This window comes from Pseudomonas sp. Z8(2022) (assembly GCF_025837155.1).
Taxonomy (GTDB): Bacteria; Pseudomonadota; Gammaproteobacteria; order Pseudomonadales; family Pseudomonadaceae; genus Aquipseudomonas.
In genome coordinates, this window is sequence record NZ_CP107549.1 from 840,516 (window position 1) to 894,999 (window position 54,484).

At 62.5% G+C, this 54,484-nt stretch carries 54 protein-coding genes, 2 pseudogenes and 1 riboswitch (2 of these 57 only partly in view); of the genes and pseudogenes, 26 read left to right on the plus strand and 30 right to left on the minus strand.

The genetic code is table 11. From position 1 onward, the window contains the following. From OEG79_RS04005 to OEG79_RS04030, 7 genes and pseudogenes are all read right to left on the minus strand, one after another. Positions 1-158 carry the 5' portion of an SDR family oxidoreductase gene (locus OEG79_RS04005; protein WP_264147542.1) on the minus strand. The gene continues 529 nt to the left of window position 1, outside the view, so 158 of the gene's 687 nt are visible here — the first part of the coding sequence; the start codon lies at positions 156-158; its stop codon lies off the left edge, out of view. 46 nt (positions 159-204) lie between these two features. Next, the gene (locus tag OEG79_RS04010; protein ID WP_264147543.1) at positions 205-768 is read right to left on the minus strand and encodes a DUF922 domain-containing Zn-dependent protease; all 564 of its coding nucleotides are present in this window, start codon (positions 766-768) and stop codon (positions 205-207) included. Further along, positions 765-1,349: an IMPACT family protein gene (locus tag OEG79_RS04015; protein WP_264147544.1), complete on the minus strand. Its 585-nt coding sequence runs from the start codon at positions 1,347-1,349 to the stop codon at positions 765-767. Before OEG79_RS04015 ends, OEG79_RS04010 begins: the two co-directional genes overlap by 4 nt. Continuing rightward, positions 1,349-2,011 (minus strand): TetR/AcrR family transcriptional regulator, encoded by a 663-nt coding sequence (locus OEG79_RS04020; RefSeq protein WP_264147545.1) that lies wholly within the window; start codon positions 2,009-2,011, stop codon positions 1,349-1,351. The genes OEG79_RS04015 and OEG79_RS04020 overlap by 1 nt, the downstream gene beginning before the upstream one ends. A 146-nt stretch (positions 2,012-2,157) precedes the next feature. Continuing rightward, positions 2,158-3,021 carry a methyl-accepting chemotaxis protein gene (locus OEG79_RS21220; RefSeq protein ID WP_413247534.1) on the minus strand — a complete coding sequence of 288 codons (864 nt, stop codon included), beginning with the start codon at positions 3,019-3,021 and terminating at the stop codon, positions 2,158-2,160. Between the two features lie 42 nt (positions 3,022-3,063). Continuing rightward, positions 3,064-4,155: pseudogene (locus OEG79_RS21225) on the minus strand (methyl-accepting chemotaxis protein); the annotation flags it as partial. 259 nt (positions 4,156-4,414) lie between these two features. Then, a complete protein-coding gene (locus OEG79_RS04030) occupies positions 4,415-5,332 on the minus strand; it encodes a LysR family transcriptional regulator (protein WP_264147547.1) in 918 nt (305 codons plus the stop codon). Positions 5,333-5,467: 135 nt separating this feature from the next. On the opposite strand from OEG79_RS04030, the gene OEG79_RS04035 reads away from it, so the two are divergent. From OEG79_RS04035 to OEG79_RS04050, 4 genes are all read left to right on the plus strand, one after another. Next, complete coding sequence (locus tag OEG79_RS04035; RefSeq protein ID WP_264147548.1) at positions 5,468-6,814, plus strand: aspartate aminotransferase family protein; 1,347 nt, start codon at positions 5,468-5,470, stop codon at positions 6,812-6,814. After that, positions 6,814-7,104 (plus strand): cupin domain-containing protein, encoded by a 291-nt coding sequence (locus tag OEG79_RS04040; protein WP_264147549.1) that lies wholly within the window; start codon positions 6,814-6,816, stop codon positions 7,102-7,104. Before OEG79_RS04035 ends, OEG79_RS04040 begins: the two co-directional genes overlap by 1 nt. Positions 7,105-7,216: 112 nt before the next feature. Beyond that, a complete protein-coding gene (locus OEG79_RS04045; protein ID WP_264147550.1) occupies positions 7,217-8,713 on the plus strand; it encodes a CoA-acylating methylmalonate-semialdehyde dehydrogenase in 1,497 nt (498 codons plus the stop codon). A 123-nt stretch (positions 8,714-8,836) separates the two neighbouring features. Next, on the plus strand, positions 8,837-9,664 hold the full coding sequence (locus OEG79_RS04050) for an arylamine N-acetyltransferase family protein (RefSeq protein WP_264147551.1): 828 nt from the start codon (positions 8,837-8,839) through the stop codon (positions 9,662-9,664). 66 nt (positions 9,665-9,730) lie between these two features. Here the strand turns inward: OEG79_RS04050 and OEG79_RS04055 are convergent, their stop codons facing one another. From OEG79_RS04055 to OEG79_RS04080, 6 genes are all read right to left on the minus strand, one after another. After that, complete coding sequence (locus OEG79_RS04055) at positions 9,731-9,967, minus strand: hypothetical protein (protein WP_264147552.1); 237 nt, start codon at positions 9,965-9,967, stop codon at positions 9,731-9,733. A 326-nt stretch (positions 9,968-10,293) separates the two neighbouring features. Continuing rightward, positions 10,294-10,998, minus strand: coding sequence for a lipopolysaccharide kinase InaA family protein (locus tag OEG79_RS04060; protein WP_264147553.1), 705 nt, complete (start codon positions 10,996-10,998; stop codon positions 10,294-10,296). A gap of 207 nt (positions 10,999-11,205) precedes the next feature. Next, entirely contained in the window at positions 11,206-12,852 is a 1,647-nt protein-coding gene (gene groL, locus OEG79_RS04065) for a chaperonin GroEL (RefSeq protein ID WP_264147554.1), read from the minus strand. A 48-nt stretch (positions 12,853-12,900) separates the two neighbouring features. Next, entirely contained in the window at positions 12,901-13,194 is a 294-nt protein-coding gene (locus OEG79_RS04070; RefSeq protein WP_013717065.1) for a co-chaperone GroES, read from the minus strand. Positions 13,195-13,448: 254 nt separating this feature from the next. After that, on the minus strand, positions 13,449-13,898 hold the full coding sequence (locus OEG79_RS04075) for an FxsA family protein (RefSeq protein ID WP_115298346.1): 450 nt from the start codon (positions 13,896-13,898) through the stop codon (positions 13,449-13,451). Between the two features lie 64 nt (positions 13,899-13,962). Then, on the minus strand, positions 13,963-14,697 hold the full coding sequence (locus tag OEG79_RS04080; protein WP_013717063.1) for a HugZ family protein: 735 nt from the start codon (positions 14,695-14,697) through the stop codon (positions 13,963-13,965). Positions 14,698-14,806: 109 nt separating this feature from the next. On the opposite strand from OEG79_RS04080, the gene OEG79_RS04085 reads away from it, so the two are divergent. Beyond that, complete coding sequence (locus OEG79_RS04085) at positions 14,807-15,565, plus strand: SDR family oxidoreductase (protein ID WP_024309479.1); 759 nt, start codon at positions 14,807-14,809, stop codon at positions 15,563-15,565. A gap of 143 nt (positions 15,566-15,708) precedes the next feature. Here OEG79_RS04085 and OEG79_RS04090 read toward each other — a convergent pair whose 3' ends face one another. Beyond that, the gene (locus OEG79_RS04090) at positions 15,709-16,677 is read right to left on the minus strand and encodes a polyprenyl synthetase family protein (RefSeq protein ID WP_264147555.1); all 969 of its coding nucleotides are present in this window, start codon (positions 16,675-16,677) and stop codon (positions 15,709-15,711) included. Positions 16,678-16,923: 246 nt separating this feature from the next. Between OEG79_RS04090 and rplU the strand changes: the two genes are divergently transcribed. From rplU to OEG79_RS04115, 5 genes are all read left to right on the plus strand, one after another. Further along, positions 16,924-17,235, plus strand: a complete 312-nt coding sequence (gene rplU, locus OEG79_RS04095; RefSeq protein ID WP_021445340.1) for a 50S ribosomal protein L21 — start codon at positions 16,924-16,926, stop codon at positions 17,233-17,235. 37 nt (positions 17,236-17,272) lie between these two features. Then, positions 17,273-17,530, plus strand: a complete 258-nt coding sequence (gene rpmA / locus OEG79_RS04100; RefSeq protein WP_003240427.1) for a 50S ribosomal protein L27 — start codon at positions 17,273-17,275, stop codon at positions 17,528-17,530. 140 nt (positions 17,531-17,670) lie between these two features. Further along, positions 17,671-18,891: an Obg family GTPase CgtA gene (gene cgtA / locus OEG79_RS04105; protein WP_264147556.1), complete on the plus strand. Its 1,221-nt coding sequence runs from the start codon at positions 17,671-17,673 to the stop codon at positions 18,889-18,891. 81 nt (positions 18,892-18,972) lie between these two features. Continuing rightward, positions 18,973-20,091 (plus strand): glutamate 5-kinase, encoded by a 1,119-nt coding sequence (gene proB / locus OEG79_RS04110; protein WP_264147557.1) that lies wholly within the window; start codon positions 18,973-18,975, stop codon positions 20,089-20,091. Positions 20,092-20,116: 25 nt separating this feature from the next. Then, entirely contained in the window at positions 20,117-20,578 is a 462-nt protein-coding gene (locus tag OEG79_RS04115; RefSeq protein WP_264147558.1) for a CreA family protein, read from the plus strand. A gap of 56 nt (positions 20,579-20,634) precedes the next feature. On the opposite strand, the gene mqo is transcribed toward OEG79_RS04115, so the two are convergent. Together mqo and OEG79_RS04125 are read right to left on the minus strand one after the other, a co-directional pair. After that, entirely contained in the window at positions 20,635-22,131 is a 1,497-nt protein-coding gene (gene mqo / locus OEG79_RS04120; RefSeq protein ID WP_264147559.1) for a malate dehydrogenase (quinone), read from the minus strand. Between the two features lie 465 nt (positions 22,132-22,596). After that, entirely contained in the window at positions 22,597-22,824 is a 228-nt protein-coding gene (locus OEG79_RS04125) for a hypothetical protein (RefSeq protein WP_264147560.1), read from the minus strand. A 167-nt stretch (positions 22,825-22,991) separates the two neighbouring features. On the opposite strand from OEG79_RS04125, the gene OEG79_RS04130 reads away from it, so the two are divergent. After that, positions 22,992-23,576 (plus strand): YajG family lipoprotein, encoded by a 585-nt coding sequence (locus tag OEG79_RS04130; RefSeq protein ID WP_264147561.1) that lies wholly within the window; start codon positions 22,992-22,994, stop codon positions 23,574-23,576. 62 nt (positions 23,577-23,638) lie between these two features. Here OEG79_RS04130 and OEG79_RS04135 read toward each other — a convergent pair whose 3' ends face one another. Next, positions 23,639-23,845: a hypothetical protein gene (locus tag OEG79_RS04135; protein ID WP_004424534.1), complete on the minus strand. Its 207-nt coding sequence runs from the start codon at positions 23,843-23,845 to the stop codon at positions 23,639-23,641. Positions 23,846-24,120: 275 nt separating this feature from the next. Between OEG79_RS04135 and OEG79_RS04140 the strand changes: the two genes are divergently transcribed. Continuing rightward, a complete protein-coding gene (locus OEG79_RS04140; RefSeq protein WP_264147562.1) occupies positions 24,121-24,396 on the plus strand; it encodes a hypothetical protein in 276 nt (91 codons plus the stop codon). A 61-nt stretch (positions 24,397-24,457) separates the two neighbouring features. On the opposite strand, the gene OEG79_RS04145 is transcribed toward OEG79_RS04140, so the two are convergent. Together OEG79_RS04145 and OEG79_RS04150 are read right to left on the minus strand one after the other, a co-directional pair. Further along, positions 24,458-25,621 carry a 1-acyl-sn-glycerol-3-phosphate acyltransferase gene (locus OEG79_RS04145; protein ID WP_264147563.1) on the minus strand — a complete coding sequence of 388 codons (1,164 nt, stop codon included), beginning with the start codon at positions 25,619-25,621 and terminating at the stop codon, positions 24,458-24,460. A gap of 283 nt (positions 25,622-25,904) precedes the next feature. Beyond that, entirely contained in the window at positions 25,905-26,222 is a 318-nt protein-coding gene (locus OEG79_RS04150; RefSeq protein ID WP_264147564.1) for a hypothetical protein, read from the minus strand. Positions 26,223-26,512: 290 nt separating this feature from the next. Here OEG79_RS04150 and OEG79_RS04155 point away from each other — a divergent pair, with 290 nt between their 5' ends. Genes OEG79_RS04155 through OEG79_RS04165 form a run of 3 tightly spaced genes read left to right on the plus strand, consistent with a single transcriptional unit; the run spans position 26,513 to position 27,601 of the window. Beyond that, positions 26,513-26,695 (plus strand): CPXCG motif-containing cysteine-rich protein, encoded by a 183-nt coding sequence (locus OEG79_RS04155; RefSeq protein ID WP_264147565.1) that lies wholly within the window; start codon positions 26,513-26,515, stop codon positions 26,693-26,695. Beyond that, positions 26,695-26,955: a DUF2007 domain-containing protein gene (locus tag OEG79_RS04160; protein WP_264147566.1), complete on the plus strand. Its 261-nt coding sequence runs from the start codon at positions 26,695-26,697 to the stop codon at positions 26,953-26,955. The genes OEG79_RS04155 and OEG79_RS04160 overlap by 1 nt, the downstream gene beginning before the upstream one ends. 28 nt (positions 26,956-26,983) lie before the next feature. Then, on the plus strand, positions 26,984-27,601 hold the full coding sequence (locus tag OEG79_RS04165; protein ID WP_264147567.1) for an SOS response-associated peptidase: 618 nt from the start codon (positions 26,984-26,986) through the stop codon (positions 27,599-27,601). Positions 27,602-27,622: 21 nt separating this feature from the next. Here the strand turns inward: OEG79_RS04165 and OEG79_RS21230 are convergent, their stop codons facing one another. Continuing rightward, positions 27,623-28,465 carry a methyl-accepting chemotaxis protein gene (locus OEG79_RS21230; protein WP_413247535.1) on the minus strand — a complete coding sequence of 281 codons (843 nt, stop codon included), beginning with the start codon at positions 28,463-28,465 and terminating at the stop codon, positions 27,623-27,625. A gap of 63 nt (positions 28,466-28,528) precedes the next feature. Beyond that, positions 28,529-29,749 (minus strand): annotated as a pseudogene (locus tag OEG79_RS21235) (methyl-accepting chemotaxis protein); the annotation flags it as partial. A gap of 193 nt (positions 29,750-29,942) precedes the next feature. Between OEG79_RS21235 and OEG79_RS04175 the strand changes: the two are divergent. Continuing rightward, positions 29,943-30,764, plus strand: coding sequence for a M48 family metallopeptidase (locus OEG79_RS04175; protein ID WP_264147569.1), 822 nt, complete (start codon positions 29,943-29,945; stop codon positions 30,762-30,764). 48 nt (positions 30,765-30,812) lie between these two features. On the opposite strand, the gene OEG79_RS04180 is transcribed toward OEG79_RS04175, so the two are convergent. The 4 genes from OEG79_RS04180 to OEG79_RS04195 all read right to left on the minus strand — a co-directional run bounded on the left by OEG79_RS04180 (position 30,813) and on the right by OEG79_RS04195 (position 34,274). Continuing rightward, positions 30,813-31,256, minus strand: coding sequence for a ketosteroid isomerase-related protein (locus OEG79_RS04180; protein ID WP_264147570.1), 444 nt, complete (start codon positions 31,254-31,256; stop codon positions 30,813-30,815). Between the two features lie 111 nt (positions 31,257-31,367). Next, complete coding sequence (locus OEG79_RS04185) at positions 31,368-31,949, minus strand: TMEM165/GDT1 family protein (RefSeq protein ID WP_264148669.1); 582 nt, start codon at positions 31,947-31,949, stop codon at positions 31,368-31,370. Positions 31,950-32,043: 94 nt separating this feature from the next. Continuing rightward, positions 32,044-32,163, minus strand: a riboswitch (yybP-ykoY riboswitch). Positions 32,164-32,199: 36 nt separating this feature from the next. Next, entirely contained in the window at positions 32,200-33,195 is a 996-nt protein-coding gene (locus OEG79_RS04190) for a class I SAM-dependent methyltransferase (protein ID WP_264147571.1), read from the minus strand. Positions 33,196-33,308: 113 nt separating this feature from the next. After that, complete coding sequence (locus tag OEG79_RS04195; RefSeq protein WP_264147572.1) at positions 33,309-34,274, minus strand: 2-hydroxyacid dehydrogenase; 966 nt, start codon at positions 34,272-34,274, stop codon at positions 33,309-33,311. Positions 34,275-34,353: 79 nt separating this feature from the next. Between OEG79_RS04195 and OEG79_RS04200 the strand changes: the two genes are divergently transcribed. After that, positions 34,354-34,983 (plus strand): LysE family translocator, encoded by a 630-nt coding sequence (locus tag OEG79_RS04200; RefSeq protein WP_264147573.1) that lies wholly within the window; start codon positions 34,354-34,356, stop codon positions 34,981-34,983. Between the two features lie 44 nt (positions 34,984-35,027). Here the strand turns inward: OEG79_RS04200 and OEG79_RS04205 are convergent, their stop codons facing one another. After that, on the minus strand, positions 35,028-36,203 hold the full coding sequence (locus tag OEG79_RS04205) for a thiolase family protein (protein ID WP_264147574.1): 1,176 nt from the start codon (positions 36,201-36,203) through the stop codon (positions 35,028-35,030). 189 nt (positions 36,204-36,392) lie between these two features. On the opposite strand from OEG79_RS04205, the gene OEG79_RS04210 reads away from it, so the two are divergent. The 5 genes from OEG79_RS04210 to OEG79_RS04230 all read left to right on the plus strand — a co-directional run bounded on the left by OEG79_RS04210 (position 36,393) and on the right by OEG79_RS04230 (position 45,758). Beyond that, entirely contained in the window at positions 36,393-38,075 is a 1,683-nt protein-coding gene (locus OEG79_RS04210; protein ID WP_264147575.1) for a fatty acid--CoA ligase, read from the plus strand. Positions 38,076-38,292: 217 nt separating this feature from the next. Next, positions 38,293-40,230: a DUF1302 domain-containing protein gene (locus OEG79_RS04215; RefSeq protein ID WP_264147576.1), complete on the plus strand. Its 1,938-nt coding sequence runs from the start codon at positions 38,293-38,295 to the stop codon at positions 40,228-40,230. Positions 40,231-40,262: 32 nt separating this feature from the next. Beyond that, the gene (locus tag OEG79_RS04220) at positions 40,263-41,630 is read left to right on the plus strand and encodes a DUF1329 domain-containing protein (protein ID WP_264147577.1); all 1,368 of its coding nucleotides are present in this window, start codon (positions 40,263-40,265) and stop codon (positions 41,628-41,630) included. Between the two features lie 148 nt (positions 41,631-41,778). Then, positions 41,779-44,520 carry a LuxR C-terminal-related transcriptional regulator gene (locus OEG79_RS04225; RefSeq protein ID WP_264147578.1) on the plus strand — a complete coding sequence of 914 codons (2,742 nt, stop codon included), beginning with the start codon at positions 41,779-41,781 and terminating at the stop codon, positions 44,518-44,520. A gap of 296 nt (positions 44,521-44,816) precedes the next feature. Then, positions 44,817-45,758 carry an alpha/beta fold hydrolase gene (locus tag OEG79_RS04230; protein WP_264147579.1) on the plus strand — a complete coding sequence of 314 codons (942 nt, stop codon included), beginning with the start codon at positions 44,817-44,819 and terminating at the stop codon, positions 45,756-45,758. A gap of 75 nt (positions 45,759-45,833) precedes the next feature. On the opposite strand, the gene OEG79_RS04235 is transcribed toward OEG79_RS04230, so the two are convergent. Further along, positions 45,834-46,667 carry a metal-dependent hydrolase gene (locus OEG79_RS04235; RefSeq protein ID WP_264147580.1) on the minus strand — a complete coding sequence of 278 codons (834 nt, stop codon included), beginning with the start codon at positions 46,665-46,667 and terminating at the stop codon, positions 45,834-45,836. A gap of 213 nt (positions 46,668-46,880) precedes the next feature. Between OEG79_RS04235 and OEG79_RS04240 the strand changes: the two genes are divergently transcribed. From OEG79_RS04240 to OEG79_RS04255, 4 genes are all read left to right on the plus strand, one after another. After that, complete coding sequence (locus OEG79_RS04240) at positions 46,881-47,906, plus strand: AraC family transcriptional regulator (protein WP_264147581.1); 1,026 nt, start codon at positions 46,881-46,883, stop codon at positions 47,904-47,906. Next, positions 47,903-48,550: an MBL fold metallo-hydrolase gene (locus OEG79_RS04245; RefSeq protein WP_264147582.1), complete on the plus strand. Its 648-nt coding sequence runs from the start codon at positions 47,903-47,905 to the stop codon at positions 48,548-48,550. The genes OEG79_RS04240 and OEG79_RS04245 overlap by 4 nt, the downstream gene beginning before the upstream one ends. Positions 48,551-48,614: 64 nt before the next feature. Continuing rightward, entirely contained in the window at positions 48,615-49,283 is a 669-nt protein-coding gene (locus OEG79_RS04250) for an OmpA family protein (protein ID WP_264147583.1), read from the plus strand. Between the two features lie 144 nt (positions 49,284-49,427). Next, positions 49,428-50,084 (plus strand): OmpA family protein, encoded by a 657-nt coding sequence (locus OEG79_RS04255; RefSeq protein WP_264147584.1) that lies wholly within the window; start codon positions 49,428-49,430, stop codon positions 50,082-50,084. A 112-nt stretch (positions 50,085-50,196) separates the two neighbouring features. Here the strand turns inward: OEG79_RS04255 and OEG79_RS04260 are convergent, their stop codons facing one another. From OEG79_RS04260 to OEG79_RS04270, 3 genes are all read right to left on the minus strand, one after another. Beyond that, positions 50,197-51,093: an acyltransferase gene (locus tag OEG79_RS04260; protein WP_264147585.1), complete on the minus strand. Its 897-nt coding sequence runs from the start codon at positions 51,091-51,093 to the stop codon at positions 50,197-50,199. Between the two features lie 250 nt (positions 51,094-51,343). Continuing rightward, positions 51,344-53,437: a phosphate acetyltransferase gene (gene pta, locus OEG79_RS04265; RefSeq protein WP_264147586.1), complete on the minus strand. Its 2,094-nt coding sequence runs from the start codon at positions 53,435-53,437 to the stop codon at positions 51,344-51,346. 3 nt (positions 53,438-53,440) lie between these two features. Further along, a protein-coding gene (locus OEG79_RS04270) for an acetate kinase (protein WP_264147587.1) crosses the window boundary here: on the minus strand, positions 53,441-54,484 show its 3' portion. It continues 147 nt past the right edge of the window; the window shows 1,044 of its 1,191 coding nt (coding positions 148-1,191); its start codon lies beyond the right edge, outside the window — the gene reads right to left on this strand; its stop codon occupies positions 53,441-53,443.

The following is a 54,484-nucleotide window of genomic DNA, read 5'->3' on the forward strand; positions in this document are numbered from 1 at the left end:
TCTGCACATACCCCGGGCAGCGCCTGCAGCGGCGCTTGTTGTGCGGTGCTGCGCACGGTGGCGGTAACGGCCCAGCCCCGGGCGGCGAATTCGCTGGCCAGACCCAGGCCGAGGCCGCGTGAGGCACCGATGATCAGGATGGATCGGGGCGCAGTCATATCGGGCTCCATGACGGATGAGGGAGGCGCATCAGCATAGCGCAACTTATTCCCTCAGCCAGGCGCCCTGAGTACGACCGTGTCCGGTTTGCCGGTCGTACTGCCGTTCCTGTTCGGCATGCCGCTGCAGAATGGCATTGGCACGCTGGTTGGCCTGCTGCTGCAGCTCGGTGCAACTGGGGTATTCCGGTGTCGCCAGCAGGGCTGCGTCGATCTCGGCGGCAGCGGCCTGGCCGATGCGATGATGGCCCTGCTCATGTTCGCGCAGTGCGTCCAGATACCGTTCGAAGCGCTGGCGCTGCTGCGCGTCGCCGCCACCGAGGCGGGGCAGGGTGATGATGGTGTGCAAGCGGGTGCGTGTGCGTTCGATCCGGCAGCGACCGTCGCGTTGTTCGCGCCACCAGAAATTCCACTGCACCTTCCAGCCGGTGTAGGCGTGATAGATCTGGCCGTTCTGGCGGATCGGCGAAGCCTGGCTGAGGGCTCGGCTGAGGGATTCGCCGGAAGCCACCTGCAGGTCGTAGCGCTGCTCCTGCAGGTGCTCCTGAACTTCGGCCTGAGCCGGCTGGGCCAGCCAAAACAACAGCAGCGCTGCGTACGTCCGTGTCATGGCGCTTGCAGGCTCTCGCGGCCACGGCTGATATCGCCCAGCAGCCGTTCCAGGGTCTCTCGCTCGGCCGGCGCCACGGCCAGGTGCAGGCGCGCGCCGCTGGCGTCGTACTCTTCATTTTCGATCAGACTGTCGAAGCCGTTCAGGCGCGCCTTGAACAAAGGCAGTTCGGCGAACTGCAGATGACAGGTGAAGGATTGGCGCACCACCAGTTCACGGCGTTCGCCGGCCTGCAGGCATTTCGCTGCGCTGCCGCCATAGGCTCGCGCCAGGCCTCCGGTGCCGAGCTGGATGCCGCCGTACCAGCGGATCACCAGCACCGCCACCTGGTCGCAGTCCTGCCCTTCGATGGCGGCGAGGATCGGCCGTCCGGCGGTGCCGCCCGGTTCGCCGTCATCGTTGAAGCGGTACTGGTTGCCGACCTTCCATGCCCAGCAGTTGTGCGAGGCGGCCAGGTCGCTGTGACTGTCGATGAAGGCCTGCGCTTCGGCGGCGCTGGCCACCGGAGCGGCGAGGGCGATGAAGCGGCTCTTGCGAATCTCCTCGCGGTATTCGCAAGGGCCGAGCAGGGTGAACGCCATCAGGCTTTGGCAGCGGGTGTCAGGCCGCAGCCCTTGAGGATGATCCGGACCAGCTGGTCGGCGGCCTCTTCGAAGTCCCGCTTGGTCAGGCGCGAGCACTGCTTCACGCGGCAGATCTGCGAGGCGAAGTCGGCGTAGTGCTGGGTACTGCTCCACAGCAGGAAGATCAGGTGAGTCGGATCGACCGGATCCAGCTTGCCTGCGGCGATCCAGGCTTCGAACACGGCGGCGCGGCCACGGAACCAGTCCAGGTAGTTCTGGTTGAAATACTGCGACAGGCATTCGCCGCCGCTGATCACTTCCATGGCGAAGATGCGCGAGGCTTTCGGCTGGCGCCGGGAGAATTCCATCTTGGCGCGGATGTAGCGTTCCATCGCTTCGGCGGGATCATCGTCGACGCTGAGGTTGTTGAAGGTGCTGTCCCACAGTTCGAGGATGTTGCTCAGTACCGCCAGGTACAGCCCCAGCTTGTTGTTGAAGTAGTAGTGCAGGTTGGCCTTGGGCAGGCCGACGTTCTGCGCGATGGTGTTCATGCTGGTGCCCTTGAAGCCGTGCCGTGCGAACTCTTCTTCGGCAGCCTTGATGATGGCTTCTTCGTTCTTCTGGCGAATGCGCCCGGCGGGCTTGCCGGTGGCACTGTGGGCGGGGACTTCGAAGGTCATGGGGTGATTCCGAACTGATCAGGGAGCCGAGCGTTTGCACAGATACCCCAGCCTTGGCTGGGTGACAAGCATCAGTGCGTGAAAAAGCCTGTTGGCGTCGGGCGTATCAAGCAGACCGTGGGTACTGTTGCCCACGGCAGTGATGTTCATACCTTGAAGTTGGCGATCAGGCCATGCAGGTCGCGGGTCATGCCGGTCAGCTCGTCGCTGACGCTTACCGTGCTCTGCGCCTCGTGGGCATTGCTGTCGCTGAGACTCTTGATCTCCAGGGTATTCTGCTCGACGCCCTGAACCACCGCCGCCTGCTGCTCGGCGGCCGAGGCGATCTGGATGTTGTGATCGATGATCTGATCCATGCTGCCGGTGATCTGCTCGAAGATGTTTGCCGTCAGGGTGATCTGCTCGACGCTCCGCGCCGCGCTCTGGTGGCTGCCGCGAATGGTTTCCACCGCGCTGCCGACCTGTTGACGCAGGCGGGCGATGGTCCGGTCGATCTCGCCGGTGAGCTGGTGGGAGCGAATCGCCAGGTTGCGCACTTCGTCGGCCACCACGGCAAACCCGCGACCCTGCTCGCCGGCACGCGCGGCTTCGATGGCGGCGTTGAGCGCAAGCAGGTTGGTCTGTTCGGCGACGCTCTTGATCAGGTCGACGGCCTTGGCGATCTCCTGGCTTTCCTTCTCCACCGAGGTGATGGCCGCGATGGAGTCGTCCATCTCGCTGAACAACTGGTTGATGCGCTCCACGGCGTGATCCACCTGTACGCGGCCTTCGCGGCATTTCTCGCCGGCGCTGTTGGCCTTGTCGGCGGTGACATGGGAGTTCTGGCTGACCTCCTGGACGTTGCTGACCAGCTGGCTCATCGAGGTGGCGATCAGCTCCAGCTCACTGGCCTGGCGTTCGACGCTGCGCTGGCTGGTGGAGGCGCTGTCGCTCACGCTCTGTGCCTTGTCCAGAGTCGTCTCTGAGAAGCGCGCGACCTGGGCGATCAGCTCGCTCATGCGCGCCTGCATATCGTTGAAATCCTCGGCCAGGTCGCCCAGTTCGTCGCGGGCCGCGGTCTGCACGCGCAGGCGCAGGTCGCCTTCGGCCATGCGCCGGGTGGCGCTGGTGAGATCGCGAATGGCGCCACGTACCGAGAGATAGAAACCGATGAACAGGTACACCAGCAGAGCGATCACCAGCAGCAGGGCGCAGGCCCAGAGCATCAGCTCGCGCTGGTTGGCATCGGTGCGCGCCTGCAACAGACCGGCGGTTTCCTCCAGCAGCAGATTCGTGGCGTGGTCCAGTTGCGCTGCCTGTGGCGCGTAGGAGTCGTAGCGCTGCAGCCATTGCTCGACCGCGTTCTGGTTGAAGTAGCCGCTCCGGGTATAGGTGTCGACGATCTCGCGCTTGTACTGCTCGGCTGCGACGCGGGCGGCAGCAGTCATCAACTGCTGGGCCTCGGCGTTGCCCTTGGCCTCGATGCCGCCGGCATAGCGCTGCAGGTTGCTGAGCTGGTTGGTGATGGCCGAGCGTGACGAGGACTCGAGGAAACCGTAGGCGGTCATGTAGCCGGCGTAGGTGCGCGTCTGGTTCAGCACTTCGTACAGCGGCAACAGCTGATTGAGCAGCAGGTCGACGTTGCGGTAGATGCGCGGATTGTTGTCCTGACTCAATTTCGACAGGGCGGCAATTTCGCGCATGTTGGCGCTCAGGTCGTTCACCGAACTTGCGTGCTCGATCATCTGCGAGCTGAGGCCCTGCAGCGACAGCTTCTTGTCCATGTTGAGGCCGGGATCGCTTTCCTCGAGCTTCATGTCGGCGAACGGGCCTGCATCAAGGCTGGTGTTGAGCGCGGCGATGGCGCTGACCAAGGCCTGGCTGCGGCCTGTGATCTCCTGTTTGGCGTCATCCTTGTTACGCGCATAGCCGATCACGTGCATGCCGGCCTGTTCCAGTGCCAGACGATACACCGGCAGGTACTGCTCCAGGGTTCGCAGCCCCTGCAACTCGTGCTGCGACTGCTTCAGCGTGGCGTTGACGTCGAGCAGCCTGCTTGCCGACAGCCAGCAGTAGGGCAGCATGAACACGGCGAAGATCAGCAGGAACTTGTGGGCGTAGCGCGCGCGGTTCATCAACGTCAGAACCGGTTTGAAGAAGAACATCTTGAGCCTCTAGATGCGGGGAGCGACAGCCAGGCAGACGGCCAGGGCAGCATGGTTTGGCGAGTTGCAAGCCATTCTGGCTTTTTGCCAGCAAGAAACCTGCCGCCATTTATATGGCGGCGTGAGGTCGGCGGCAAGGCGAGTCGTGACGGGCGGGGCAGACAGGATGTCGCACCGCTGCCTCGCGCCTGAGTGGCTGGCTAGGGTCATTGCTCGATCGGCACCGAGATGGTGCGTCGGCGCCGAAATGATGCGTTGATCAGGCGTCGGCCAGGGCTTCGAGAAAGCTTTCCAGCACCAGATGCGCGCGACGGCCCTTGCGCGTGACCGCCGCCAGGTTGATGTCGTAGAAGCGGCTGCGGGCCTTGAGTGCCCGCAGGCGACCCTGCTGCACCCAGGCCTGGGCGTAATGGTCGGGCAGGTAGCCGATGTAACGCCCGGTGAGAATCAGAAAGGCCATGCCTTCGCGGTCCGACGCGCTGGCCGTGCAGTTCAGTGCCTGGTAATGGCTCTGCACATCCGGCGGCAGACGGAAGGTCGGAGCGATGGCTTCCTGCTCGTTGAGCCGCTGGTCTTCGAGCTGCTGGTCATCGACATAGAACAGTGGATGGCCGACCGCGCAGTAGAGCAGCGAGCGTTCGTCGTACAGAGGTTGATATTCCAGCCCGGAGAGGGCGCCGACCTGTGGTACCACGCCGATATGCAGGCGTCCGTCGAGTACGCCCTGTTCCACCTCGGAAGGCGGCGTCATGCGGATGTTGATGCGCACATCCGGGCCCTGCACCTTGAGGCGCGCCAGGGCATTGGTGATGCGCATGTGCGGGATGGTCACCAGGTTGTCGGTCAGACCGATGTTCAGCTCCCCGCGCAGGTGCTGATGCAGGCCGTTGACCTCGGTGCGAAAACTCTCCAGCGCCGCCAGCAGTTGCAGCGTGCTCTGGTACACCTCGCGACCTTCCTCGGTGAGGGCGAAGCCGGCGCGGCCGCGCTGACAAAGACGCAGGCCCAGGCGCTGCTCCAGATCGCTCATCTGCTGGCTGATGGCCGAACGACCGATGCCCAGTGCACTTTCCGCCGCGGAAAATCCGCCGCATTCGACCACGCTGCGAAACAGCTTCAGCAGGCGGATTTCAAAGTCGCTGACCTGGGCCAGCGGATCGGGACGGCGGCTGCTCATTTGTTTAGTAGACCTTGAACTGAAGATAAGAAGAGTATTGTTTTACTGACTCTATGCCCATGGCACCTTTGCTTGCAACCACCCTGCAGGACAGCGCTCCTGCAATTCATTGCCTGCCCGAGTGAGGCTACTCCGATGAACATGCCGCAGATCGAAACCCCGTCCATGGCCAGTCAGCTCAAGCTGGACGCGCACTGGATGCCGTTCTCCGCCAACCGCAACTTCCAGCGTGATCCGCGTCTGATCGTCGGTGCCGAAGGCAGCTGGCTGATCGACGACCAGGGCCGCAAGGTCTATGACAGCCTGTCCGGCCTGTGGACCTGCGGTGCCGGCCATTCGCGCAAGGAAATCCAGGAAGCCGTGGCCAGGCAGCTAGGCACGCTCGATTATTCGCCGGGCTTCCAGTACGGCCATCCGCTGTCGTTCAAGCTGGCCGAACAGGTCGCCGACCTGATGCCGGGCGAGCTCAACCACGTGTTCTTCACCGGCTCCGGCTCCGAATGCGCCGACACTGCGGTGAAGATGGCCAAGGCCTACTGGCGCCTGAAAGGTCAGTCTTCCAAGACCCGCTTCATCGGTCGTGCCCGTGGCTACCATGGCGTCAACATCGCCGGTACCGCGCTGGGCGGCATCGGCGGCAACCGCAAGATGTACGGCCAACTGATGGACGCCGACCACCTGCCGCACACCCTGCAACCGGGCATGGCCTTCACCAAGGGCATGGCTGAAACCGGCGGTGTCGAGCTGGCCAACGAGCTGCTCAAGCTGATCGAACTGCACGACGCTTCCAACATTGCCGCTGTCATCGTCGAACCGATGTCCGGTTCGGCCGGTGCCATCGTGCCGCCGGTGGGCTACCTGCAGCGCCTGCGCGAGATCTGCACGCAGCACAACATCCTGCTGATCTTCGACGAAGTGATCACCGGTTTCGGCCGCATGGGCAAGTGGAGCGGCGCGGAGTTCTTCGGCGTCACCCCGGACTTGATGAACGTCGCCAAGCAGATCACCAACGGTGCCATCCCGCTGGGCGCAGTGATTGCCAGCAGCGAGATCTACAACACCTTCATGCAGCAGCCGTCACCGGAGCACATGATCGAGTTCACCCACGGCTACACCTACTCGGCGCACCCGGTGGCCTGTGCCGCCGGTCTGGCGACGCTGGAGCTGCTCAAGCGCGAGAACCTGATCCAGCAGGCCGCCGAACTGGCGCCGAAATTCGAGGCTGCGCTGCATGGCCTGAAAGGCACCAAACACATCGTCGATATCCGCAACTGCGGCCTGGCCGGGGCCCTGCAGATCGCGCCGCGTGATGGCGATGCGGTGATCCGTCCGTTCGAGGCCGGCATGGCCCTGTGGAAGGCCGGCTTCTATGTACGCTTCGGTGGCGATACCCTGCAGTTCGGTCCAACCTTCAACGCCAGGATCGAAGACCTCGACCGCGTATTCAACGCCGTCGGCGACGCCCTCAACGGTATCGCCTGATGAGCGGGCGCGCCAAGGCTGTCGCCACGGTTCAGCTCGACACCGACAAGGTCGTCGTCACCGAGTGGCGCTTCGCCCCCGGTGCCGAGACCGGCTGGCACCGTCACGGCATGGAATATGTCGTGGTGCCGGTCACCGACGGCGAGCTGCTGCTGGAGACGCCCGAGGGCGAACGCCGGGCACCACTGGTGCTCGGCCAGAGTTACACCCGGCAGATCGGCACGGAGCACAACGTGATCAATCCGTGCGAGCACGAAGTTGCCTTCATCGAGATCGAGTTGAAAGGATGATGACCGCGCAGGCATATGGCGTTACCGACGTTACAGTCGGTGCAGCCGTGGCCCCGGCAAGACTGCGGGATCTCCCGCCAACCCATTTCCGTTCTAGTGAGCAGAGCACCCCATGAGCACAATAAAGCACCTGATCAACGGCGAACTGGTTGCCGGCAGTGGTCGCACCGCCCCTGTGTACAACCCGTCCACCGGCGACTCCACCACCGCTGTCGGCCTGGCTGATCGCGCCACCATGCAGTTGGCCATCGATGCCGCCAAGGCGGCTTTCCCGGCCTGGCGCAACACCCCGCCGGCCAAGCGCGCGCAGATCATGTTCCGCTTCAAGCAGCTGCTGGAGCAGAACGAGCAGAAGATCGCCGAGCTGATCAGCGCCGAGCACGGCAAGACCATCGAGGACGCCGTCGGTGAACTCAAGCGCGGTATCGAGAACGTCGAATTCGCCTGCGCCGCCCCGGAAATTCTCAAGGGTGAATACAGCCGCAATGTCGGCCCGAACATCGATGCCTGGACCGACCTGCAGCCCATCGGCGTGGTAGCCGGCATCACCCCGTTCAACTTCCCCGCCATGGTGCCGCTGTGGATGTATCCGCTGGCCATCGTCTGCGGTAACTGCTTCATCCTCAAGCCGTCCGAGCGCGACCCCAGCTCCACCCTGTTCATCGCCGAACTGCTGCAACAGGCCGGCCTGCCCAAGGGCGTGCTGAACGTGGTCAACGGTGACAAGGACGCGGTCGATGCGCTGATCGAAGCGCCCGAGGTCAAGGCCCTGAGCTTCGTCGGCTCGACCCCGATCGCCGAGTACATCTACAGCGAAGGCACCAAGCGCGGCAAGCGCGTGCAGGCACTGGGCGGCGCCAAGAACCACGCCGTGCTGATGCCCGATGCCGACCTGGACAACGCCGTCAGCGCGCTGATGGGCGCGGCATACGGTTCCTGCGGCGAGCGCTGCATGGCCATCTCCGTGGCCGTGTGCGTGGGCGATCAGATCGCCGATGCGCTGGTGGAGAAGATCGTTCCGCAGATCCAGGCGCTGAAGATCGGTGCCGGCACTTCCTGCGGCCTGGACATGGGCCCGCTGGTTACTGCGCAGGCGCGTGACAAGGTCAAGGGCTACATCGACGCCGGCGTCGAGCAGGGCGCCAAGCTGGTAGTCGACGGTCGCGGCCTGGTGGTCCCGGGCAACGAGAACGGTTTCTTCGTCGGCGGCACGCTGTTCGACAACGTGACCCCGGAGATGACCATCTACACCGACGAAATCTTCGGCCCGGTGCTGTGCATCGTCCGTGTCGGCAGCCTGGAAGAAGCCATGCAGCTGATCAACGACCACGAGTACGGCAACGGCACCTGCATCTTCACCCGCGACGGTGAAGCGGCGCGCCTGTTCTGCGACGAGATCGAAGTGGGCATGGTCGGTGTCAACGTGCCGCTGCCGGTGCCGGTGAGCTACCACAGCTTCGGTGGCTGGAAGCGTTCGCTGTTTGGTGATCTGCACGCCTACGGCCCCGATGGTGTGCGTTTCTACACCCGCAAGAAGGCCATCACCCAGCGCTGGCCGGCGCGCAAGAGCCACGAAGCGGCGCAGTTCGCCTTCCCCAGCAATGGCTGAGTGAGCTGACGCTTTGAATGAAAAGGCCGATCGCGAGATCGGCCTTTTTACTATCGCCCCTATGCATATCTCCCATCCGTGGTGTCTGGTAAAACGGCCGACACGTAGAAAGGGAGAATCACGATGAGCGAAGCATTCACGCTGGACCTGCACACCTACCTCGGGCGCCTGGGCTATTCCTCAGCGCCGCCACCGACCCTCGATACCCTGCGCGACTTGCAGGCGCGGCACACCGCCGAATTTCCTTTCGAAACCCTGGCCAACATGCTGAACATGCCTGTGGAGGTCGACCCCGCCGCGATTCAGGACAAGCTGCTGCGCCAGGGGCGGGGTGGTTACTGCTTCGAACTCAACCGCCTGTACCTGCTGCTGTTGCAGGCGCTGGGCTTCGAGGCGCGCGGCCTGACCGGCCGCGTGGTCATGGGCGGACCGGAGGATGTCCTGCCGGCGCGCACCCATATGCTGGTGTTGGTGATCATCGATGGCGTGCGCTATATCAGCGACGTCGGTTTCGGCGGCATGGTGCCGACCGGTCCGCTGCTGCTCGACAGCGAGGCTGAGCAGGCCACACCGCATGAACCCTATCGCCTGGCGCTGGTGGACGGCACCTACACCCTGCGTGCGCTGGTGGCGGGCAGCTGGCGGGCGATGTACCTGTTCGATCTGCAGAAGGTGGCGGATATCGATTACGTGGTGGGCAACTGGTACGTGTGCACCCACCCGGATTCGCCTTTCCGCGGCCAGATGATCGCCGCCCGCACCGGCCCTGGCCTGCGCAAGACACTGAACAATGGCAGCTTCGCCATCCATCGCCTGGGGCAGGCGAGTGAGCGGGTGCAGTTGCAGAGTGTCGATGAGGTGCTGAGGGTGTTGCGCGAGGAGTTTGGAATTCGGGTGCCGGAGCATCCCGGACTGCGAGCCATCATCCGTCGCCTGATTGCAGGTGCGTGAAGGGGAGGCGGCTGGTATTGCCATCTAGTGGGAGAGGTAACCGCGTCACGAATGTGGTGTGGGCGATCAGTGTTCGCCCTTCATGGCACCGCTGAGCCCGAATATCAGCACCAGCAGGTTGGCGTCCGGCTTCACGGCAGGTTGCACCTGCTTGCGCATGGGGGCGCTGGGGCAGGGCTCTGCAGCTTCGCAGTCATGCGCCTCCAGTACTCGCGGTCCGGGTTCCTGCCAGGCGGCAGCGGCGATTGCCGTTACGCTGAGGGCGAGGCCGAGGAACAAACCTCGTGCTGTTTCTAGCTTCATTTTGCTAACCCCTTGAAAGCGCTGCCATAGGCTGTTCGCTAAACCTAGATCACCAATCGCCCTGTCGTTGCCTTGTGCGACGAATGGTCATCGATCATGGCTGGCTCCAGCTGGGGCTGTGTTGAGACAAAGGCCATGTCGGTTGGTTCAGCCTGAATATGAATAATGCCTTAACTAAATTTATGGGGCTGTCGCCGAGCCCGGTTACAGCCGATCCTGGCAATTGCAGTCGCCCGGGTTACCGTTGCTCAACGGCGCCAGATAGGCCACTTCCTGGTGGGGGATGTGAAATGAGATGCCGGCACTGGGTGCCGGCAACTGGTCTTTCAGGCAGGCGCTTTTCCGAGGCCTTTGGCGCCATCGGCGAAGATCTGCCGATAGCCTTGCAGCAGCAGTTGCCAGTCTGCGTCCGACCAGGGGCTGTGGCGGCGTAGCTGAGGCAGATCGTGCTGGGCGGCCTGGACGCGGGTCAGGCGGCGGCGGCTTTTTTCCAGGTCCAGCAGCGCGACCTGCGGCGTCTCGCCGTCGATGCGCACGAAGATGTGCTTGGCGTACAGGCAGCCGTGCTGCCAGCGGCCAAGGTGCATGCGCGCCAGGGTCGCGCCTATATGCTGCAGCAGCTGGGTATGCACCGTTTCGCCGCAGGCTTCGCGACCACCCTGGGCGTACCAGTTTTCGATATCCACGAAGCCTTCCAGCTCGGCGGTTACCAGCAGCCCGCGCCAGCCTTGTTGCTGGTGATAGTCGACACCACAATAGATCAGCCGCGGCACCTGAACCCCGAGAGATGACAGGGCCTGCAGTGCCTGGCGCTCGCGCAATACCGTCGGGCGCCCCTGAGGATGGCGCAGGCTGCGATAGGTATGGCCAATCTGCTTCTTGGCGTAGAGCACACCGGTTTCATCCTGCAGGCGCTGCACGCCGCTTTCTCCACCGCGACGGGCATTGGGCTCTTCGACCCAGTCGCCCTGTCGTTGCCACCAGTGCAGGAATGCTTGCTGAGGGACTTCGCTCGTGGTGCCAAGGACCATGTTGTTTTTCTTCTCTTGGGTTTGCGCAGCTTCTGTCTCGTGAAGAGCAGCTGCTTTGTTCAGGGTTGTAACGAAACATAAGCAAACAGTGTTCCCGAGTCCACAGAAAGTACGCGGGGATAGCTGGCCGCGCTATCGGTTTTCTCGCAGGCATAAAAAACCCCGCGACTGGCGCGGGGTTTTTGTACGGCGTGGGAGCCGGTCGGCTTACATCATGCCGCCCATGCCACCCATACCGCCCATGCCACCCATGTCAGGCATGGCCGGAGCCTTGTCGTCCGGAGCGTCGGCAACCATGGCTTCGGTGGTGATCATCAGACCGCCAATCGAAGCTGCAGCTTGCAGAGCCGAACGGGTGACCTTGGCCGGGTCGAGAATACCCATCTCGATCATGTCGCCGTAGGTGTCGGTAGCGGCGTTGAAGCCGAAGTTGCCCGAACCCTGCTTGACCTTGTCAACCACTACGCTCGGCTCGCCGCCGGCGTTGGAAACGATCTGACGCAGCGGAGCCTCGACAGCGCGGCGCAGCAGAGCGATACCGACGTTCTGGTCTTCGTTGTCGCCTTTCAGACCTTCGATGGCCTGAAGGGCACGCACCAGGGCTACGCCACCGCCAGGTACCACGCCTTCTTCCACGGCAGCGCGGGTAGCGTGCAGGGCATCTTCAACACGGGCTTTCTTCTCTTTCATCTCGACTTCGGTGGCGGCGCCAACCTTGATCACGGCAACACCGCCAGCCAGTTTGGCCAGGCGCTCTTGCAGCTTCTCTTTGTCGTAGTCGGAAGAGGTTTCTTCGACCTGCTTGCGGATCTGCGCAACGCGGGCTTCGATGTCGACCTGAGCACCAGCGCCATCGATGATGGTGGTGTTGTCCTTGTTCAGGACGACGCGCTTGGCATTACCCAGGTGCTCCAGAGTGGCGCTTTCCAGGGACAGGCCGACTTCCTCGGAGATCACGGTACCGCCGGTCAGGATGGCGATGTCCTGCAGCATGGCCTTGCGGCGGTCGCCGAAGCCCGGTGCCTTGACGGCAGCGACCTTGACGATGCCACGCATGTTGTTGACCACCAGGGTAGCCAGGGCTTCGCCTTCGACGTCCTCAGCCACGATCAGCAGTGGACGGCCAGCCTTGGCAACGGCTTCCAGAACCGGCAGCAGTTCGCGGATGTTGCTGATCTTCTTGTCGACCAGCAGCAGCAGCGGGCTTTCCAGCTCGGCGACCATGGTGTCCGGCTTGTTGATGAAGTACGGCGACAGGTAGCCGCGATCGAACTGCATGCCTTCTACGACGGACAGCTCGTTTTCCAGGCCCGAGCCTTCTTCAACGGTGATCACGCCTTCTTTACCGACCTTGTCCATGGCTTCGGCGATGATGTCACCGATGGAGTTGTCGGAGTTGGCGGAGATGGTGCCGACCTGAGCGATGGCCTTGGAGTCGGCGCACGGCTTGGCCAGGTCCTTGAGCTGAGCAACGATGGCCGCGGTGGCCTTGTCGATGCCGCGCTTCAGGTCCATCGGGTTCATGCCGGCAGCGACGGACTTCAGGCCTTCGTTGACGATGGCTTGAGCCAGAACGGTAGCGGTGGTGGTGCCGTCACCGGCAGCGTCGTTGGCCTTGGAGGCAACGTCTTTCACCAGTTGGGCGCCCATGTTTTCGAAGGCGTCTTTCAGTTCGATTTCCTTGGCAACCGAAACACCGTCTTTGGTGATGGTCGGAGCGCCGAAGGATTTGGCCAGAACCACGTTACGACCTTTCGGGCCGAGGGTGGCTTTGACGGCGTCCGCCAGTACGTTGACGCCAACGAGCATTTTCTTGCGGGCGGAATCGCCAAACTTGACTTCTTTAGCAGCCATTTTGATCAGTCCTCAAATTCTTGAAGGTTAAACGGAGATTCGTGGGAATCAGGCTTCGATGACAGCGAGGATTTCGTTCTCGCCCATTACCAGCAGGTCTTCGCCGTCGACTTTGACGGTGTTGCTGCCGGAGTAAGGGCCGAATACCACTTTGTCACCGACCTTGACGGCCAGCGGACGGACTTCGCCGTTATCCAGAACCTTACCGGTACCGACGGCAACGACTTCACCCTGGTTCGGCTTCTCGGCGGCCGAACCCGGCAGCACGATGCCGCCTGCGGTTTTGGTCTCTTCTTCGCTGCGACGGATCACGACGCGGTCATGCAGAGGACGAAGCTTCATTGTCGATCTCTCCTAACAATTGATGGCCAACTTGCCGACTCTTGAGTGGTCGGCGGGTTTGTAAAATCCGGCGAGGCCGGGTGCGGCACGCTGGGCGCACCGCGAAAGTCGGACTGCCTCAGAGGGCAGGCACCTTGCGGTGACTGCTACATGTGGGCGGGCAAGGGCATTTCAAGGGGGCTGACGTAAATTTTTTACAGGCGCCCGGCAGGGCGAGGGAGCGGGCGCCTCAAATGGCGCCCGCACTGAGGCAGTTAGTCGCGACGCTCGTACTCGCCTTCGAGGACGTTCGGGTTGGTCTTGCCGGTGCGGGCAGCCTGGTCGTCGAAGAAGGCCCGTTGACGCAGGGCCTGTTCCTCGGCACTACGACGAATCTTGCCGACCAGCAGGCGACGGGTGAAGGGAATCAGGCAGAGCACGCCGAAGATGTCGCTGATGAAGCCCGGCAGCAGCAGCAGGCCACCACCAACGGCGATCAACAGGCCTTCGAGCATTTCCTGCTCGGGCAGTTCGCCGCGCGCGAGTTTTTCACGAGCGCGCCAGGCGGTTGCGACCCCGGCAACGCGCAGCAGGATGCTACCAAGCACTGCGGTACCAATGATCAAGAGCAGGGTAGGCAATACGCCAATAGCGCTGCCGACCTTGATCAACAGCGCCAGCTCGATGATCGGGAACAGCAGGAAGAGAAACAGAAACGCGCGCATTTTCAGGTGTCCTTGGCGGAAGCGAGCTTCCAGTAGGAGTTAAGTATGGGGTGATGGCCTGAATTCAAGCTGAAGACGCACCGCTGGTCGGCCAACTTTCAGCGCGAGCCAGCATCACCAGGGCTTCACGCACTTCTTTCGGGTTGTTGCAGGATGTTGGAAAGGCCAGCCAGTACAGGCTCTGGCCAATGCGCAGGTGGAAGCCTTCGGTGTCGACACCGACCATTTGCGCCGGTTCATGCTGGGGCAGGCCGGTCAGTTCGACGTAATGAGCAATGGCCTTGGCGTGGTCTTCATTCATGTGCTCGACCATGCTCGCTTCGCTGCCGTTTGTCGCAAAGGGGTTGGCCAGAACGACCTGATCGAGCCAGTGAATGGCCCCGAAACCGCCAATGAAGCGCCAGCGCACCGGCTGCAGTCGCCAGAAATCGAAATCATGCGCCCGATGGTAGTCGCGCGATTGCGGGAAAAAGCGGTAATAACGCTGTGCGGCCGCTTCGATTTCGCTTTCGTCATGCAACTGACGTGCTTCGGCGAGCAAAGTGAGGCGGCCGACCGCCTGCACATCTTCTGCGCCACGTTCTCCGACCAGCAGTGAGCATTTGGCGTCCTGCCCGAGATTATGGGTGTGCTGGGCGATGCGGCTGATCAGGATCAGAGGCCGGCCCTCGGCGTCCAGGCAGTAGGGCACCACCGATCCGAAAGGGAAACCCGGCATAGCCTTGGAGTGGGTGCTGAGCACGCCACGGTATTCCTTGAGCAGCAATTCTCGTGCATGCTTGCCGGCTTTCACGCTCACCTATATGACTCCTCGCAAAGAATCCGTCAGAAACGGACAGACGCCCTAGCATAGCGGTTAGCGGGCATCAGCGGGGTCGCTAAATGCTGCACCTTGAGGGGATAAAGCGATGCAACTGAAAGACAAAGTCATCATCATCACTGGCGGCTGCCAGGGACTGGGCCGCGCCATGGGTGAGTACCTGGCGGCCAAGGGCGCCAGGCTGGCGCTGGTCGATCTGAACCAGGAAAAGCTCGATGAAGCCGTGGCAGCCTGCAAGGCCGCCGGTGGCGACGCCCGTGCCTACCTGTGCAACGTGGCCAATGAAGAGCAGGTCACGCACATGGTCGCCCAGGTGGCCGAGGATTTCGGCGCCATCAACGGCCTGGTCAACAATGCCGGCATCCTGCGCGATGGTCTGACCATCCGCGTCAAGGACGGTGAGATGACCAAGATGAGCCTGGCGCAGTGGCAGTCGGTGATCGACGTCAACCTGACCGGCGTGTTCCTCTGTACCCGTGAAGTGGCGGCGAAGATGATCGAGCTGGGCAACCAGGGCGCTATCGTCAACATTTCCTCGATCTCCCGTGCCGGCAACATGGGCCAGGCTAACTACTCAGCAGCCAAGGCCGGTGTCGCTGCCGATACCGTGGTCTGGGCCAAGGAACTGGCGCGCTACGGCATCCGCGTGGCGGGCGTGGCGCCGGGCTTCATCGAAACCGAGATGACCGCCAGCATGAAGCCGGAAGCCCTGGAGAAGATGACCTCCGGTATCCCGCTCAAGCGCATGGGCAAACCGGCCGAGATCGCTCACTCGGTGGCCTACATCCTGGAGAACGACTATTACACCGGTCGCATCCTCGAGCTGGACGGCGGTCTGCGACTGTAAACCGCGCCGGAATGAAAACGCCCCGACTGGTTCGGGGCGTTTTCGTTTAAGCCGGTGCTGGGTATCGCAAATTCGTAGCCCGGATGCAATCCGGGAAAGGCCATATTCCGTTAACCCGCCCCGGATTGCATCCGGGGTACTTCTTAGTGTGTGCGGGCGACGGCGAAGCGGCTCAGCTCGATCAGCGCGTCGCGGTATTCACCGGCTGGCAGCGCGTCCAGGCAGGCGATGGCGCGTTCGGCGTAGTCGCGGGCGAGTCGTGCGGTGTAATCCAGGGCGCCGGCAGCGTCGACCGCAGCCCGGATGCTTTCCAGGTCTTCGATACCGCCTTTCTGGATGGCGTGGCGCACCAGGGCGGCCTGTTCCTCGGTGCCTTCACGCATGGTGTAGATCAGCGGCAGGGTCGGCTTGCCTTCGGCAAGGTCGTCGCCGACGTTCTTGCCCAGGCTGGCGGCGTCGCCCTTGTAGTCGAGCAGGTCGTCGACGAGCTGGAAGGCGATGCCCAGGTGGTCGCCAAAGGTACGCAGGGCTTCGCGCTGCGCCTCGTTGGCGCCGGCCAGGGCGGCTGCGGCGTGGGTGGAAGCCTCGAACAGCATTGCGGTCTTGCCGCGGATGACCTCCATGTAGGTCTCTTCGCTGGTGCTGGCGTCGCGTACCTTGGACAGCTGCAGCACTTCGCCTTCGGCGATCACGCGGGTGGCGTGGGAGAGAATCTTCATCACCGGCATGGAGCCGAGCTCGACCATCATTTCGAACGAGCGCGAATAAAGGAAGTCGCCCACCAGCACGCTGGGTGCGTTGCCCCACTGGGCGTTGGCGGTACTGCGGCCACGGCGCATGTCGGACATGTCGACCACGTCGTCATGCAGCAGAGTGGCGGTGTGCAGGAATTCGATGGTGGCAGCCAGCAGGCGGAGGTCGTCGGCCTGATAACCCAGCGCGCGGCCACTGAGCAGTACCAGCAGCGGGCGCAGGCGTTTTCCGCCAGCGGAGATGATATAGTCGCCGATCTTTTCCACCAGCGGCACGCGGGAAACCACCTGTTGGCGAATGATGCCATCGACGGCGGTGAAATCGTCCGCTACCACGCGGTAGAAAGCCTGGGGTTGCATCGGCGACTGGTGCTCCTTTGAGGTTGCGCGGCATGCTAGGTGGCGGGGTGGGGGCTGTCAAGGCAAGCACTGGCGCCCCTTGCGTAGCGTTCTGCGCTTGCGTACAATCGCGCACCCTGAACTTCCCCCTGGGCATTTCCCTGCCTTACGCAATTGCAAGGGTGTCACTTCCGGCCCCGAGCAGCCATGCCAGCTAATAACGACTTTTCTAAAGCGCTGGGTGAGCAGGATTAACGGAGATTTACCATGTACGCAGTAATTGTTACTGGTGGCAAGCAATACAAAGTCACCGAAGGCGAATTCCTCAAGATCGAGAAGCTCGAAGTCGCTACCGGCGAAGCCGTGACTTTCGATCGCGTTCTGCTGATCGGCAACGGCGACGACGTCAAGATCGGCGCTCCGGTCGTAGACGGCGCCAAAGTGGTTGCCGAAGTCGTTTCGCAAGGCCGTCACGACAAAGTGCGCATCATCAAGTTCCGCCGTCGTAAGCACCATATGAAGCGTCAGGGCCACCGTCAGTGGTTCACTGAGATCAAAATCACCGGTATCCAGGCCTGATTCGTCGGCCCCGATCCCTTTATAGGAGTATTGACTCATGGCACACAAAAAAGCTGGCGGTTCTACCCGTAACGGCCGCGATTCCGAAAGTAAACGCCTTGGCGTGAAAATGTACGGTGGTCAGGTCATCAAGGCCGGCAACATCATCGTTCGTCAGCGCGGCACCGAGTTCCACCCGGGTTTCGGCGTGGGCATGGGCAAGGACCACACCCTCTTCGCCAAGATCGAAGGCGTGGTCAAGTTCGAAGTGAAGGGCGCTTTCGGCCGTCGCTACGTGAGCGTTGTTCAGGCCTAATCGCCTGCGCGCTGGAAAAGCCCTGTCCGTAGGACGGGGCTTTTTTATTTGTGTATCTTTGGTGCGCTTGCCCAATCCGCTAGTTCTGGATGATTCGGCAAGCGTTCCCCCAGCCCGCAGATGACGCGGGAGGCAGACTGATGAAATTCGTCGACGAAGTTTCGATTTTTGTAAAAGCCGGTGACGGCGGTAACGGCATGATGAGCTTCCGCCGCGAGAAGTTCATCGAGAAGGGCGGCCCCAACGGTGGTGACGGTGGTGACGGTGGCTCGGTATTTCTCGAGGCCGACGAGAACCTCAACACCCTGATCGATTACCGCTACACCCGCAAATTCCACGCTCAGAATGGCGAAAAAGGCGGCAGTACCGACTGCACCGGCGCCAAGGGCGACGACCTGATTCTGCCGGTGCCGGTCGGCACCACGGTGATCGATGTCGCCACCCAGGAAGTGATCGGCGATCTGGTCAAGCCCGGTCAGCGCCTGATGGTCGCTCAGGGCGGCTGGCACGGGCTGGGCAACACTCGCTTCAAGTCCAGTACCAACCGTGCACCGCGCCAGACCACGCCGGGCAAGCCGGGTGAGTCGCGTGATCTCAAACTGGAACTGAAAGTGCTGGCCGACGTCGGCCTGCTGGGCCTGCCCAACGCCGGCAAGAGCACCTTCATTCGCGCGGTGTCTGCGGCCAAGCCGAAAGTGGCCGATTATCCCTTCACCACTCTGGTGCCGAACCTGGGCGTGGTCAGCGTCGATCGCTTCAAGAGCTTCGTCGTCGCCGACATTCCGGGCTTGATCGAAGGTGCCTCCGAGGGCGCCGGCCTGGGCATTCGCTTCCTCAAGCACCTGGCGCGTACCCGCCTGCTGCTGCATCTGGTGGACATGGCACCGCTGGACGAGAGCGATCCAGCCGAGGCTGCGCAGGTGATCATCGACGAGCTGGGCCGCTTCAGCCCGGCGCTGGCCGAGCGTGATCGCTGGCTGGTGCTGAACAAGATGGACCAGGTGCCGGAGGACGAGCGCGAGGCGCGCAAGGCCGATATCGTCGCCCGTCTCAACTGGCAGGGCCCGGTCTACGTGGTTTCGGCCATCAGCCGCGACGGCACCGAACGCATCTGTCGCGACATCATGCATTATCTGGAGGTGCGCGCCGAGCGCATCGCCGAAGACCCGGTCTTCGCCGAGGAGCTGGCCGAGCTGGATCAGCGTATCGAGGACGAGGCTCGGGCCCGTCTGCAGGCGCTGGACGATCAGCGTGCTCTGCGTAAATCCGGTGTGCGCAGCGTTGATGATATCGACGAGGACGACGACTTCTTCGATGACGAAGACGACGACGGCCCGGAAATCATCTACGTCCGGGATTAAGCAAATTTCCAACGCCGCTTAATTGCGGCGTTTTTGTAGGTGGGGTGGAACCCATCGTTTTCTGGCTAAGGTTGGAAGATCATGCGTGACAAGGTGACCGGCGCGCAGCGCTGGGTGGTGAAGATCGGCAGCGCGCTGCTGACCGCCGACGGGCGCGGCCTGGATCGTGCGGCCATGGCGGTGTGGGTCAAGCAGATGGTGGCCTTGCGTGAGCAGGGCGTCGAGTTGGTGCTGGTGTCCTCCGGCGCCGTAGCGGCCGGCATGAGCCGCCTGGGCTGGACCAGCCGACCTAGTGCGATGCATGAGCTGCAGGCCGCCGCCGCCATCGGCCAGATGGTGCTGGTGCAGGCCTGGGAGTCGAGTTTCGCCGAGCACGGCCGCCGCACCGCGCAGATCCTCCTGACTCACGATGACCTCTCTGATCGCAAGCGTTACCTCAACGCGCGTAGCACCCTGCGCACGCTGGTCGACCTCGACGTGGTGCCGGTGATCAACGAGAACGATACCGTGGTCACCGATGAGATCCGTTTCGGCGACAACGATACCCTGGCCGCGCTGGTGGCCAACCTGGTGGAGGCCGATCTGCTGGTCATCCTCACCGATCGCGACGGCATGTACGACGCCGATCCGCGCCACAATCCCGATGCCAAGCTGATCCATGAGGCTCGCGCCGATGATCCGGCGCTGGATGCCGTGGCCGGTGCTGTCGGTGGCGCTCTGGGGCGTGGTGGCATGCAGACCAAGCTGCGTGCCTCGCGCCTGGCGGCACGTTCCGGCGCGCATACCGTGATCGTCGGCGGCGCCATCGAGCAGGTGCTGGCTCGCCTCAAGGCGGGTGAGCGCCTGGGTACGTTGCTGGCTCCCGAACGTGGCCTGCTGGCGGCGCGCAAGCAGTGGCTGGCCGGTCACCTGCAGACCCGTGGCACCCTGGTGCTGGATGCCGGCGCGGTGAAGGCGCTCAGCCAGGATCACAAGAGCCTGCTGCCGGTGGGCGTCAAGGCGGTGCAGGGCAGTTTCCGTCGGGGCGAAATGGTGGTTTGCGTCGATCCGGATGGGCGCGAGATTGCGCGCGGCCTGGTGAACTACAGCGCGCTGGAAGCGCAGAAGATCATCGGTCAGTCGTCCGATGCCATCGAAAAGCTGCTGGGCTATGTGGATGAGCCAGAGCTGGTACATCGGGACAACCTGGTTCTGGTCTGAATCGTTTCGAGCGAGGGAGAGTGTTATGCGTCTGCTCAAGGGATGTGTGCTGAGCCTGCTGATGTTGCCCGGCCTGGTGCTGGCCGAAACCATCGGTGAGGTCTCCACGGTATTCAAGTGGGTCGGCCCCAATGACAAGATCGTTGTCGAGGCTTTCGACGATCCCAAGGTGGCGGGCGTGACCTGCTACTTGTCGCGGGCCAAGACCGGCGGTGTGAAAGGTGGTCTGGGCTTGGCCGAGGATCGCGCCGAAGCCTCCATCGCCTGCCGCCAGGTCGGTCCCATTGCATTCAAGGACCAGCTCAAGGATGGCGAAGAAGTGTTCAAGGAGCGCACTTCGCTGGTGTTCAAGACCATGCAGGTGGTGCGCTTCTTCGACGCCAAGCGCAATGCCCTGGTGTATCTGGTCTATAGCGACCGGGTGATCGAGGGCAGCCCGCAGAACGCGGTGACGGCCATCCCGATCCTTCCCTGGGGGCCGCAGTAGCTCGAATCATGGTCATAAAAAAACCGCCCCGAGGGGCGGTTTTTCATGCGCGGCGATCAGCTCGGCACATCCAGTTGCAGGCGCTTGTTCGATTGCGTCTGCACTTCATGGTAGCGCTCGGCATCCTTGGCCAGGACGTCGGCCATGGCCGGGAAGATCTCGTCCAGCTTGGTACGCCACTCTTCGCTCCCGGCCTGCTCGGGGAAGCAGCGGCGAATCAGGTCGAGCATGATCGACACGGTTACCGAGGCGCCAGGTGAGGCGCCGAGCAGGGCGGCGATGGTGCCATCCTGTGCGGCCACCAGTTCGGTGCCGAACTGCAGGATGCCGCCGTTCTTGGCGTCCTTCTTGATGATCTGCACACGTTGGCCTGCCACTTCCAGGCGCCAGTCCTCGGCCTTGGCCTCCGGGTAGAAGCCACGCAGGGTTTCCAGGCGCTGAGCTTCGGACTGCATCACTTCCTTGATCAGGTAGCGGGTCAGGTCCATGTTGTCGCGCGCCACCGCCAGCATCGGGCCGAGGTTGTTGGGGCGCACCGACAGCGGCAGGTCGAGGAACGAGCCGTGCTTGAGGAACTTGGTGGTGAAGCCGGCATAAGGGCCGAACAGCAGGGACTTCTTGCCATCCACCACGCGGGTGTCGAGGTGCGGCACCGACATCGGTGGCGAACCCACGGCGGCCTGGCTGTAGACCTTGGCCTGGTGCTGCTTGACGATTTCCGGGTTGTCGCAGCGCAGCCACTGGCCGCTCACCGGGAAGCCCCCGAAACCTTTGCCTTCTGGGATGCCGGACAGTTGCAGCAGCGGCAGAGCGCCACCGCCAGCGCCGAGGAAGACGAACTTGCTCTTCAGTTTGCGGGTGGCACCGTTACGGGTGTCCTTGATTTCCACCAGCCAGCCTTCGGCGTCGCGCTTGAGATTGGTGACCTTCTGGTTGCAGGTGACCTTGGCGTTAGGCTGGGCGGTGAGGTAGCCGAGCATCTGCTCGGTGACCGCGCCGAAGTTGACGTCGGTGCCGGCCTTTACGCGAGTCATCGCCAGCGGTTCGCTGGTGTCACGGCCCGGGATCAGCAGCGGTGCCCATTCGGCGATGGTGGCGCGATCCTCGGTGTACTCCATTTCGGAAAAGGCATGATGCTGACGCAGTGCCTCGAACCGCTTCTTGAGGAAGGCGATGCCCTTGTTACCGCGCACGAAGCTCATGTGCGGAACCGGGTTGATGAAGGTCTTCGGCGCGTTTATCGCGCCCTTTTCGATCAGGTAGGCCCAGAACTGCTTGGATTCCTCGAACTGGGCGTTGATGGTCACCGACTTCTTGATGTCGATGCTGCCATCGGCTCCTTCCGGGGTGTAGTTCAGCTCGCACAGCGCGGCATGACCTGTGCCGGCGTTGTTCCAGGGATTGGAGCTTTCCACTGCGCCGGATTCGCGCAGCTCCACTACTTCCAGAGTGATACCGGGGTTGAGTTCCTTGAGCAGTACGCCCAGGGTCGCGCTCATGATGCCAGCGCCAACCAGCACGGCATCTACGCTTTGGTAATCGTTGTGCGCCATTAACCTCTCTCCAAGAAAAACTGCACCAGATGGATGGCCGTTCGGCCTTTCAGGGCGATACCGGTAGATTCGGGCTCAATGCCCACTCTTCCGGTGGTGAGGGTCAAGGCTGGGATTTGCGGACGCAAAACTGTTCATTTGTTCGCCACACTCTTGTGAAGTTTGTAAAAACCGTTTTTTTCACGCTCTTTTGGAGCGGTGAACCTCAAAAGTTCGACTGCCTCGGCACGTTTTTGCCCGGGCAAAACATGCAATGCATGGCTGCCATCGGCTCTGCATATGGGCTAAAAAGCGGCTCACCAGACTTGGCAGCTCGAAGTGGGCGACTCTCTGGGACGGGGCGATGACGTTGCATCGGCGAGGTCGTGCGGCCCGATCAGGAGACGTCCTTATAATCGGGGCGCGATTATAACGGTGAATGAGGGGAAATTGGTTGCCCCTGCGTGACTTTTATTCTTCCGTCGGTCAGAGCGCCGACGAGCAGGCGGCGTGTGCACGTGTGACGACTGGCGTGACGCGGGCTTCGGCAGGCAGCGGCGCGCCGAGCCAGGAGAGGCCTGGCTCATGAACTTCGACCCAGCCAGCCTGGCCTGGCCGCTCCTGCATCTGGCGCAGGGCGCGGCAAATTCCTTGAGCATCGATCAGGGCGAAATGGCGCATCGGACGGCGGCTGAACAGGTGGTGCAACAGCATGGCGAAGGCTCCGCTGGCGGGGACGCCCTGCTTTATGCCAAAGACGGGTGACAGCCTGATGACAGGAACCGCAGCGTCAGGCTCAGGGTCCTATGCAGCACCACTGTCGGCCTCAGGCCGCGCTGGGTATACTGCCGGCCACTTTTACCTCACTCGGAGAGATGAGCATGCTGCACCGTGCGTTGATCGCCTTGCTTGCTGCGACCAGCCTGACTCTGGCCGGTTGCGCCCTCAGCCCTCAGCAACTCACCCCGCAACCCAAGCTCACCAGTTCGCTGACCCCGGTGGGGCAGGGCCAGCCGGTGGTGGTGCGTGTGGTCGACGGCCGTTCTTCGCCGGTGCTTGGTACCCGCGGCGGTCTGTATCCGGAAACCAGTTCGATCAGCGTGAGCAGCGAGCATGTACTGCCCAAGCTACAGGCCGAGGCCGAGGCTGCCGTGCGTCTGCTCGGCTTCACCCCGTCGGCCAATGCCTACAACGCGCCGCAGCTGACCATCACCCTGGCGGAACTGAAGTACCAGTCGCCGAAAGAAGGCATGTACGTTACCGAGGCGGATATCTCCGCTTCGATTCGTGCCGACGTACAGGGTGGTGGCCGTCGCTACACCGGTCGTTACGGTGCGTCGCTGAATCAGCGTTTCGGCACCGCCCCGAACCAGCAGACCAATACCAAGCTGGTGGGTGAAGTGCTTAGCGATGCGCTGACCCGCGCCTTCAAGGACCCGACCATTGGCCAGGTCCTGCTCCAGTAATTCGTAGCGCCGCAAACAACAACGCCCCGCATTTGCGGGGCGTTTTCGTTTGTCTCGAAGCCTCACGCCGCTTCTGCGTAGAACTCCGGCAGGCTCATGCCGGTGCGGTTGTCGATATCCGGCAGGTCGTAGTGCTCATGGCCTCCGAGGGCACAGTAGACCAGCCAGTGCTGGTCCTGCACGTTGAAAGAGAGTTCGTCGACCACAGCGTCTACTTCATCCAGCGAGTCGATCAGGTAATCACGATCCAGCGGTTGTGAATTGAGCATGGCGCAGTCCTCCAGGGATATTGAGGTTTGGCTCCCAGTACGGTCGATGACTGTCTGGTCATTTCTGGAGATACAAACCTCAGGCCAGGAATATGACGATTTTCAGACGAATTCGGGATAGCGAGCTGCGTTCGTCGGAAACGAACCTTATAAAAGCGGGATTTCAGTACACTGCGCGACGACTTTTTGGGGGCCGAGACGCACCAGTTTCAGCCGAAATCCCCATTCTGGTGCGGTAGCGCGCTCGCTGCACCATGCTGTTCTCGAGGTGTTGCATGTCGTTGCAGGTGTTGTGGTCAATGTTCCTCGCCCACCCGGCCGGGGCTGTGAATTCGCTGGCGTTGTTCTGCGCTCTGGCGGGCGCCTGGTTGTGCCTGATGACTCGTCTGCGCGAGCAGCGCGGCATGGCACGCGTGCTTGCGCAGGGAGAACTGGACGAAAGCCAGGCGCAGGATGAGCGCACACTGCGTATCAATCGCTTCTTCTATCGTTTCGGCGCCGTCTGTCTGGGCGCGGCTCTGTTGCTGTCCTGGTTCAGCACGCGGCTTTGAGGCCGGTGCGATAAATGAAAACGGCAGCCATCGGCTGCCGTTTTCATTTCAACTTCGCAACTTATAGCGGCTGGCCTGCCTTGATCCTGTACTGATTTCGTACCGGATTGGCGTACTGCAGGATCAGGAAAGGCTTTTCTTCGGCGCTGCATGCGGCCAGGCGCTTCTGCCATTCGGCTTCGGCCTTGGCCAGTTCTGCGGCCGGGAACAGCTCGCTTGCTGCGGGCACATTCAGTTCGGCTTCACGCCCCTCCCACATGGCATAGGCCAGGTAGTGCACGGGGAACAGACGGTACTGGCCGAGGATATGACGATCCAGTGCCAGGGCCAGCTGCTTGGTATCTTCCAGGCCGCCGACCGGCGGTCCGAAGTGCAGGTGTACACGTCCTTTGTAGCCGGTGATGCCCAGGGCGATGCTGGCATCGTCTTCACCGGGCGCCTTGGTGTAGCTGCCGGTAGCGGCGCGGATGCTCAGTTCGCGGGCCTTGGCCAGATCGCAGGGGTCGTATTCGTAGCTGATCGACACCGGGATCAGGTTCAGCGAGTCGATCACCGTGGCGAACGGTTCGTCCTTGCGGCTCATGTGGAACATCTTGAGGATGGCCGAGTCGGTGCGGTCGTCACCGTCCTTGGCACGGCCTTCGGCCTGGGCGATCCAGACCGACTCACCGTCTTCGCGGATCGAGTGATTGATATAGGCCGAGAGCAGCTGATAGGCCGCCAGCTTTTCGCGCCGCCCGCTGATTGAGCGGTGCACGATGAAGCTTTTGTTCAGACGCATCAGGTCACTGACGAAGGGGCGTTGCAGCAGGTTGTCGCCGATGGCGATACGTGGCGTCTGCAGGCCGGCGTGGAAAACGGCGTAATTGACGAAGGCCGGATCCATGACGATATCGCGGTGATTGGCCAGATACAGATAGGGTTTACCCGGCTGAAGATGTTCCAGGCCGGTGTAGGTGATACCGTCGCTGGCATGTTCAATGGTGCGATCGATATAGGGTTCGATCCTCGCCTGCAGCTTGGCGACCGAGTCGATACTGGCGAATTCGCTGCGCAGGCGCGCGGCGATCAGCGGCTTGAGCAGCCAGCCCAGCGGCCCGGCCAGTCGCGGAAAGCGAAAGCGGGTAAGAGTGCCGAGAAACGCCTGGTCGGCGAGCAGGCGCGCCAGTACGGGGCGTACTTCTGCATCGGCATAGGGTCGGATGGCATCGAATGCGCCCATCATGCTCTCTTGTTCTGAAGCGGTTATTGGTGAGGCCTGCTCAACAGGCTGAGCAATAGACCGGCGATTATAACGCCAAGTCACAGCTAATCCGCGTGAGCGGTCGCGCAGGTACGTTCAGCTTCGGGGAGCCTGCCGGTGCGATCCGAAACCGTTCACGCCGGTCAAGCCCGGTGGTTGGGCATGAAGGAGAGGGGCCGGTCATGCTCCCATAAAAAAGATCCCAGCCTAGTGGTTACCAGGCTGGGATCCGGAGTATGTCAGCTTTGTGTGAGGCCGCGAAAACCTAGCTATTGAGCTTTCGCATTTCCCACATTTTTGCGCAGCGAGTTCGGTAAATGGGTTGGTTGGAAAAAGTTGGCAATGTCTTGGAGCCGTAATGCTGAATGACTTTGACCACTTCCTCCTGACTCGCCATTTCAGAAAGTTCAAACTTTATCGAGCGAACTACCTCCTGGGTTAGACATGTATGGTCAACGATACGCCTGACTTTACGATTTCCTTGATTCACCGAGATAAGAAGAGATCCATCAGGGCGGGGGCTTGCAGTGACGACACAATCGCTTGCCAATGGTTCAACTTTCTTTTCTGCGGAAGTAGACATTTAATTTCCCTCACTGGAAGTTAAATGACTGAGCCAGAGCGGAAATTAGTGGATATAAAGCAAGGTGCAACTTTAGGAGACGAATGGTAGTTGTTGCCATTGTAATGATGGCGCTTCGTGCAACTTTTTCGAGTGTTTTTTGTACGCGTACAAGTTACGTGAAGATGCCATTTTGCTGTCCGGAGGAGTCGTTGCCTACACTGTTGGTAAGGCCTCTCGTCCGAGGGAAACGGCCAAGGATGCCATCGCGGCTGTCAGCTTGATCAGGCCATGACGTCAGGGAGCTCACGATGCTGGAAAGCGAGTCCTATTACTGCCCCTATTGCGGTGAACCGGCCGAGGCGTTGCTCGATCTTTCGGCCGGTGATCAGTCCTATATCGAGGACTGCCCGGTATGTTGCCGGCCGATCGAATTCGAATTGCATACCGATGGGGTCGAATGGCAACTGGACGTGCGCGCGGAGAACGACTGATGCAACGAATCTACGAGCCGGCAAATCTTCTGGAGGGCCAGATGCTGTTGGACATGCTGGCCAGTGAAGGCATCGAGGCCCATCTGCTCGGCCAGCATCTGGTCGGTGCGGTGGGGGAGCTGCCGGCCTGCGGTCTGCTTGGCCTGCTGGTCGCAGACTCCGATGCAGAGAGGGCGCGTACGCTGATCGCCGAGTACAATGCCGCACAACCTGTACCCGGCGATGAGCCGGAGTCTTTTCAGGGCGTGTTGCTCTGTTGACGCGCCCCCCTGTCTGTCGAGTCGTTTCATGTGTGGACGTTACGCCCTGTTTCGCTGGTCGCCGGCTTTTGCGGCGTTACCCGGTTTTCCTGCCGAGCAGAAGCCGCACTGGAACCTGGCGCCCAACGGCCAGGTGCTGATGCTGCGCGCGGGCGAAAGCGGGCCGCAAGCAGCTATGGCGCGTTGGGGGCTGACGCCGGCCTGGCTCAAGGACCTGTCCAAGACGCCGGCGCATGCGCGCGCCGAAACCCTTGCCGAGCAGCCGATGTTTCGCGAGCCCTTTCGCCTGCGGCGCGGACTGCTGCCGGCCAATGGTTTCTATGAATGGCGTGGTGCGACACGCAAGCGGCCCTACTGGATGACCAATGGCGATTCGCTGATGTACTTCGCGGCGTTGTGGGAGGTGTATCCGGTCGGTGGGCATGAGTACCTGAGCGTCGCGCTGATCACTCAGGAGGCCGCGACGCTGCGCCGACCGTTGATTCTCGGCGAGCATGAGCAGGCGTTGTGGCTGAGCGCCGACACGCCGTTCGAACAACTGGCGGCGCTGCTGGCGAAACCGCAGATGGCATTGCGCGAGCGTGCGCTGGCAACGCTGGTCAATGATCCGAAACTGGATGCGCCGGAGTGCCTGACCCCGGCGTGAGCGGGCTGCGCCGCGCAGCTCCTATACCTTGAACTGATTTATCAGGCGGCGTTGCTGTTCCGCCAGTCTGGTCAGCTGGGCGCTGGCCTGACTGGCTTCATCGGCACCGCCGGCCACATCGTTGGCGACCAGGCCGATATTGGTCACGTTTCGGTTGATGTCCTCGGCCACGGCGCTCTGCTCCTCGGCGGCGCTGGCGATCTGGGTGTTCATGTCATTGATCACCGACACCGCCTGGGTGATGGACTCCAGCGAGTGCGCGGCCTGATTGGCGTGTTCCACGCTGTCGTCGGTCTTCTGCTGGCTCTGCTCCATCACCCTGACCACTTCGCGGGTGCCTTGCTGCAGCTGCGCGATCATGTTCTGGATTTCTTCGGTGGCCTGCTGGGTCTTCTGCGCCAGGTTGCGCACTTCGTCGGCGACCACGGCGAAGCCGCGGCCCTGTTCACCCGCGCGCGCTGCCTCGATGGCGGCGTTGAGCGCCAGCAGGTTGGTCTGTTCGGCAATGCCGCGAATGGCGACGAGGATGGCGTTGATGTTCTCGCTATCCCTGGCCAGGTTCTGCACCACGCCCACGGCGCGGCCGATCTCGTTGGCCAGTGCCGCGATGGCCGCCGAGGTTTCCTGCACCACCTGCTTGCCCTGATTGGCCGCCTGGTCGGCGTGGTTGGCTGCTTCGGCGGCATGGGTGGCGTTGCGCGCGACGTCCTGGGCGGTAGCGGTCATTTCGTGCACGGCGGTGGCGACCAGCTCGATCTCGGCCAGCTGCTTCTGCACGCCCTGGTTGGTGCGGATGGCGATGTCGGCCGTGTGCTCCGAGGAATCGCTGACCTGCTGCACCGATGTCACCACGGCGGCGATCATGCTTTGCAGTTTGGCCAGGAAGGCGTTGAAGCCTGCTGCGATCTGCCCCAGTTCGTCCTTGCGATCGACCTGCAGGCGTACGGTGAGGTCGCCTTCGCCCTTGGCGATGTCGTCGAGCATGCCGACCATCTGTCGCAGCGGACGGGCGATGCCGTAGCCGACCAGCCACACCACCAGCAGCCCGAGGCCGGCGATCAGCAGACCCACCAGGGCCATGCCGAGGGTGTCCTCGTGCGCCTGTGCGGCGAGCTCGGACTGCAGCTGCTGCAGTTCGGCGAACACTGCCGAGGTAGGCAGGGCGATGGCCAGGGTCCAGCGCGTCGAGGTGCCGGCGACCTGGAAGGGGTAGAGCAGCTCGAACAGCTGCTGGGCCTCGTTGTGACGCACGATGGGGCGGTTGTCGCCGCCTTTTAGCGCCTGCAGCAGGTCCTCCGGCAGCACCCGCGAAGCCGGTTGGCTGATCAGCGCGGCGTCCTGGGTTGCGGCGATCAGGGTGCCGTTGGCAGCCACCAGCGCCAGTTCGCCGGCCCCGCCATAGAGTTCGCCCTTGACCCGCTCCAGCAGACCCTGGATGAAATCCAGCGCCAGGTCGTTGCCCACCGCGCCGAGGAAGCGCCCGTCGACCACGATGGGCGCGTTGAAGGAGGACACCAGTACCTGCTTGCCACCGAAGTCATAGGCGGCCGGATCGATGACGCAGGGCTGCTTGCTCTGTTTCGGACACAGGTAGTACTCGCCCTCGCGCACGCCGGTCGGCAGGCGCTTCTCGCTCTCCATCTGCTCGGCGGTCAGCGGCAGTACCTTGAAGGCGCCACCCTCGCGGTACCACCAGGGCATGAAACGTCCGCTCTGGTCGTAGCCCTCGGCCTCGCGTCCGGCGTAGTTTGCGTCGTCCTGGTCGAAGGCGTTGGGCTCCCAGCCGATGAAGAAGTCCAGCAAGTCGGGGTTGTCCTGCAGATAGCTGACCAGCAGCGAGGACAGCTCCTCGCGGCTCAGCTGCAGCTTTTCATTGCCCGGAGCCATTCGCGCATTCAGCGTGGCCACGGACTTGGCCAGGGTCATGGGCGCCTCGAACTGTCGCTGCAGCCGCCCGACCTGGGCTTCGGCGAGCGCTACCAGGCGCTGTTCGATGACCTGCTGCAGCAGGCCGCGGGTGTTTTCCTGCACCACCTGCTGGGTTCGCCCGTTGGCGAACAGGGCGTAGAGCACCAGCGCAACCACCACGGCCAGTACGCTCGCTCCGGCGAGAAAGGCAACGGAAAACTGGATGGATCGGAACTTCATGGGGGCTCCCCGGCTCAATGTGTCCTCCAGGGGATAGCGGCAAGGGCGCAGCCTAACTTTAATCGCTTGGCGCAAACGGCCTGGTCGATGACGCTTTCAGCAAGAAAAGCGTGCCACAGATGCGCAACCGCTGTGGTTGCCCGGACCGGGTGCGAGGCCTAGCATAGTGATTCCGATTCCAGGAGATGGCTCGATGAGCAAGGCTTTTTACCTGAGTGGCCTGGCTGCAGCATTGGTGCTGGCCGGTTGTCAGGCAGTCAATACCACCAGCGGTGGTGCGGTTGGCGTAGAGCGCAAGCAGTACATGTTCAGCATGCTGTCAGCCGATGAAGTCAATCAGATGTATGCGCAGTCCTATCAGCAGACGCTGAGCGAGGCGTCGAGCAAGGGTGTGCTGGACAAGAGCAGTGCCAATGCCAAGCGCTTGCAGGCTATTGCCGCACGGTTGATCCCGCAGGCTCCGCGTTTTCGTCCGGATGCCGCCAACTGGCAGTGGGAGGTCAACCTGATCAAGAGTGACGAACTCAATGCCAACTGTGGTCCGGGCGGCAAGATCATTTTCTATAGCGGCATCATCGAGAAGCTTAAGCTGACCGATGACGAGATCGCCGCGATCATGGGCCATGAGATGGCACATGCCCTGCGCGAGCACAGCCGTGAGGCGATGTCCAAGGCCTATGGCATCGAGATCGCCAAGCAGGGTGCTGGCGCCTTGTTCGGTCTTGGCGAGAGCAGCATGGCGCTGGCCGATACGGTGGTGCAGTACAGTCTGACGTTGCCCAACAGTCGCGGCAACGAGAACGAGGCCGATCTGATCGGTCTGGAGCTGGCCGCCCGTGCAGGTTACGACCCGAACGCGGCCATCAGCCTGTGGCAGAAAATGGAGGCCGCTGGCGGTGGTGCGCCGCCCGAGTTCATGAGCACGCACCCGTCGTCCAGCAGCCGAATCGCCTCCCTGCAGGCGGCGATTCCGAAGGTGATGCCGCTGTATCAGCAGGCCAAGGCCGGACGCTGAGTCCGGAACGAAAAAGGCGCAGCGCGAGCGATCACGCTGCGCCTTTTTTCAGGGCAGGGCTTTTTCGGCGAAGGGGCGGGTTTGCAGGCCCAGCTGAGCGCGGAAGCTTTCCATATCGAACATGGTGCAGATTTCCTGGATCTCGTTGCCCGGCGTCAGCGTCCAGAAGGCCATGGCCGAGATGCTCAGTACCTTGTCGCTGGGTGGGTAGCCCAGCGCAGGCCTCTCGATGGTGCCGATCAGGGTGCTCCAGGTCACTACCTTGTAGCCTTCGGCGATGCAGTCCTCGATCACGATCTGCAGGTCCGGCATGGCGTGGCGAATGGTCTGAACCAGCTGGATGAAGCCAGAACTGTCGAGCGGGCTGCCAACGAACGAACTCTTGTAGATAAAGTCGCGGCTATGCAGTTGTTCGGCGAGGGCCATACGACCCTTGTTCCAGGTCAGGTCGACGTGCTGGCGCACCATCTTCTTGCGATCATCCAGTGACATGCTGCCCTCCCGGCTGCAGGCATCAACTACGTGACGTGGTGCGCACTTTAGCAGCAGGCAGGAGGGCGCTGATATTGGCCGAAATGCCAGTTTGCTGGCGTCAGGACCGCGTCAGATAAGACCGCTCAGTTTCATCGCCTGGTAACCGGCGTAGACCGCCAACGCCGCGAAGGCGCAGGCTGCCAGCCGACGAATCAGCGTCAGCGGCAGACGTTCGGCCGCGAAGTTGCCCGCCAGCACCACCGGCACGTTGGCCAGCAGCATGCCCAGCGTGGTGCCCATCACCACCAGAACGAAATGTGGGTACTGTGCCGCCAGCATCACGGTCGCGACCTGGGTCTTGTCACCCATCTCGGCAAGGAAGAAGGCGATCAGCGTGGTGAGGAAGGGGCCGTATTTCTTCAGGCCGGATTCTTCATCTTCATCCAGTTTGTCCGGTACCAGCGTCCACGCGGCGACTGCAACGAAGCTGGCGGCGAGAATCCAGCTCAGCGTGGCAGGTGAGAAGAAGCCCGCGACCCAGTTGCCAACGGCGCCAGCTGCGAAGTGATTGGCCAGGGTGGCGACAACAATTCCCCAGATGATCGGCCAGGGGCGGCGAAAACGTGCTGCCAGCAGCAGGGCGAGCAGTTGGGTCTTGTCGCCGATCTCGGCGAGGGCAACGATCAGGGTGGGGACGAACAGGGATTCCAACATCAGGTTTCCTAAAGGGGGCGGGTCGACACGGCTTATGACACGAACGACCTTCCCGCCCCGGGTGAGGTTGTGCGTGTCATAGGTCTTGTCAAACCTCAGGCCTCTCTGTGAAGGCCTCGGGTCGCATGCGCCATGCTCTGCGGAGCAAGTATGTTGACGCACGCCAGGCGAGCAGGGCGCTCGCGGGAGACTACTCCCCTAGGACGGGCGCCATTGTGCCCAAGCGTTACGCTGTGGGCAAGCCCGCTCAGCGACGTGCGCTGTAGATGCGAAAACCATCGGCCTCGGCCAGGGTGTGGCAGGGGCCAAGGTGGCGCTCGATCAACGGCGGGTATTTGAGAAAACTGTTGGCTACCAGACGCAGTTCGCCACCTTTGACCAGGTGGCGCGCGGCCTGGCTCAGCAGGTTTTCGCTGGCCTGGTAGTCGGTATGCACACCCTGGTGGAACGGCGGGTTGCTGACGATGGCGTGCAAGCCTTCTGGCGCCGACTCGATCCCGCTGCCGGCGATCAGGTTGGCCGACAGACCGTTGCGGGCCAGGGTCAGGCGGCTGCTTTCCAGGGCGAAGGCATCGACATCCAGCAGGCTCAGCTCGCTGGATGGGTAGCGCCGCTTGAGCGCCGCACCGAGTACCCCGGCGCCACAGCCGAAGTCCAGCATGTGACCGCTCGGCAGGTCATCCAGATGCTCCAGCAGCAGCGCGCTGCCGCGATCTAGGCGGCCATGGGCGAACACGCCGGGCAGGGTAATGATCTCCAGCGCACCGTCCACCAGTGGCAGGGTATAGCTCTGTGCCAGGGCATGCAGGTCGGGTACGGGCGGCGCCTGTTCCACGTCGACGCACCAGAGCTGACAGTGTCTTGCGCTATCGAGCTTGCGCGGTTTGCCATAGGCGGCCAACTGCTTGGCCGCGCGCTCGATGCCGCCGCGTTTTTCTCCGACCAGATACAGTGGTTTGCCAGTCAGGCGCGAAGCCAGGGCCTGCAGCACGTAGTCGGTCAGCTCGCGTGACTTGGGCAGGAACAGCACGGCAGCGCGGTAGTCACCCTCTGGCATCTGCGTGTCGAAGTGGCTGCGGCCGGAAAAGCGCGCCGCGAGCAGTGCCTGATCGCCGGAATGCCAGCCCCAGCCGTGCGCCTGCGGCAGCGCACCGAGCAGATCATCGGCCGGCAGACCGGCCAGCAACAGCTCGCCGTCGAACAGCCCGGCCTGACGCAGGAGAACTTCGCTTCGCGGGTCCATGGTGCTTCCTACAAATCTGTGATGCGAAAAGGTAAGAGGGCCGGGAGAATGAAACCGAGGCATTGCTGCCAAAGCGCTGTACCGGCCGGTCGCTTCCTAAAAAGCTGCGCAGCTTAACTGACGACCCGCAACGGCGCACCGGCGAAGAAGCCGGCTGCGTTTTCGACCATCTGACCGACGATGCGCTGACGCGCCTCCTGACTGCCCCAGGCACTGTGCGGGGTGATGATCAGGCGTGGGATGTCGCCAGCCAGCAGCGGATTGCCGTCTTGCGGCGGCTCCTGCGTCAGCACGTCGGTAGCAGCGCCGCCAAGATGACCGCTGCGCAGCGCGTCGGCCAGCGCCTGCTCGTCGACCAGGCCGCCGCGCGCGGTGTTGATCAGGAATGCGCGAGGTTTCATCAGCGCCAGCTCCTGGGCGCCGATCAGGTTGCGTGTTTGATCGTTGAGTGGGCAGTGCAGGGTCAGGGCGTCGACCTGCGGCAGCAGTTCATGCAGTGGCAGGCGATCGGCGCGTGCCGGGCGACCTGGCAGTTGGCCAAGCAGCACGCGCATGCCGAAAGCTTCGGCCAGGCGCGCAACGGCTCCGCCCAGCTCGCCATGGCCGAGCATGCCCAGGGTCTTGCCTTCGAGCTCGACGATGGGGTGGTCGAGCAGACAGAACTGGCTGGCCTGTTGCCAGCGACCTGCGGCGATATCGCGTTGATAATCCGGCAGGCGCGTAGCCAGTGCCAGCAACAGCATCAGGGTGTGTTGCGCGACGGACGGCGTGCCGTAGCCCTGACAGTTGCAGACCGTTACACCGTGGGCGCTGGCAGCTTTCAGGTCGATGTTGTTGGTGCCGGTGGCGGATACCAGCACCAGCTTCAGTTCGGGACAGGCAGCGAAGGTGGCGGCATCCAGCGGCACCTTGTTGCTGATGGCGACCTGAGCACCTTGCAGGCGTTCGGCGACCTGATCCGGACGCGTCTGGGCGTGCAGGGTCAGCTCGGCGAAGGCCTGATGCAGCGGTTGCATGTCGAGGTCACCAAGGTCGAGGGAGGCGTGGTCAAGGAAGACGGCGCGTGGGCTGTTGCTCATCAGCTGTACCTTTTCGCAGAGGGGGCGCAAGAGTAGATTGGCGAGCCTACCAGACCTTAACCGTCGATGCGGAGCCGCCATGTACTGGACCGAGTTTCTAACCGTTGCACTGATTCACCTGCTGGCCGTGGCCAGCCCCGGTCCGGACTTCGCCATCGTCGTGCGTGAAAGTGTCGGCTACGGTCGCCGCGCCGGTCTGTTCACGGCCTTTGGTGTCGGCACCGGCATTCTGGTGCACGTGACCTATTCGCTGCTGGGGATCGGCCTGATCGTTTCGCAATCCATCGTGTTGTTCAACGCGCTGAAGTGGCTGGCAGCCGCTTACCTGCTTTACATCGGTATCAAGGCGCTGCGCGCTCGTCCTTCCGATCCTGCCAGTGCCGAACCGAATCTGGCGGCAGGTGAGCGCAGCCGTCGGGGCGCCTTCGTTACGGGGTTCATCACCAATGGGCTAAACCCCAAGGCGACGCTGTTCTTCCTGTCGCTGTTCACCGTGGTGATCAACCCGCATACCCCGGTCGTGGTGCAGGCTGGCTATGGCCTTTACCTGGCGCTGGCGACCGCGTTCTGGTTCTGCTTGGTGGCCTGGTTGTTCAGCCAGCAGCGCGTGCGCGCCGGCTTCGCCCGCATGGGGCACTGGTTCGATCGGCTGATGGGCGCGGTGCTGGTGGGCATTGGTGTGAAGCTGGCACTGACCGAGATGCGCTAAACGAAAGAGCCCCGCATTTGCGGGGCTCTTTCATGATGAGCGGGTTACAGCAGCTCGATGGCCACCGCGGTGGCTTCGCCGCCACCGATGCACAGCGAGGCGATGCCGCGCTTGCCGCCTTTCTTCTGCAGGGCGTTGATCAGGGTAAGGATGATCCGCGAGCCGGTGGAGCCAACCGGATGGCCCTGAGCGCAGGCGCCGCCGAACACGTTGACCTTGGCATGATCCAGACCGTGTTCGCGCATCGCCAACATGGTCACCATGGCGAAGGCTTCGTTGATCTCGAACAGGTCGACTTCGTCCTTGCTCCAGCCGGTCTTCTTCAGCAAATTGCCCATGGCACCGATGGGCGCCAGGGTGAATTCACTCGGGTCCTGGCTCTGGGTGGCATGGGCAACGACTCTGGCCAATGGCTTGAGGCCGCGCCTGGCTGCTTCATCGGCGGTCATCAGCAGCAGGGCGCTGGCACCGTCGGAAATCGAGCTGGCGTTGGCCGCAGTGATGGTGCCGTCCTTCTTGAAGGCAGGCCTGAGGGTGGGAATCTTGTCCAGATTGGCAGTAAGGGGCTGTTCGTCATCCTTGACCACCACTTCGCCCTTGCGCGAAGTCACGGTGACCGGAACGATCTCGGCATCCAGAGATCCGTCCTTGATCGCGGTCTGGGCGCGCTTGAGCGATTCGATGGCGTAAGCGTCCATCTCTTCGCGGGTGATGCCGTAGCTGTCGGCCGTCTCCTGAGCGAAGGAGCCCATCAGTCGGCCCGTGCGGGCATCTTCGAGGCCGTCGAGAAACATGTGATCCTTGATCTCGCCATGGCCCATGCGCAGACCGGTACGGGCCTTTTCCAGTACATAGGGCGCGTTGGACATGCTCTCCATGCCGCCGGCGATCATGACCTGATTACTGCCGGCTTTCAGCGAGTCGACGGCCATCATCACCGCCTTCATGCCGGAACCACACAGCTTGTTGATGGTGGTGCAGCCAGTGGCTGCTGGCAGTCCGGCATTCAGCGCAGCCTGGCGAGCAGGGCCCTGCTTGAGGCCGGCCGGCAGCACGCAGCCCATGATGACTTCCTGGACGTCGGCCGGCTCGATGCCGGCGCGTCTGACAGTCTCACGAATGGCGGCGGCGCCCAATTCGACGGCCGGCACGCTGGCCAGGCCGCCTTGAAAACCGCCCATGGGAGTACGGGCGCCGCTGACGATGACGATATCGGACATGTGTTACCTCGGACGAAAAGAGGGGACTCGATGCAGCCTTTTCAGTACTGGCTGGTTGGACCGATTCTAACCTGTGACCAAAAGTGGCCATAGAGTCACGAGGCAAATCATTCTTTGGGCTGATTGAGTGGGGCGGGAGCCGCTCTAGAGTCGCTGCAAACCTATTTTTGCGTGCCTCAAGGTGACTCCATGCTGCAGACCCGACTGATCCCACCCGCCGAAAACGCTCATGCCTATCCGCTTTTGATCAAGCGCCTGCTGCTGTCCGGCAGTCGTTATGAGAAGACCCGCGAAATCGTCTATCGCGACAAGTTGCGATACAGCTATGCGACCTTCAACGAGCGTGTCGCGCGTCTGGCCAACGTGCTCAGCGAGGCCGGAGTCAAGGCCGGCGACACCGTGGCGGTGATGGACTGGGACAGCCATCGCTACCTCGAGTGCATGTTCGCCATTCCCATGCTCGGCGCGGTGCTGCATACCATCAACATCCGCCTGTCGCCGGATCAGATCCTCTACACCATGAACCACGCCGAAGACCGCTTCGTGCTGGTCAACAGCGAATTCGTGCCGCTGTACAACGGTATTGCCGGGCAACTCACCACGGTGGAGAAAACCCTGCTGCTGACCGATGGCGAAGACAGGAGCGCCAACCTGGCGAATCTTGTCGGCGAATACGAGAGCCTGCTGGCAGCGGCCAGCGCGCAGTACGACTTCGCCGATTTCGACGAAAACTCGGTCGCCACCACCTTCTATACGACCGGGACGACCGGCAATCCCAAGGGCGTGTACTTCACCCACCGGCAACTGGTGCTGCACACCCTGTCCATGGCGACCACCATGGGCGGTCTGGACAGCATTCGCCTGCTGGGCAACGACGACGTCTACATGCCGATCACGCCGATGTTCCATGTGCATGCCTGGGGCGTGCCCTACGTGGCCACCATGCTCGGGGTCAAGCAGGTATATCCCGGCCGCTACGAGCCGGACATGCTGTGCCGGCTGATCAAGGAAGAGAAGGTCAACTTCTCCCACTGCGTGCCGACCATCCTGCAGATGGTGTTGGCTGCACCGGGGGCGCAGGACCATGATTTCGGCGGCATGAAGATGATCATCGGCGGCAGTGCGCTCAATCGCTCCCTGTACGAGGCGGCCAAGGCGCGAGGCATTCAATTGACCGCAGCCTATGGCATGTCCGAAACCTGTCCGCTGATCTCCTGCGCCTACCTCAACGAGGAGCTTCGCGCAGGCAGCGAAGACGAACGCACCACATACCGAATCAAGGCGGGTATCCCGGTGCCGCTGGTGGAAGCCGCGATCATGGATGCCGAAGGCCAGTTGCTGCCGCGTGATGGTGAATCGCAGGGCGAGCTGGTGTTGCGTGCCCCCTGGCTGACCCAGGGCTATTTCCGCGAGCCGGAGAAGGGCGAAGAGCTCTGGGCTCATGGCTGGCTGCACACCGGCGACGTGGCGACCATCGACGGCATGGGTTTCATCGAGATTCGTGATCGCATCAAGGATGTGATCAAGACGGGAGGCGAGTGGATCTCGTCGCTGGAGCTGGAAGATCTGATCAGTCGCCATCCTGCGGTACGGGAAGTCGCGGTGGTGGGCGTGCCTGATCCGCAGTGGGGCGAACGCCCGTTTGCGCTGCTGGTGCTGCGTGAAGAGCAGGGGCTGGATGCCAAGGGGCTCAAGGAGCATCTCAAGCCCTTCGTCGAGCAGGGACACATCAACAAGTGGGCGATCCCCACGCAGATCGCGCTTGTTACCGAAATTCCCAAGACCAGTGTCGGAAAGCTGGACAAGAAGCGCATTCGCGTCGAAATCGCCCAGTGGCAGGAGGCAGGCAGCGCTTTCCTGTCCACGCTGTGAGGTGCGGACTGGCTGGTCGGCTAAAGTGACTGGCCAGTCAAACAAGCGTTTGGCTTGCTAATTGCTGTTTCACGTCCATGCTTGGCTAGGTGCAGCGTCTGAAACCTGCGAGCCAGAGTGCCTGGGGGCTGCAAATCACACTTTCGAGGGATCAAGCAGTACCACCTGCTGGCTATAGTCCAAGCATCCATAACAAAAAACACATGGAGTAGCGTCGATGACAACAAAAACAACACCGTACTGGCGCCTGGCAAAACTGCCGCTGGCCGTCAGCCTCGCATCCACCCTTGCCGCCCCGGCATTCGGCGTCACTTTCAATATTGGCGAGATCGAAGGGCAGTTCGACTCGGCGCTGTCGGTGGGGGCGAGTTGGTCTACGCAGAGCGCCGATAAAGATCTGATTGGCTTCAACAATGGCGGCCGAGGCCTGTCGCAGACCTCCGATGACTCCAAGCTGAACTTCAAGCGAGGCGAAACCTTCTCCAAGATATTTAAAGGTGTTCATGACCTTGAACTTCGCTATGGCGATACCGGCGTGTTTGTTCGTGGTAAGTATTGGTACGACTTCGAGTTGAAGGATGAAAGCCGTCCTTTCAAAGATATCAGCGATAGCAATCGCAAAGAGGGTGCACAGTCCTCTGGTGGTGAGATTCTCGACGCATTCATCTATCACAACTACGCGATCGGCAACCAACCGGGCTCTGTACGTCTTGGTAAGCAAGTAGTGAACTGGGGTGAAAGCACCTTTATTGGTAACAGCATCAACTCAGTCAACCCTATCGATGTAGCTGCCTTCCGCCGACCGGGTGCCGAGATCAAGGAAGGCCTGATTCCGGTCAACATGTTCTTCATCTCGCAGAGTTTGACCGACAATCTCTCCATGGAGGCGTTCTACCAGCTCGAGTGGGATCAAACCGTCGTCGATAACTGCGGAACCTTCTTTGCTCAGCCGGATGTCGTTGCCGATGGATGTGACGATAATCTGCGCGTACTGCGCTCCAGGTCATCCCTGCCTGCTGCAGCGCTTGGAGCTGCTGATCTGTTCGGCGTTGACATCAACGATGAAGGTGTTCTGGTTAAGCGTGGCGCCGACCGTGATGCTCGTGACAGTGGGCAGTGGGGCGTTGCTTTCCGCTATATCTTCGAACCATTGGATACAGAGTTCGGCTTCTACGCCATGAACTACCACAGCCGAGCCCCTATCTTCAGCGGCCAGGCGGGTAGTGAGGCGGCGTACACCGCAATTGACAACTTTGTCGCGGCATCGCCTGCTGCACGAGCTTCTCTTGCGCCGCTCCTGGCTGCTGGGGCTGGTAATTACTTCCTTGAATATCCGGAAGATATTCGACTTTACGGCATAAGCTTCGCGACTACCTTGCCAACCGGCACAGCATGGAGTGGGGAGATCAGCTACCGCCCGAATGCACCTCTGCAGTTGAACACGACCGACGTTCTGTATTCAGGCCTCAAGCCTCTTACAAGCATGCCGCTTACCGGCGGTATGTACGATGGCTCTGGCGTCGGCAACGTGTCGCTGATCGATTCGGGGTTCGGTGCCACGGCCCATGGCTACAAACGTAAGGAGATCACTCAGTTCCAGACGACTCTGACTCACTTCTTCGACCAGGTAATGGGAGCTTCTCGTCTCACCTTGGTTGGCGAGGTCGCGGTGGCCCATGTGGGGGGCTTGGAGAGTTCCGACAAGCTGCGCTACGGACGTGATCCGAGCTATGGACCGGGCCCGCTGGACGGAAACTATGCCGTTGGTGGCGTTGGTGTCTTCCCAACCTGTCAAGGTCTGAATACCGGGACCTTGGGTAACAACCCCAACGCCAAGAACGTCAGCAAATACTGCGAAGACGATGGTTTCGTTACCTCTACTTCGTGGGGTTATCGCATTCGCGCCATCTGGGATTACCCCAACGTTTTTGCCGGCGTGAATCTGCGGCCGAGTGTTGCCTGGTCCCATGATGTGGAAGGTTATGGCCCGAATGGTTTGTTCACTGAAGATGCTAAGGCTGTGAGCCTCGGCCTTAATGCTGAGTACCAGAATACCTATACCGCAGATCTGTCCTTTACCAGCTTCTTTGATGGCAAGTACAACACCGCCGTTGATCGCGACTTCGTTGCGCTCAGTTTCGGTATGAACTTCTAAGCGGTCAGGAATTTCGAGGAATCATGATGCAAATGAAAACAACAAAAAAACTGTGGCAAAGTGGCGTCCTGGCCCTGTCTCTGCTGGCAACCGGCGTCATGGCTGCCGTCTCGCCGGAAGAAGCAGCCAAGCTGGGTACGACCCTGACTCCGCTGGGTGGGGAAATGGCCGGCAACGCCGATGGATCGATCCCGGCCTGGACTGGCGGGCTGCCGGCCAATGCCGGTGCGGTCGATCCGCGCGGCTTCCTGGCCGATCCGTTCGCCAATGAGCAGCCGCTGTTCACCATCACTGCGCAGAATGCCGAGCAGTACAAGGACAAGCTGACCCCCGGCCAGCTGGCCATGTTCAAGCGCTATCCGGAAAGCTACCGGATGCCGGTCTACCCAAGTCACCGTTCTGCCACCGTGCCGGCAGCGGTGATCGAGGCTACCAAGCAGAACGCGGTCAACACCAAGATGATCGAGGGTGGTAACGGTCTGGAGAACTTCCAGACCGCCAACCCGTTCCCGATTCCGCAGAACGGCCTGGAAGTGATCTGGAACCACATCACCCGTTACCGCGGTGGCAGCGTGCGCCGTGTGGTGACTCAGGCGACTCCGCAGCCGAACGGCTCATACTCGCTGGTCTACTTCCAGGACGAGTTCACCTTCCGCGATGCGCTGACCGACTTCGATCCGAGCAAGGAAAGCAACGTACTGTTCTACTTCAAACAGCGCGTGACCGCTCCGTCGCGTCTGGCCGGTAACGTGCTGCTGGTGCACGAGACTCTCAACCAGGTGAAGGAGCCGCGTCTGGCCTGGCTGTACAACGCCGGTCAGCGTCGCGTGCGTCGCGCTCCGCAGGTGTCCTATGACGGTCCGGGTACCGCCGCAGACGGTCTGCGTACTTCCGACAACTTCGACATGTACAACGGTGCGCCGGATCGTTACGAGTGGAAGCTGGAAGGCAAGAAGGAGATCTACATCCCCTACAACTCCTACAAGCTGGACTCGCCGAACCTGAAGTACTCCGACGTCATCAAGGCCGGCCACCTCAACCAGGATCTGACTCGTTACGAGCTGCACCGCGTCTGGCACGTGACCGGCACCCTGAAGTCGGGTGAGCGTCACATCTATGCCAAGCGTGACTTCTACATCGACGAGGATACCTGGCAAGCCGCTCTGATCGACCATTACGACGGTCGTGGCACCCTGTGGCGCGTAGCCGAGGCGCATGCCCAGCACTACTACGACAAGCAGGTGCCGTGGTACACCGTGGAAACCCTGTACGACCTGCTGTCGGGTCGCTACCTGGCGCTGGGTATGAAGAACGAGGAGAAGCAAGCCTACGACTTCAACTACAAGGCCTCCGGCAGCGATTACACCCCGGCCGCTCTGCGTCAGGCGGGCGTTCGCTAAAACCTGCCTCCTGCAATACGAAAAGCCGGCCTTGTGCCGGCTTTTTCGTTACGGACTGTAGCGGGCGCTTCAAATGGCCAGTGCAAGCCGCTAGGCTGGGCCCGGATCGAGCCCGCTGACGCAAAAGAAGACCTCCAAGAACAGGCCGATGACAGACCTCTCCCGCACGCCAGGTTTTCCCTATACGCCGGCCACGTCGGTGGACGCGCGTTTCTATCGTCCGCCACTGCCTGCAGGGCATATGCCTCGTCCCCGGCTGTGTGAGCGTCTCGAAGAGGGGCTGCAGGGGCGCTTGCTGCTGGTCAGCGCGCCAGCCGGCTTCGGCAAGAGTTCGCTGGCGATCGAGTTCTGCGAGCGACTATCCGATCACTGGCGTAGCCTGTGGCTGGGGCTGAGCGAGCGCGACAGCGATCCCGGGCGTTTTCTCGAGCGTTTGCTGCAGGGCCTGCAGCAGTTCTACCCCGGCCTCGGCGAGGAGGCGCTGGGGCTGCTCAAGATGCGCCAGCGTCACCAGCCATTCGCATTCGAACAATGGCTCGATGGCCTGCTCGACGAGCTGGCACAGAAGCTCGGCGACGGTCAGCCGCTGCTGCTGGTGCTGGATGATTATCATCTGGCGCAGGGGCCGGTGCTCGATCGATGCCTGCAGTTCTTCCTCAACCATCTGCCATCCGGGGTGTTGCTGCTGGTCACCAGCCGTCAGCGGCCGGACTGGCATCTCGCGCGTCTGCGTCTGTCGCGGCAATTGCTCGAACTGAACGAACAGGACCTGCGCCTGACCTCCCGCGAGCTGGACGCCCTGCTGGCGAACCAAGGGGCACACCTCGAGCGGCAACAGATCGACGGAATCCTGCAGCGCAGCGAGGGCTGGATCGCGGGTTTGCGCCTATGGCTGTTGGCCGCCGAAGAGCTGCAGCAGTCAGGTGAGGGGCTGCAGCTGCACGGCGGTGAGGGGCTGATTCGTGAGTACCTGCTCGAAGAGGTCATCGAACGCCAGCCCGCAGAGGTTCAACAATTTCTCTATGACACCGCCTGCATGGAGCGTTTCTGCGCGGAACTGTGCGATGCGGTTCGTGACAGCCATGACAGCGCTGCGATCATCCGCCAGTTGCAGGCCAATCAGGTATTTCTGGTGCCTCTCGATGATCAGGGGCGCTGGTTCCGTTATCACCACCTGTTTTCCGATCTGCTCAATGCGCGGCCTGCCGAAGGGTTGAGTCGATCTCGCAGCAGTACTCACTTGCGCGCCTGTCGCTGGTTCGCTGCGCAGGGCCTGCTCGACGCCGCCATCGAACAGGCGTTGCTGGCCGGGCAATCGGATGTCGCCGCCAGCCTGGTGCAGAATCTTTCCGAAGAGCAGATGCTGGCCGAGCAGAATATCGCCATGCTGCTGCGCTGGAAGGCCAATCTGCCGGATGATCTGCTGGCCAGCACAACGCGACTGATCATGCTCTACGGCTGGGCGCTGGCGCTCGCCTGTCAGCTCGATGCCGCGCAGGAACTGCTCGACCAGCTCGGCCGATTCCTGCCAGCTGCCGATCCGGTCAGCCAGCGCAGCCTGCTGGCGCAGTGGCAGGCGCTCGATGGGGTCATCGCACGTGGGCGTGGCGATGGTGCCCGTGCCGAGCAGCAGTGCAGCGAGGCGTTGGCCGGCTTGCCGGCGGAGCGCTATGGCCCGCACTTCATGTGCCTGTCGGCCCTGGCCAATCTGGCCATGGTCCGTGGTGACCTGTGGCGTGCACGGGGGCTTAACCGCGACGCACTGGAGCTGGCGCAGCGTATCGACAATCCCCTGTTTGAAGCTCTGGCGCACTATGAGCGCGCCCGGGTACTGCAGGGGCGTGGCGAAGTACTGCGCGCGCAGGATGAAGTGCAGCAGGGTCTTCTGCAGGTACAGCGTTTACCCGCCCAGCGCCAGTATTCGGTGCGGGCGCGGTTGACCATCTATGAAGGCTACCTGCTCGGCCTGCGTTTGCAGCCTCGGGCCGTGGAACGCTTGCGCGCCGGCGTCGCCGAGGCCAGGGCGTGTCGCGATGTCGGTGCGTTGATCGGTTACTGCGTGCTGGCCAGTCTCGAAGGCCGCGATGGGCGCTCCGCCGAGGCCTTCGCCCTGCTTGGTGAGGCCGAACGCCTGATGCATGTCTGGGACGTGCCGGCGATCTATTACCTGGCGATGATCACCCTGATGAAATGCGAGCTGTGGTTGCGTCAGGGCCAGGTCGAGCTGGCCGCGGCCTGGCTGCCGCAGCTGGCGGAAACCTACAGCGAAGGGCGTGCGCTGGCACCGGAGTTTCATCCGCAGATGGCGCTGCACATCGACCTGCAGCAGGCAGCTCTGGATCGTCTGCAGGGTGATCTGGAAAGTGCCGAACGGCGTCTGCGGGCCTTGCAGCCGCGAGCACAGGGATTGGGTTGCCAACTGGTCGGCCTGGCGGCGCAGGCGCAGCTCGCTCAGCTGTTGCGGCAAACCGGGCGGGCGCGTGAGGCGCAGCAACAGCTCGACAGATGCCTGGATCTCGCACAGGGCGGAGCGCTGTTGCCGTTCATCGAGCTGGTGCAGCATCAGCCGCAGTGGCTGCGTGAACGCCTGCAGGAGCGTTCGTCGTCCTGTCAGGTCCGCGACGCCTTGCTCGCGCAGTTACCAGCGGAACAGCACGCGCCCGACTTGTCTGAGGTCGAGGCGGAACCGCTCACCGAGAAACTCAGCGGACGCGAGCTGGCGGTACTGCAGCTGATTGCGCGTGGCTGTTCGAACCAGGAGATCAGCGAGCGCCTGTTCATCTCCCTGCACACGGTCAAGACCCATGCCCGGCACATCAACAGCAAGCTGGGCGTCGAACGGCGTACCCAGGCCGTCGCCCGTGCCAAGGCATTGGGGCTGTTGCGCTGAGGCAGGCGCCGACATCTTCTGCGTTGGGCCCTTGGGCTGGTTGCCATCGATCTTTTCCAGCGTTTCGCTCAGTTGCAGTGGTCTACCCTGCGCGCGCTCCGCGGACCTTCGTGACGCGCCGGTCCAGATCGCGCAGCCCGGCCGCCTCGACGGTGGTCGGCAGAACCGCACGAGGTGGCCTGCGCCCAGAACCGGTGACATGCTGGGGCAGGCGAACAGTCCCAAGGTTGGGCGCCAATTCGAGGCGCGCCATGCTCTGATGCGTGATGCCTACTACAGGAACCGAGGTGTCCCGCATGACTGCCAAAAGCCTGCAACTGCAACCGCCGCTGGCTGCCGGTTTCGCCCGTCTGGGCTTCGGTGCGCTATCGCTGGAGCGCCTCAAGGCGCGTTACGGCAATGCCGCCGACGGCTCCCGCTATATCGAACTCGACGGCTTCAACATCCACTATCGCGATGAGGGTAGCCGCGACAAGCCCGCACTGGTGATGATTCATGGCGTTGTGGCCTCGCTGCACACCTGGGATGGCTGGGTGCAGGTGTTCGCTTGCGATTACCGCATCATCCGCTTCGATGTGCCCGGATTCGGTCTGACCGGCCCGGCACGTGACGGGGAATATTCGGCCGAGCGCATGACGCGGGTGCTCGGTCTGCTGCTCGATTACCTGCAGGTGGACAAGGCCGATATCGCCGGTAATTCACTCGGCGGCTACATCGCCTGGAACTTCGCTCTGTCGCAGCCACAGCGTGTCGGCAAACTGGTACTGATCGATCCGGCCGGTTACCACATGCACAAGGTGCCGTGGATGATTGCCGCCGCCGCGCTGCCCGGTGCGAGAGTTGCCATGCCGCTATGGATGCCGCGCGCATTGATCGCTCAGGGCATCAGGGAGGTCTACGGTGAGCCGGGGCGGATCAGGCCGGGCGTGGTCGATCGCTACTACGACCTTTCACGGCGGCCGGGTAATCGCCGCGGAATGGTCGACATCTTCCGGGTACTGCTGAAAGTCAATCAGGAGCAGCTCCATGCAACGCCCGGGCGGGTCGCACGGATTAAGGCGCCAACCCTGCTGCTGTGGGGCGAGCGTGATCGCTGGATATCCCCGCAGCAGGTGCCACTGTGGCAGCGCGATCTGCCGGGGATTCAGGTCCGGGTCTATCCGGGTGTCGGGCATATTCCGATGGAGGAGATTCCCGAGCAGAGCGCAGCCGATGCGATGAACTTTCTGCAAGGTTGAGGCCCGTGAAATCCCGCAATACAAAAAGCCCGGACAGGCTCCGGGCTTTTGTAGGCGTCTGGTCAGGGATTCGCTTCAGGCCGCTTGCCGGGCGCCATCGAATTCCTCGCGCGCGGCATGTAGCAGATCCAGATTGTTGTGCTCCCAGGGATGGAAGCCGTCCTTGAAGAAATCCAGATAGGCGCGCAGCTGCGGGCGGAACACGCCGTCCTTGCCCCACATCCAGCGGATGCCGTCGCGCCATACGCGCCAGTTCCACAGCAGGCCGTCGACCCTGAGCATATGCGCCAGGCCTCGCGTGGTGTCGAGCACGAAGAAGAAGGTGCCCATGATCATCGCCCGGCGCAGCAGCCTGCGACTGCCACACACCTGGTTGTAGACGTCGAAGGCCACCGCCTTGTGCTCGGTTTCCTCCAGCGCATGCCAGCGCCACAGGCGGGTCATTGTCGGGTGTGCGTCGGCCATATAGGCGCCATCTCTCAGCAAGCCATCGGCCAGGATCGCAGTGATGTGCTCCAGCGCTGCGGTAGCGGCCAGCTGGCGCTGCGGCGAGAACCTCTTCTGCGTATATCGGATGCGCCTGCGGGCACGCTTCTCCATGCGCCCGACGTCGTAGCCGAGGTCGCGCAGGCGCTGGCTGTACTCCAGATGTTCACGGCTGTGATGACCTTCCTGGCCGATGAAGCCACGAATCTGTTCCCTGAGGACCGGATCGTCGATGCGCTCGCGGAACTGACGCACCGAGTCGATGAAAAAACGCTCGCCGTCGGGGAACAATACTGACATGGCGTCGAACAGATGTGTCTTGAAGGCATCGCCGCCGTTCCAGTGGCGCGGCAGCGGGTTGGGCAGATCGAAATCCATATGTCTGGGGCGTATCTGCAATCCTTCCGGAGTTGTGCTGGCCATGGGGTCTCCAATGGGCTATTTGCCTGGCTGTCACTATGGGCGCTGCGCACGCCTGGGCACAGGTTCGTAACAGCCAAGGTTGCGGTCATATCCGGCCAGCGGCCTGTTCCAGCAGAAAGTTGTGGTAGCGACAGAGCGGCGAACAGGTAGTCCTTGAGTTAAGGTTTTTCATCAGTCCGGTCATCTGCGGCCAGCTACCCGAACGACAAGCCCATGAAGCAAACCCTCAATTTCACCGCCGCACTGGTTCCCGTCGCGTACGCCGAGGCGCTGCTGGCGCTGGCCGAAGAACTGGGCCAGACGCGTGGCGAACTGTTTGTCGCGGCACGGGTACGCCCTGAGGTGCTGGGCAGCCCCAATGGCCGATTGTCCTTTCTCGATTTTCACCTGTTGACTCAGGCCGCGCTGGAGCGTTGCGGCGAGCCCGCGCTCGGTCTGGTCCTGGGCCAGCGCCTGAACGTGTCTACGCACGGCATCCTGGGTTACGCGGTGTTGTCCAGCGCCAATCTGGGCAAGGCCCTGCAGTTCGCCCTGAAGTACTACCGCGTGCTGGGGCTGTCCTTCGAGCTGGAGCTGGTGGAGCAGGGGCAGGATGTGGAGTTGCGTGCGGTCGAGTCCTTTCCCATGGGGCCGCAATCGCGTTTTACCAGCGAAGGTCTGCTGACCAGCATTCACACCATCGCGCGTTTTCTTCTGGGCGAGGAGTTGCGCGGTTTGGCCGTCGGTTTCGCCCATTCCGCACCGGACTATGCAGAGCGCTATGCCGAGGTGTTCGGCGTAGCCGCGCAGTTCGAGCAGCCCTATAACTGGCTGCGCCTGCCCCGGCATTATCTGCAGCGGCCCATGGCCCTGGCCAACCCGGCCACCGTGCAGATGTGCGAGCAGCAGTGCGAGGCGCTGCTGGCCAGTCTCGACGTGCAGGATGGCCTGCTCACCCGGGTACGACGCCTGTTACTGGCTCGCCCGGGTGACTTCCCCGACCTGGAAAGCGCCGCGAGCGCCCTGCATACCAGCGGCCGCAGCCTGCGTCGGCATCTGGCGCAGATGGGCACCAGCTATCAGCAGGTGCTCGATGACGTACGCAAGCGCCTGGCGTTGCAGTACCTCACCACCACGCACTTGCCGCTGTATGAAATCGCCCAGCTGCTGGGCTTCAGTGACCCTTCCAATTTCCGTCGTGCATTCCGCAAATGGACCGGTAAACTGCCCGGCGACTACCGCAACGAGGCCTCCCGATGAGTACCGCCGAACGCCCCGCCCTGATCCGCGAAACCTTCCCCGTCGGCCCTTTGCAGTGCAACTGCACCATCATTGGCGACCCCGTGACGAAGAAGGCCATAGTGGTCGATCCGGGCGGTAATCCCGATCTGATCATGGCTCGACTGGAAGCGCACGGCCTCAAGGTGGTCAGCATCATCCACACGCACGCCCATCTCGATCATTTCCTCGCCTCGGGGCAGATGAAGGAAAAGACCGGTGCTACGCTGCATCTGCATAAGGAGGATCAGTTCCTCTGGGACAATCTGGAGATGCAGTGCAACATGTTCGGCGTGCCGTACACGCCGGTCCCCGCGCCGGATCGCTGGCTGGCAGACGATGAGGAGCTGGCCTGCGGTTGCGGTGTGGCCCTGCATACGCCAGGGCACACGCCGGGCTCCATGAGTTTCTGGTTCGCAGACGCCAAGCTGCTGATAGCAGGTGACACGCTGTTCCGTCGTGGCATCGGCCGTACCGACCTGTGGGGCGGCGACTACGCCACCATCGAGCGTTCGATCAGGCAGCGTCTGTACATCCTCGACGAGGAGGCCACCGTGGTCACCGGCCATGGCCCGGACACCCGCCTGGGCGAGGAGATGCGCGAGAACCCCTTTATTCGCGCGTGACCGGGCACTAATGGTCGCGCGATGACTCAAATGGCCATCACCCACCGTTCATGGAGATACCTTCATGTTCCGCCTTACCCTGATTGCCCTGTGCTCGTCCGCGCTGCTGCTCAGTGGCTGCGCCTCGCAGAATCCCTATGACCAGAGCGCGCCGAGTTCCAACCGCACCGCCACCTATGGCGGGATCGGTGCCTTGGCCGGTGCGGCCGCCGGTGCCCTGATCAACCACGACAATCGCGGCAAGGGCGCATTGATCGGTGCTGCCGTGGCCGGTGCCGCCGCTGCGGGTTACGGCTATTACGCCGACAAGCAGGAGGAAGAGCTGCGTCGCAGCATGCAGGGCACCGGCGTTGAGGTGCAGCGCCAGGGTGATGTGATCCAGCTGATCATGCCCGGCAACATCACCTTCGCTACCGACTCGGCGCAGATCGCCAGCAGCTTCTATCAGCCGCTCAACAACCTGGTCAACTCCTTCCGTCAGTACAACCAGAACAGCATCGAGGTAGTCGGGCATACCGACAGCACCGGGTCGCACAGCTACAACATGGGCCTGTCGCAGCGACGTGCACAGAGCGTGGCCGATTACCTGCTGGCGCAGGGTGTCGACCCCAGCCGGGTGAGCACCCGTGGCATGGGGCCGGATCAACCGGTAGCGAGCAACGCCACCGCCGATGGCCGTGCACAGAATCGTCGTGTGGAAGTAACGCTGCGCCCGCTGCCTGGTGTGCAATGACCGGCGCCCTGCCGGCGGATCTGCTCTAGATCGCATTTCTCACCCGCCCAGGCTGTTAAGCTTGGGCGGAACTTCGCCGCGCCCTGGCGGTTCGAAGGCTGTGGCATGTCTGCCCGATACCAGAAGAAATCCTAAGGAAACGTTATGAAGACCAGGCGTAATCTGATCGCAGCAACTGCGTTCATGGCCATGCTCGCTGGCTGTACCACCAATCCCTACACCGGCGAAAGCCAGGCTGGCAAAGCCGGCATCTATGGCGGCATCGGCGCAGCGACCGGAGCCGTGATCGGGGCCGCCACGTCGAGCAAGAAGGATCGTACCAAAGGCGCACTGATCGGTGCCGCCGTCGGTGGTGCCGCCGGTGGTGGCTACGGCTATTACGTCGATACCCAGGAAGCCAAGCTGCGTCAGACCCTGCAGGGCACTGGCGTGCAGGTGCAGCGCAATGGCGATGATCTGAAACTGATCATGCCGGGCAACATCACCTTTGCCAGCAACTCGGCCGATATCGCCGCCGGCTTCTACCCGACCCTCAACTCGCTGGTGCTGGTCTTCAAGGAGTTCAACAAGAACGGCGTGAATATCGTCGGTCACACCGACAGCACGGGTTCGCAGGAGCTGAACCAGAGCCTGTCCCAGCGTCGCGCGCAGAGCGTGGCCAACTACCTGACCGCCAATGGTGTCCCCGGCCAGCGCATTTCCGCATACGGGGCAGGCCCGAGCCAGCCGATTGCCAGCAACGCCACCGAAGCTGGCCGCGCGCAGAACCGTCGCGTCGAGATCAACCTGCGTCCGCTGTAAGATCTGACTGCGTGCAAAAAAGCCTCCCAGCGGGAGGCTTTTTCATTTCGGCGGGCAGCGCGACGCGGGTGTCGGCCCAACCGGAGTGGAGCAGGCTGCCCCTGTCGGTGCTTCAGGCCTGCTGTTGCAGGCTGGCGAGCTCCGCGTCCTTCTCTTCCCACAGACGGTTGACCCACTGCTGGAAGGCCAGGCGGTAGTCGTCGTCCTGATCGTAATTGCGGCCGATGAATTCGCCTGGAATATCCACCTGCTTGAAGTTCACCTGCACGGCCTCCAGGCGACCGCAGAGCAGATCCCAGAAGCCCGGCACACCATGCGGATAGTGGATGGTGACGTTGACGATGGCGTGCAACTGCTCACCCATCGCATCGAGCACGAAGGCGATGCCGCCGGCCTTGGGCTTGAGCAGGTGCTTGAACGGTGAATTCTGCTGCGCATGTTTGGCCGGGGTCAGGCGCGTGCCTTCGAGGAAGTTGAACACCGCCACCGGATTGGTCTTGTAGCGTTCACAGGCCTTGCGCGTGGTGGCCAGATCCTGACCGCGCTTTTCCGGATACTTGGCCAGGTATTCCTTGCTGAAGCGCTTCATGAACGGGAATTCCAGCGCCCACCAGCACAGGCCGATCACCGGTACCCAGATCAGCTCCTGCTTGAGGAAGAACTTCAGCAGCGGCATGCGGCGATTGAGCAGGTACTGCAGGACCAGAATGTCCACCCAGCTCTGGTGATTGCTGGTCACCAGGTAGGAATGGCGCGTGTCGAAGCGTTCCAGGCCCTGAACCTTCCACCGGATATGGCCGACCAGGCGCATCCAGAACTTGTTGAAGCCGATCCAGCTTTCAGCGATGCCGTGCATGACGAAGCGCAGCGCGCGCTGAATGGGCGCGAAGGGCAGCAGCAACTTGAGCAGCGCAACGAAGAACAGCGGCCAGCACCAGAACAGGGTGTTCAGGGCGAGCAGCAGACTCGCGATCAGGCCGCGCAGCGGCGCGGGAAGAAAGTGCAGCATCGGGCAAACGCCTCCGTAGGCAGGCTGCACGCCCGGCGGGCAGCCTGAAAATGGGGCTTTCTCTGCGCCCCGTATAGGTCGAAAGAGCTGCGGCGTTCCATGTCGCGAGCTGATTTGGCGCCAAGGTTAACGCTTGTGCACTGACCTGCAAGTGCCAGCGATGACCCCCTGGTTTCGCCAGGCCACAGCTGGGGAGCTGCTCGCGCCGGCTATTGCGGCCGGCGCTTGGCATCTTGCTCGGTGCGGCTGTTCAGCTCGGCAGGTTGGCCGCCTGGATCGCGGTGAGCGCGATGGTGTAGACGATGTCCTCGACCAGGGCACCGCGTGAAAGATCGTTCACCGGCTTGCGCAGGCCCTGCAGCATGGGCCCGACGCTGATGCAGTCGGCGCTGCGCTGGACCGCCTTGTAGGTGGTGTTGCCGGTATTCAGGTCGGGGAACACGAACACCGTGGCGCGGCCGGCCACCGGACTGTTCGGCGCCTTCTGCCGGCCTACGCTGTCGATGGCGGCGGCATCGTATTGCAATGGGCCGTCGAGCAGCAGGTCCGGGCGTTTCTCGCGAGCCAGGCGGGTAGCCGTGCGCACCTTTTCCACCTCTTCGCCGCTGCCCGAGTCACCGGTGGAGTAGCTGAGCATGGCCACACGCGGTGGAATGCCGAAGGCCTGTGCCGAGCTGGCGCTCTGCAGGGCGATCTCGGCCAGCTGCTCGGCATTCGGGTCCGGGTTCACTGCGCAGTCGCCATAGACCAGTACCTGGTCCGGCAGCAGCATGAAGAACACCGAGGACACCAGGTTGTAGCCGGGGGCGGTCTTGATCAGCTGCAGCGCCGGGCGAATGGTATTGGCGGTGGTGTGGACGGCGCCGGACACCAGGCCGTCCACTTCATCCAGGGCCAGCATCATGGTGCCGAGCACGACCGTATCTTCGAGTTGAGCTTCGGCCATCGGGGCATTGAGCCCCTTGCCCTTGCGCAGCTCGACCATCGGCTCGATGTAACGGCCGCGAATCAGATCCGGGTCGAGAATCTCCAGGCCTTCCGGCAACTCGATGCCCTGAGCCCGGGCCACGGCGTGCACCTCTTCGGGCTTGGCCAGCAGTACGCAGCGGGCGATACCGCGGGCCTGGCAGATGGCGGCGGCCTGCACGGTACGCGGCTCGCTGCCTTCGGGCAGGACGATGCGTTTGGCAGCGGCCTTGGCCCGCTGCACCAGCTGATAACGGAATGCCGGTGGCGACAGGCGCAGTTCGCGCGGGGTACCGCAGCGGTTGGCCAGCCAGTCGTGGTCGATGTGGCTGGCGACGAAATCGGAGACCTTGCCCGCGCGCTCGCGGTCGTCCAGCGGGATTTCCTTGTTCAGGCGGTTGAGGTTGGTGGCGGTGTCATAGGAACCGGTGCTCACCGTCATCACCGGCAGGCCGTTGGCCAGCGCGCCCTGGCACAGTTCCATGATGCGCGGATCAGGCGCGAAGTCGCTGCACAGCAGCAGACCGGCCAGGGGTACGCCATTCATCGCCGCAAGGCAGGCGGACAGGATGATGTCGTCGCGATCACCCGGTGTCACCACTAGGGTACCGGGCTTGAGCAGCTGCACGCTGTTGGCCACGGCACGGGCACAGAGCACGATCTTCATCATGCGCCGCTGCTCGTAGTCGCCGGCGTTGAGAATGCGGGCACCGAGCAGTTCGGCGATGTCCTTGGTGCGTGGCGCGTTCAGTTCTTCCTGCCAGGGGATGCAACCCAGCAGACGGAAGTTTTCCGTCTTGAGCAGCGGCGAAAACTCTTCCAGGCGCTCGGCGAAGGCCTCGATGCCGTCCTCGCTACGCACCTTGTTGAGAATCACGCCGAGCACTTTCGGATCCTTCGGGCCGCCGAACAGCTGCGCCTGGATCTCGATGCGGTCGGACAGTTCGGTGAGGCTCTCGTCTTCCGGGGCGCTGACCAGGATCACATCGGAGTCCAGGCTCTTGGCCAGGTGGAAGTTGACCCGTGCGGCGTAGCTGGCGTGACGCGTCGGTACCATGCCTTCAACGATGACCACGTCCTTGTCGGCGGCAGCCTGCTGATAGAGGCTGATGATCTCCTCCAGCAATTCATCCAGCTGGCCGTCTCCGAGCATGCGTTCGACATGGCTGAGCGGCAAGGGCTTGGGCGAGTTCAAACCGTGGGTGCGTGCGACCAGTTCGCTGGAACGTTCCGGGCCGAGGTCACCGGCATGCGGCTGGGCGATAGGCTTGAAGAATCCGACCTTGAGACCGCTGCGCTCCAGGGCGCCGACCAGCCCCAGGCTGATGGAGGTGAGACCGACACCGAAACCGGTGGGGGCGATGAAGAAGGTATGCATGAATTAACCTCGGTCGAGCAGGGCAAGGGTATCGAGGGCTATCTGCCGCTCTTCGTTGGTCGGCACCACCAGCACGCGGGTGTGGCCGTCGGCGTGGATGGCGCCCGCGACGCCACGCACGCAACGGGCGTTGGCCTGAGGATCGAGTTTCAGCTTGAACAGGCTCAGGTGCTCGAGCGTCTTGCTGCGGATCAGCGCCGAGTTCTCGCCGATACCACCGGTGAAGATCAGTCCGTCGAGACGACGCAGTGCGCAGCTCATCGCCGCCAGCGATTTGGCCAGGCGGTAGCAGAACACTTCGATGGCCAGGGTGGCGCCAGCGTGGCCCTGCTCGCGGGCCAGCTCCAGCGTGCGCATGTCGTTGGACAACCCGGACAGGCCGAGCAGGCCGCTGTCCTTGTTGAGCATGCTGTCGATCTGCTCCAGGCTCCAGCCCAGGGTGCGCGACAGGTGGCTGTGCAGGTTGGGATCAACGTCGCCGCTGCGCGTGCCCATTACCAGACCTTCCAGAGGCGTCAGGCCCATGCTGGTGTCGCGGCTGTGGCCATTCTCCACGGCGCAGGTGGAGCAACCATTGCCCAGGTGGGCCACCAGCCAGCTGCTGGCATCGAATGCCAGGCCGCTCATTTGCGCAGCCTTGTGGCTGACGTAGCGGTGGCTGGTGCCGTGGAAACCGTAGCGGCGCACGCCGTGCTCGGCATACAGCGCGTGCGGTACGGCGTAGCGATAGGCGTGCTCGGGCAGGCTCTGGTGGAAGGCGGTATCGAACACCGCCACCTGCACCAGGTTGGGAAACAGCTTCATCGCGGCTTCGATGCCCTGCAGGTGGGCCGGATTGTGCAGGGGCGCCAGAGGGGCAATATGACGAATCGTCTGCAGAGTGGCAGCATCCAGGCGCGTGGCACCGGCGAAATGTTCGCCACCATGCACCACGCGATGGCCGATGCCGTGTAGTTCACCGGCAGAAGCCTGCTGCACGATGGGCAGCAGGTGCGACAGGGCCAGGCGATGATCGGCCCCGGACAGCACCAGGCTGTCCCTGTTTTC

What these genes read in the sequence shown, in the direction of transcription:
- OEG79_RS04010 (WP_264147543.1), bottom strand. Translation starts at nt 768, where the DNA reads ATGACACGGACGTACGCAGCGCTGCTGTTGTTTTGGCTGGCCCAGCCG.
- OEG79_RS04015 (WP_264147544.1), bottom strand. Translation starts at nt 1,349, where the DNA reads ATGGCGTTCACCCTGCTCGGCCCTTGCGAATACCGCGAGGAGATTCGC.
- OEG79_RS04020 (WP_264147545.1), bottom strand. Translation starts at nt 2,011, where the DNA reads ATGACCTTCGAAGTCCCCGCCCACAGTGCCACCGGCAAGCCCGCCGGG.
- OEG79_RS21220 (WP_413247534.1), bottom strand. Translation starts at nt 3,021, where the DNA reads ATGCAGGCGCGCATGAGCGAGCTGATCGCCCAGGTCGCGCGCTTCTCA.
- OEG79_RS04030 (WP_264147547.1), bottom strand. Translation starts at nt 5,332, where the DNA reads ATGAGCAGCCGCCGTCCCGATCCGCTGGCCCAGGTCAGCGACTTTGAA.
- OEG79_RS04035 (WP_264147548.1), top strand. Translation starts at nt 5,468, where the DNA reads ATGAACATGCCGCAGATCGAAACCCCGTCCATGGCCAGTCAGCTCAAG.
- OEG79_RS04040 (WP_264147549.1), top strand. Translation starts at nt 6,814, where the DNA reads ATGAGCGGGCGCGCCAAGGCTGTCGCCACGGTTCAGCTCGACACCGAC.
- OEG79_RS04045 (WP_264147550.1), top strand. Translation starts at nt 7,217, where the DNA reads ATGAGCACAATAAAGCACCTGATCAACGGCGAACTGGTTGCCGGCAGT.
- OEG79_RS04050 (WP_264147551.1), top strand. Translation starts at nt 8,837, where the DNA reads ATGAGCGAAGCATTCACGCTGGACCTGCACACCTACCTCGGGCGCCTG.
- OEG79_RS04055 (WP_264147552.1), bottom strand. Translation starts at nt 9,967, where the DNA reads ATGAAGCTAGAAACAGCACGAGGTTTGTTCCTCGGCCTCGCCCTCAGC.
- OEG79_RS04060 (WP_264147553.1), bottom strand. Translation starts at nt 10,998, where the DNA reads ATGGTCCTTGGCACCACGAGCGAAGTCCCTCAGCAAGCATTCCTGCAC.
- groL (WP_264147554.1), bottom strand. Translation starts at nt 12,852, where the DNA reads ATGGCTGCTAAAGAAGTCAAGTTTGGCGATTCCGCCCGCAAGAAAATG.
- OEG79_RS04070 (WP_013717065.1), bottom strand. Translation starts at nt 13,194, where the DNA reads ATGAAGCTTCGTCCTCTGCATGACCGCGTCGTGATCCGTCGCAGCGAA.
- OEG79_RS04075 (WP_115298346.1), bottom strand. Translation starts at nt 13,898, where the DNA reads ATGCGCGCGTTTCTGTTTCTCTTCCTGCTGTTCCCGATCATCGAGCTG.
- OEG79_RS04085 (WP_024309479.1), top strand. Translation starts at nt 14,807, where the DNA reads ATGCAACTGAAAGACAAAGTCATCATCATCACTGGCGGCTGCCAGGGA.
- OEG79_RS04090 (WP_264147555.1), bottom strand. Translation starts at nt 16,677, where the DNA reads ATGCAACCCCAGGCTTTCTACCGCGTGGTAGCGGACGATTTCACCGCC.
- rplU (WP_021445340.1), top strand. Translation starts at nt 16,924, where the DNA reads ATGTACGCAGTAATTGTTACTGGTGGCAAGCAATACAAAGTCACCGAA.
- rpmA (WP_003240427.1), top strand. Translation starts at nt 17,273, where the DNA reads ATGGCACACAAAAAAGCTGGCGGTTCTACCCGTAACGGCCGCGATTCC.
- cgtA (WP_264147556.1), top strand. Translation starts at nt 17,671, where the DNA reads ATGAAATTCGTCGACGAAGTTTCGATTTTTGTAAAAGCCGGTGACGGC.
- proB (WP_264147557.1), top strand. Translation starts at nt 18,973, where the DNA reads ATGCGTGACAAGGTGACCGGCGCGCAGCGCTGGGTGGTGAAGATCGGC.
- OEG79_RS04115 (WP_264147558.1), top strand. Translation starts at nt 20,117, where the DNA reads ATGCGTCTGCTCAAGGGATGTGTGCTGAGCCTGCTGATGTTGCCCGGC.
- mqo (WP_264147559.1), bottom strand. Translation starts at nt 22,131, where the DNA reads ATGGCGCACAACGATTACCAAAGCGTAGATGCCGTGCTGGTTGGCGCT.
- OEG79_RS04125 (WP_264147560.1), bottom strand. Translation starts at nt 22,824, where the DNA reads ATGCTGTTGCACCACCTGTTCAGCCGCCGTCCGATGCGCCATTTCGCC.
- OEG79_RS04130 (WP_264147561.1), top strand. Translation starts at nt 22,992, where the DNA reads ATGCTGCACCGTGCGTTGATCGCCTTGCTTGCTGCGACCAGCCTGACT.
- OEG79_RS04135 (WP_004424534.1), bottom strand. Translation starts at nt 23,845, where the DNA reads ATGCTCAATTCACAACCGCTGGATCGTGATTACCTGATCGACTCGCTG.
- OEG79_RS04140 (WP_264147562.1), top strand. Translation starts at nt 24,121, where the DNA reads ATGTCGTTGCAGGTGTTGTGGTCAATGTTCCTCGCCCACCCGGCCGGG.
- OEG79_RS04145 (WP_264147563.1), bottom strand. Translation starts at nt 25,621, where the DNA reads ATGATGGGCGCATTCGATGCCATCCGACCCTATGCCGATGCAGAAGTA.
- OEG79_RS04150 (WP_264147564.1), bottom strand. Translation starts at nt 26,222, where the DNA reads ATGTCTACTTCCGCAGAAAAGAAAGTTGAACCATTGGCAAGCGATTGT.
- OEG79_RS04155 (WP_264147565.1), top strand. Translation starts at nt 26,513, where the DNA reads ATGCTGGAAAGCGAGTCCTATTACTGCCCCTATTGCGGTGAACCGGCC.
- OEG79_RS04160 (WP_264147566.1), top strand. Translation starts at nt 26,695, where the DNA reads ATGCAACGAATCTACGAGCCGGCAAATCTTCTGGAGGGCCAGATGCTG.
- OEG79_RS04165 (WP_264147567.1), top strand. Translation starts at nt 26,984, where the DNA reads ATGTGTGGACGTTACGCCCTGTTTCGCTGGTCGCCGGCTTTTGCGGCG.
- OEG79_RS21230 (WP_413247535.1), bottom strand. Translation starts at nt 28,465, where the DNA reads ATGATCGCCGCCGTGGTGACATCGGTGCAGCAGGTCAGCGATTCCTCG.
- OEG79_RS04175 (WP_264147569.1), top strand. Translation starts at nt 29,943, where the DNA reads ATGAGCAAGGCTTTTTACCTGAGTGGCCTGGCTGCAGCATTGGTGCTG.
- OEG79_RS04180 (WP_264147570.1), bottom strand. Translation starts at nt 31,256, where the DNA reads ATGTCACTGGATGATCGCAAGAAGATGGTGCGCCAGCACGTCGACCTG.
- OEG79_RS04190 (WP_264147571.1), bottom strand. Translation starts at nt 33,195, where the DNA reads ATGGACCCGCGAAGCGAAGTTCTCCTGCGTCAGGCCGGGCTGTTCGAC.
- OEG79_RS04195 (WP_264147572.1), bottom strand. Translation starts at nt 34,274, where the DNA reads ATGAGCAACAGCCCACGCGCCGTCTTCCTTGACCACGCCTCCCTCGAC.
- OEG79_RS04200 (WP_264147573.1), top strand. Translation starts at nt 34,354, where the DNA reads ATGTACTGGACCGAGTTTCTAACCGTTGCACTGATTCACCTGCTGGCC.
- OEG79_RS04205 (WP_264147574.1), bottom strand. Translation starts at nt 36,203, where the DNA reads ATGTCCGATATCGTCATCGTCAGCGGCGCCCGTACTCCCATGGGCGGT.
- OEG79_RS04210 (WP_264147575.1), top strand. Translation starts at nt 36,393, where the DNA reads ATGCTGCAGACCCGACTGATCCCACCCGCCGAAAACGCTCATGCCTAT.
- OEG79_RS04215 (WP_264147576.1), top strand. Translation starts at nt 38,293, where the DNA reads ATGACAACAAAAACAACACCGTACTGGCGCCTGGCAAAACTGCCGCTG.
- OEG79_RS04220 (WP_264147577.1), top strand. Translation starts at nt 40,263, where the DNA reads ATGAAAACAACAAAAAAACTGTGGCAAAGTGGCGTCCTGGCCCTGTCT.
- OEG79_RS04225 (WP_264147578.1), top strand. Translation starts at nt 41,779, where the DNA reads ATGACAGACCTCTCCCGCACGCCAGGTTTTCCCTATACGCCGGCCACG.
- OEG79_RS04230 (WP_264147579.1), top strand. Translation starts at nt 44,817, where the DNA reads ATGACTGCCAAAAGCCTGCAACTGCAACCGCCGCTGGCTGCCGGTTTC.
- OEG79_RS04235 (WP_264147580.1), bottom strand. Translation starts at nt 46,667, where the DNA reads ATGGCCAGCACAACTCCGGAAGGATTGCAGATACGCCCCAGACATATG.
- OEG79_RS04240 (WP_264147581.1), top strand. Translation starts at nt 46,881, where the DNA reads ATGAAGCAAACCCTCAATTTCACCGCCGCACTGGTTCCCGTCGCGTAC.
- OEG79_RS04245 (WP_264147582.1), top strand. Translation starts at nt 47,903, where the DNA reads ATGAGTACCGCCGAACGCCCCGCCCTGATCCGCGAAACCTTCCCCGTC.
- OEG79_RS04250 (WP_264147583.1), top strand. Translation starts at nt 48,615, where the DNA reads ATGTTCCGCCTTACCCTGATTGCCCTGTGCTCGTCCGCGCTGCTGCTC.
- OEG79_RS04255 (WP_264147584.1), top strand. Translation starts at nt 49,428, where the DNA reads ATGAAGACCAGGCGTAATCTGATCGCAGCAACTGCGTTCATGGCCATG.
- OEG79_RS04260 (WP_264147585.1), bottom strand. Translation starts at nt 51,093, where the DNA reads ATGCTGCACTTTCTTCCCGCGCCGCTGCGCGGCCTGATCGCGAGTCTG.
- pta (WP_264147586.1), bottom strand. Translation starts at nt 53,437, where the DNA reads ATGCATACCTTCTTCATCGCCCCCACCGGTTTCGGTGTCGGTCTCACC.